Origin of the sequence: Pseudomonas sp. UBA6753, assembly GCF_002453565.1 — a bacterium.
Classification (GTDB): Bacteria; Pseudomonadota; Gammaproteobacteria; order Pseudomonadales; family Pseudomonadaceae; genus Aquipseudomonas; species Aquipseudomonas putida_Z.
Genome location: NZ_DKHD01000052.1, coordinates 1 through 47,569 on the forward strand (window position 1 = coordinate 1; position 47,569 = coordinate 47,569).

The following is a 47,569-nucleotide window of genomic DNA, read 5'->3' on the forward strand; positions in this document are numbered from 1 at the left end:
CCGAAGGCCTGCTGCCGCTGCTCGAGCACTGCATCAAGACCCCGGGCGTGCACGTAATCGACTGCCCGGTCGATTACAGCGAGAACGACCGCATCCTCAACAGCGAGCTGCGTGAGCGCGCGCTGGCGGTGTAAGGCGTAACGGCTTTATTGACATCAACCCGGCCACCACAGATATCTCACGATCCTGTGGTGGCCGGTTGGTGCTAATTAACAACCTACTCACGCATCTCTTGATTGATCATTCTCATGTTCCCAACTCATTGAGAACACGAGACCATGACCATCGGCTCAACACACAACCATCCTGCTGATCTGGCTATCGAGCCATCCCTGTCCGTAAAGCCGTGGGCTGCGCGTTACCCTAACCCTCCTGATCTTTGCTTTGATTATCGCCGTCTACTCGAACAAGAGGGCGGAGTTGCATACGCCACTCAGCCGGATCACCGGATCTGTATTGTCGGTGCTGGTGTTTAGGAAATCACAAGCAGCCTGTAACCCCTTTTGAAATGGGGGCCATGCGCATGCCGTTCTTCAACAGGACTGGTGAGCCCCCAAAAGATGGGCGTTCGCTTATGGCCTATTACGCCAAGCTGTTCGAGATACGAATTTCCGATTTTCCAAATCCCGGGACACCTTGGGTGAATACCACTGGAATATATCTTCGTGACGGGCAATTAGCGGGTGACAGAGACCCTGCGCTGTTGATCTGGCGCAATCCCGAAGGAAAGACACCACCACCCACTGCGATGCTTCAGCAGGTCTATGATAAATGGCGCCATTTTGCGGAGCAGTTCGCCAAGCGTATTGCATGAAGAACTGGGCGACAAGTGCGTGAAGGAACTCGATCGGATCCTCCTTCGCTGCAGCAACGTGGCTGAACCCATATCGCCTTTTATCGATACCCGAAACATTCGCATACAGCGTTGGATGACTGATCGAAACGCGCTTGGCTGCGCAAAGTTGTATCGGGCTGGGACCTATTACGATGCAGTGAGCCTGATGAAGTACAACCGTGATCTGAGTGCCAGTTCAGGGTTGTATCTGGCTGGAGAGTCCTTCTCTGTTGACGCCGGCTGGACCGAGCCGTGTTTACGCACGGCGCTCGATGTGGTCATCAACCTGTGCAACAGAACATCGGCATCGTTCAATGGTGGCTTTACCCTGAACCACTACCCACATTATCAAGCTGGGAAATAGCTGCATCCGGGAGTTTTTGTGGGGAATTTCCTACTGGAACACTTCTCTTGTCCTTCGATCCCATAGGAACTCCCCGACTGTCACTCCCTTGCCCAACCCCGCTTTACTGGCGCCCTTCCAAAACAACCATAAAAGGAAGCCGTCATGTCTGAACACTGCACGCCCGTCAGCCCCGTACGTATCGCTGTCATCCAGTACGACCCTCAGGTCGGGCTGGAGCATTGCGATGGCAACCTGAGCAAGGGCCTGGCATTGGCCCGGTGCGCGGCGCGTGAAGGCGCCAACCTGATCGTGCTACCCGAGCTGGCCAACACCGGCTACACCTTCCACACCCGTGCAGAGGCCTATGCCCACGCCGAAACGCTGGAGGAGGGGCGCAGCCTGAAAGCCTGGGCGGATTTCGCCAAGGAGTACCAGGTATATCTGGCTGCGGGTTTTGCCGAACGCGAGGGACTGAAACTTTTCGACAGTGCCGTTCTGTTCGGTCCGCAGGGCTTGCTCGGGCATTACCGCAAGGCCCATCTGTGGAACCAGGAAAAGCTCTGGTTCACCCCTGGCGACCTGGGCTTCCCTGTGTTCGAGACACCGATCGGCCGTATCGGCCTGATGATCTGCTGGGATATCTGGTTCCCGGAAGTGCCGCGGCTGATGGCTGCGCAAGGCGCCGACATCATCTGCAGCCTGAACAACTGGGTATGGACGCCACCACCACTGTTCGATGAATCAGGGCGCTGCATGGCGTCCTACCTGACCATGACGGCGGCACACGCCAACAACGTTTACATCGCTGCCGCCAATCGCATAGGTAGCGAGCGGGGCGGTCGCTTCCTGGGCTGTTCACTGATTGCCGGTACCAATGGCTGGCCCATTGGCGAGGTGGCCAGTGCAGAGGAGGAGGGCATTCTCTACGCCGATGTCGACCTCAGCAGCGCCCGCTCGGCACCGATCTGGAACAGCCTCAACGACTTGCCGCGAGACAGGCGCACCGACCTTTACGATGCGACGCTTGGCTATCGCCTTCATGCACCTATGCCCCGCTGAGGAGTTGCACATGAAAACGCTACTCTTCCCCAACCGGCAGCGTTTGTCGGTGTTGATCCTTGCCTGCCTGCTGGTGCTGCTGGCAGCCAGCCTCGTACAGGGCCAATGGCCGGACTACACGCAACTGGCCGCGACGCTCGATCAGCCGTTAAGCCGCCTGCGCTGGATAGTTGGTGATATCAGCGAAGTGGCCTTCTACAAGCATGAGTTGCCCGCCCTGGGCTTGCTATTGGGAGCTTGCCTGGCGCACTGGGCCCATGTGCATGGGTATCGCTGGCACGGCTTTGCCATCTGCTACGGCAGCGGATTATGGCCGTGGGTATTAACCAGTTCGCTGCTGGGCTTGTTGCTCAGTCACGCGTTGTGGGGATGGACCTTGGCCAGTGGCACCTGGCAACCAACCTTCGTTGCTTTCGTATCGTTGCCAGCAGCCATGGTGCTGTTGTTTGGTGCGGGTTGGCAGGTGACCATCAGCGGCGCACTGCTGGGAGCGCTGTTGGTAACGCCAGCCAGCCTGTTCATGGTCAATTACCTGTGCTACCCCCTGCAGTTGCCGGTGGTAGTCGGCAACGTAAGCGGCATGGCGCTGGCAAGCGTGGTGGCGTTCATGCTGTGCTGGCGCTTTCCATCATGGGTACGGCCCAGCCAACCGCCCGCCGCACCTGAGCCCGTTGCGGCCCAACCCGATTACGGTGTGGCCTGGACCTTGCGGCGTGTACTGGCCGATTTCAGCGAAGCGCCATTCTTTGGCAATGAACTGGCCAGCCTCGGGCTGCTGTTGGGGGTGTTCCTGGCATACATGCTGGCCCCCGCTGCGCCAGTCTACGGCTCGCTGCTGCTGATACCGCTGGTTACCGGGCAGGCGCTGGCATCACTGGTGGGAGTCGTGCTCTGGCGTCGCCAATGGCAGGCGCGAGGCTGGTACCCCACTTACATTCCCATCGTCTCTATCGTACCTGCCGCTGTGCTCACCCACGGTGGAGGCTGGCAAGTGGTCGTAGCCAGTTCAGTGCTGGGCGCGCTGGTAGCGCCACCGTTGGCGGTGGCCATCAGTCAGCGCTTGCCGGCCTGCATGCATGGTTACATCGGCAATGTAGTGTCGATGGCCATCAGCACACTGGCGATCGTTCCACTGGTCGGGCTGCTTGCTGGAGGTGGCGTATGAAAGCGCATGCAAACCTGCCCAGGTTGTCGATCGCCAGCCTGGGAGGGACGGTGAGCATGCGGGCAAGTGCAAGCGAATGCGGGGTGATGCCCAAGCTTGACTGCGCTGAGCAACTGGCCGAGTTGCCACAACTGCGTGAGATGGCCCAGCTTGAAGCTGCCACTCTGGGTCTGCTCCCCAGTGCCTCGCTGGGTTTTGCGGCGATGCTCGAGGTGCTGGCCTGGGCCCGGGGCGAGGTGGCTCGCGGAGCACACGCGGTGATACTGACCCAAGGTACCGACAGCCTCGAGGAAACGGCGTATTTCCTCGATCTGCTCTGGCCGTTCGATGCGCCATTGGTAATGACCGGTGCCATGCGCGCGGCCAGCCAGCCGGGCAACGACGGCCCGGCCAACCTGCTGGCTGCGGCGCAGGTTGCACTGGCGCCGGGCAGCCGTGGGCGCGGCGTTTTGGTGCTGATGAATGATCAGGTTCACTGTGCTGCAAGGGTTCGCAAGACGGCAAGCCTTGCAATGGCTGCATTTGAATCACCCGGGTACGGAGCGCTGGGTGATGTTGTGGAAGGTACCGTGGTGTATCGTCAGCCGCCTGGCCCACGGGAGGTGCTGCCGTTACCGCATCGCACCGAGCATCGGGTTGCAATGCTGGAAGCGTGCCTGGACGCAGATACGGCGTTGTTGAAGGCTACAGCGACACTGGGCTACGAGGGGCTGGTCATCGCCGGTTTTGGTGCAGGCCACGTTTCCGGTAGCTGGTCCGAAGTGCTTGGTCATCTCACGCCCACATTGCCGGTGATTGTTGCTACCCGCACAGGCAGTGGCCCAACAGCCACGGCCTCTTACGGATTTGCCGGTGCCGAGATCGATCTGCAGAGCAAGGGGGTACACATGGCGGGGCAGTTGTGTCCGCGCAAGTGTCGCATTCTGTTATGGCTGTTGATCGGTATCGGCAGGCAGAAGCAGCTGCATGGCTGGTTGCAACGTTAAGCAATCTGCCCGCAAAGCTGTAAGCGCGGGCAGCCCTTCGGGCGTTGCTGTGCTAGGGTGCACACACTTTTGCTTCCCAGGATGTTCACCCATGCTCCCCGCACTCAGCGAAAAAGAACTCGACCGCCTCGAAGACCTGCTGATCACCTACGGCAATGACTACTCGGTACTCAACCTGGCCGAGCTCAATGGCTTTTTCACTGCACTGGCCAGCTCACCGACCACTGTCACCCCGGAACAGTGGCTGCCCGCGGTGGCTGGTGGCAAGGTGCCGAAATTCAAGAAGCCGGCACATGAAGAGGCGTATACGGCATTGATGCTGCGCTATGCCAGCCAGGTGGCGGAGGAGTTGGGCGACGATGTCGACCACTTTGAGCCGCTGTTCGAAGAAAGCGAAGGCGAAGAGGGCAGTGTGATCATCATGGAGGAGTGGTGCTTTGGCTACATGCGCGGCACTCAGGTCGCTGGCTGGGCCGAGCTGCCGCCAGAGCAGGACCAACTGCTCAAGGCCATTTCGCTGCATGGGCTGGAGGACAACTTCGAGCTGCTGGACCAGATGAGCGAAGCGGACATCCAGGCTTGTGTGCCACAGGTGATCGAGGCTGCGCGTGGGTTGTTCCGGTATTTCAACAAGCTGCACTGATCTTGTACCTGCCTTTGTAGGAGCGGCCTTGTGTCGCGATAGGGCCGCTCCTACACAGGGGATACGCGGATCTGGATATCTCCATTGTTTCGCCCCGCGAAATTATGGTTTCCCCGCCACACGGATTCTGCTGCCAGCCGAACCGGTGCAGCATGTGCTCCACCAGCCCACCCCGGTGCTGACCAGGAGCCAAGCCCATGTCGAACCCGATCAAGCTTTACAACTTCCCCAAGTCCGGCCACGCCCATCGCATCGAGCTGATGCTTTCGCTGCTGAACCTGCCCACCGAGCTGGTGTTCGTCGACCTGGCCAAAGGCGCGCACAAGCAGCCGGACTTTCTGGCCCTCAACCCGTTTGGCCAGGTCCCGGTCATCGACGACAACGGCACGGTGGTCGCCGACTCCAACGCCATTCTGGTGTACCTGGCCAAGAAGTACGACAACGGCACCTGGCTCCCCGAGGAACCCGCTGCCGCCGCCCGCGTCCAGCGCTGGCTGTCGGTCGCTGCCGGCCCGTTGGCCTTCGGCCCTGCTGCCGCGCGTCTGGTCACGGTGTTCGGTGCCTCGTTCAACACCGACGAAGTGATTACCCGCGCCCATACCCTGCTCAAGGTGATCGACGCCGAGCTGGCCAACACGCCCTTCCTGGCCGGTAGCACACCCACCATCGCCGATATCGCCAACTACTCCTACATCGCCCACGCACCGGAGGGCAATGTGTCGCTGGAGCCCTATGCCAACGTGCGCAGCTGGCTGGCGCGGATCGAGGCGCTGCCGGGCTTCGTGCCCATGCCACGCACCGTGATCGGCCTGCAGACCAGCGCCTGACATCCCGCCACTGCGAGGAACGCCGCCATGCAACAGAACCCGGACCACCACTCCTCGCCCTGGCATGCGGGGGAGAAGACCCTGCAGGAAAAAGCCGGTGTCGCGGAGCGCATGGAGGCGTTCGGGCAGAAGGTCATTCGTGACTACATGCCCGACCAGCATCGTGTTTTCTATCACCAGTTGCCGTTCATGGTCGCCGCCAGCGTGGACGCACTGGGGCGGCCCTGGGCAACGCTGTTGGAAGGGCCGGAAGGTTTCGTCAGCTCGCTGGACCCGCGCCAGCTGACGATCGACACTCAACTGCCAGCAGACGATCCCGCCACCCCGGGGCTGGCTGCCGGGCAGGCGGTCGGCCTGCTGGGTATCGAACTGCACACCCGCCGGCGCAACCGCCTCAACGGCCAGATCCACCAGGCCGGCGACGGGCAACTGCAGGTGACTGTGGAGCAGTCGTTCGGCAACTGCCCGCAGTACATCCAGCTGCGTGACTACACCCGTGTCGCGGAACCCGCCCAAGGGCGTGTCGATGCGACGACACTCGATGCCTCGGCTGTCAGCATGATCCAGGCAGCCGACACCTTCTTTGTCGCCAGCTATGTCGAGCATGGCGACGGCCAGCGCTCGGTGGATGTCTCCCACCGTGGCGGGCGGCCCGGGTTCGTCAAGGTCGAAGGCAACCGCCTGACCATTCCCGACTACGCTGGCAACCTGCACTTCAACACCCTGGGCAACCTGCTGGTGAACCCGCAAGCAGGGTTGCTGTTCATCGATTTCAGCAACGGCAACGTGTTGCAGCTATACGGGCATGCCGAGTTGCTGCTGGACAGCCCCGCCATCCAGGCGTTCGAAGGTGCCGAGCGCTTGTGGACGCTGGAGGTCGAGCAGGTGGTGTGGCGCCCGGCTGCCGTTTCCCTGCGTTGGGCTTTCAAGGAGTACGCGCCGACCAGCCTGATGACCGGCACCTGGGCCGAGGCCGACATACGCCTGCAGCAACGCCAGCGGCAGCGCCAATGGCAGGCCTGGCGTGTGCTGCGGGTGGAGCAGGAAAGCCGTGATATCCGCTCGTTCTACCTTGAGCCTCCTGCTGGCAGTGCGATGGCCTTTGCGCCGGGGCAGCATGTTCCGGTGCAAGTCCAGCTCGACGGTGAGGTGGCGCTGATCCGCACCTACAGCCTGTCCAGCGCGCCTTCCGACGGTTACCTGCGCATCAGCGTCAAAGCCCAGGGCCCGGCCTCGCGGCACCTGCATGAGCGCGTCGTGGCAGGCGATATGCTGAACGTGCGCCCGCCAATGGGCAGCTTCACGCTGGACCAGCAGAGCACACGGCCGCTGGTGCTGATTGGCGCGGGTGTGGGTATCACGCCGTTACTGGCCATGCTGCGCGAGCAGCTGAGCAAGGGGCAGGCACGGCGCATTCATCTGTTCCATGGGGCGCGCAGCCTGGCCGATCTGCCGTTCCGTGAGGAGCTGGCAAGCTTGCGGCAACAGGCCGGCGGCCTGCTGCACGTGCACCGCGCCCTGAGCCAGCCGGAAGCGCATGCGCTGGCGGGGCGTGATTACGAGTTTGCCGGTCGGCTGGGTATCGAGCAGGTCAAGGCCACGCTGGCGCTGGACGACTACGATTTCTATCTGTGCGGCCCGGGCAGTTTTACCCAGGACCTGTATGAAGGGCTGCGCGGGGTGCATGTGCCGGATGCGCGGATCCATGCCGAAGCCTTTGGCCCGTCGACGCTCCGGCGGCACACCGACGATGACCAGCCCACCCTGCAACAGCCACCCGCTGCCAGCGAGCCGGTGCCGGTGTACTTTGCGGCTTCAGCCAAGGAGGCGCGCTGGGCGCCGGGTGGCGGGACGCTGCTGGAGCTGGCCGAGGCTCGCGGATTGTCGCCGGAGTTCAGTTGCCGAGGTGGGTCGTGTGGTACCTGCAAGACCCGCTTGGTCAGTGGTCAGGTACATTACCCGAATCCGCCGGCCGAGCTGCCGGAGGCGGGGTCGGTGCTGATCTGTTGTGCCGTGCCGGCCCGGCCGGAGGAGGGCGCGCAGGCGTTGGTGCTGGATCTGTAAGGTAGCTTGTCCCGGACCTTTCGCGGGCTCGCCCGCTCCCACAGGTACTTCACTTCCCTCAGGGATGGTGAATAACCTGTGGGAGCGGGCAAGCCCGCGAAAAGGCCGGCACAGGCAACACAAAACGCTCGGATGAAAGATAATCCCCGCACCTCATGGACCCCAGGAGCCCGCATGGACCAGATCCACCTGATGAAGGTGTTCGTCGCCGTAGGCGAGCTGGAAAGCTTCGCCGCTGCTGCCCGCCGCCTGGACATCTCTCCAGCCGCGGTCACCCGTGCCGTCAGCGCCCTGGAGGATCAGCTGGGGGTCAAGCTGCTGCTGCGCACCACCCGTAGCGTACGCCTGACCGAAGCCGGGGGCCGCTACCTGGAAGACACCCGGCATATCCTCGCCAGCATCCACGAGGCCAACGAAGCCGCCGCCGGCATCAACGCCACACCCAAGGGTGACCTGGCCGTCACTGCACCCATCCTGTTCGGCAAGAAGTTCGTCATGCCGTGCATCGTCCACTACCTGCAGCAGTACCCCGAGGTTGACGTTTCTGCCTACTTCCTTGACCGCATCGTCAACATGGTCGAGGAGGGCATGGACGTGGCCGTTCGTATCGGCCCATTGCCCGACTCCGGGCTCAAAGCACTGCGGGTGGGCAGGGTCCGGCGCATGCTGTGCGCCTCTCCCGAGTACCTGGCGCGCCACGGCGTGCCGAAGCACCCGTCCGACCTGGCGGAGCATGCGGTGATCGGCACCACCAACCTGTCGCCGCGAGCCGGCTGGCGTTTCGGAGTAACCGATGAGCCGACGCTGGTGCGCATGAAGCCTCGCTTGACGGTGACCAGCAATGACGGCGCCATCGCTGCGGCCAGCGGCGGGTTGGGCATTGCCCGCCTGCTGTCGTATCAAGTTGCGGATGAATTGGCCAGTGGGCAGCTGCAGGTGATCCTTGCCGATTATGAAGAGGCGCCTTGGCCAATCCATATACTGCACCGGGAGAGCAAGTACGGTTCGGCCAAGGTCCGCGCCTTCATTGACATGCTGGCACAGGAACTGAGGGCTCGGCAGCTGGACTGATTCAACCGAGCAGGGTGAATGTAAAGCAACCTGGGCACTGCTGTTCCAGCCACTCCTTGGCCCGTTCGCTCAGGAAGTACCCACGATAGACATCCCCTTTGAAGAAATCGGCTTGCTCGTCGGCCTTGAGCACCTTGAGATACTGGCCGAGGTCGGCAGGGTCATGCTGCGGGTCCTTGAGCAGGTTGAGCTTGCCCACCACGAATGCCTGCCAGTACTCCGGCATACGCGCGGCAAGCTCAGGGTCATGCGGCAGGGAGTCGATGATCGAGCTCGGCCCGCCTTCTAGATCGAGGTAATCGGTAATGGGCTTGCTGGTGTCCCAGTGCAGCCAGTCGATGCGCACGATATGCGTCTTTTCCAGGTGCTCGTAACGCCCGATCCCCTTCAGGCCGCTTTTTTCCAGGGCTTCCTTGACCGGTTGGGTGAGCACCAGCGAACCCGAACGTATGTAGGCGGCCGGGGTGTACGGGCCGGCCCGCTCGATGCTGTCTACATCGGTATCTTCGTCCCAGGCGATCATGCCCTGGACCATTGTTGCGCCCCAGTCTCCCCAAGGCGTTGGCAGGTTGTCGAAATGGTAAATGTTCACATCAGGACCTGATCTTGATCGGCCATTCAGGTGTACTGAACGAAAAAGAACCCGGCTTCGTCGCCTTCCTTGCCACGGCGTGCCTGCATGTCCACGAACAGGTAGCCGTTACCTTCGCCGAACAGCCCTGCATGCTGCGGGCTGGCTTCGGCCACGTCGGCGTCCACCAGCTGCATCATGAACATGTAGCGCGGTGGTTCATAGATCGGGTCTTGCAGCCAGCAGGGCCGGCCGCTGGGTTTGCTCAGGCCGATCCCGCTGTCCTGGTCCTCATGCTCCTCGTCATGCTCCTCGTCGGTCATTTCTTCGAAATCGATGAACGCTCGCTCCAGCAGCAAGGGCGGGTTGCTGGACTCCAGTGGCTGGCTGGCGAGCTCATGCAGGATGACCCGGGCAAAGCCACTGCTGATGACGTTCTGCAGCTCCGACTGCTGATTGACCGTATAGCGGCGCTGGAGCGGGCGGCTGAAGCCACCGTCTCGCTGTTGCTCGACGGCAAGGAAAACCGTGATAGCCATGCCTGGCGGGACGAACCGGGCTGGTTGGAACTGTTCGGTCAGGGTCAGGATGGGCGTCAGCAGCCCACCGGTTTGCGGGTTGGCTGGCCACAAGGAGAGGTCCTTGAGCAAAGGCGCACCGCCGATCTGGCCGAAGCCGCGATCTTGTTGGGACAACACGATTTTCTTCATGGCTAGTAACACCCTTTGCTTTTTGCGAACGACTTGGCGTAACGCCGGGCCGTTCTGAGTTGTTGGATTGTGACATCTCCCTGGCTGACCAGCGATTGGTAGATAGCCTTGGACATCAAACGGATCTCAAGCTTACCGCTCTTGAGCATCTGGTTAGGCTTGAGGCCCATTGCCTTGCGCAACCGGTTCTCTGCGGCATGCACTTGGTCATGGTGCTTAGGCGTCAGGGCAATCGAAGGGTTGCCACGCATCCTGCGGTTTTTCGGTGCAATACCGGTGTCCTGCAAGAACTTGTTACGCAGAATCTCATGAGCTTCAAGGCCATCGCCCCGGTGCGCCTTGGCACCATAGCCCGCGGTCTCGCCTTCCTTCAACAGACCCCATGGGTCGATCCAGGTAAACGGGTTGGGCGCATACTCGTAGAGGTTCAAACCACCGGCCAAACCGATCGGGTCTGGCTGGGTAAAACGGCCTATATCCGGGTCGTAGAAGCGGAACAGGTTGTAGTGCAGGCCGATTTCGCGGTCCAGATACTGGCCCTGAAAGCGCAGGTTCTGTTCTTCCGGCAGGCGGGGGGCGCGCTGTTCATCCCAACTTGCGCCCCAGGTCAGGTAGCGCGCCGACCACACGACCTCGCCGGTGTCATCGGTCAACTGCTCCGGCAGGCCGTTGATGTCATTGTGGTAATGCAGCACTTGCTGGTGAGCGCCCAGGCCATCCACCCGGGCCAGCGGTTCGTGGCCATCGTCTTCATACAGGTACAACGCCTGCCGGCCATTGTGCTGCTCACCTAGCAGGCGCAGGCCACTCCAGTTGAAGCGGGTGCGGCCGACCACCTGGCCGTCGAGCGTCGATTCGATCTTCTCCGTGCGCCGGCCCATCGGGTCGTAGCGCATGTCGATGATGCGCTCCCGCCCGGCTTGCAGGTTGCGTACCTGGACCAGCCGGTGCTCGGCGTCATAGCGAAAAAGCTGCGTGCCGCGTCGGCGGCTGCGCTTTTCCACCAGGCGACCGAAGCCATCGTAGCGATAGCGCTTGTCCTCGAAGGTGAGCACACGGTTGTGCCGGACCAGCCCGGCACTGGCCGCCACCGGGTCGAGCAGGTTGCCAGCCGGGTCGTAGCGGAACGCTTCGCGCTGGCCGGTCGGGCTGTCCTGACGGCCCAGGACATAGCCGCAGCCATCGTGCTGAAAAGCCTGTAAATACCCGTTGCCCGGGTGTTGCACCTCGCGTACGGCCAGTTGGTCGGCTGCGTCGAACTGATAACGCTGCTGGTCTGGCGCCGGCAGCCGGCTGGGTTGTGCTGTCGGGCGGCGGAGCAAGGTGCGCAGGCGCCCGCCACGGTCGTATTGGCGTTGGATCGCCAGGTTGCCCTGCAGTCGCAGTGTTTCCCGGTGAACACGGTCACGCTCGAAATCGCACACCACCTTGCCATCGAGGTTGACCTGGTGCAGGTGCCCGCTGCCGTAGTACAGGCGGTTGATCCAGCGGCCGTCGGGCACCCGCGTGCGGGTGACATTGCCGAGCGGGTCGTACTGGTACTGCACGCTGCCCTGCGCGCTGTGTTCTTCGAGCAACTGGCCCAGTGCATCGAAAGCGAAGCCCAGTTCCTCGACCTGGCCATCCACAGTGGTACGACGTATCGCAACCACGTTGTCCAGTGGGTCGTTGCAGTAGTCGGTGCGTCCCTCATCGGTATGACGGGTCAGCAGGCGACGGCCTGCGTCATACGCCATGCGGTGAATGATGGGCGCCTCCTCGCTGCCTGGCGCAGGTAGGAAGGTGACCTGTACAAGGTTGTCCAGCGGGTCGTACTGGTAGCGCCTCAGGCCACCGTCCAGATCGCGCTCGGCAATCAGCCGGTCGCCTGCATCCCATTCGAAACCGTAGGCCTCGCCATTTTCGTTGTACAGCGCGAGCAGGCGCCCATAGTCGTCATGGTGGTAGCGTACCTGCCGGCCGAGCGCATCAATGCGCAGCTCCAGCTGGCCACGGCGGTTACGCCGGTATTGGGTAACGTGACCTGCCGTGTCGATGTGCTGGGCCAACAGGCCGCTGGCATCGAGGGCAAACGCTTCGCTGCGGCCATCGGGCAAGGTCACGCTGCGCAAGCGACCTTTGTCGTCATGCTGGTAGTCGGTGCGCTCGCCCTGGGCGTCGGTAATCGATTGCAGGTGGCCCAAGGGGTCGTAGGCGAGGCGGGTCAGGTAGCCGGAGCAGTCCCGCTGTTCGACCACCAGGCCCCGTTCGTTCCAGCGCAGGTGACGGCTGGAACCGTTGGCATCGACGATTTCGACTGGGTTGCCCTGGCTGTCATGGCGATAGCGGGTGTGCTGGCCCAACGGGTCGGTCTGGCGCGTGCAATTGCCGCGTTGGTCATAGGTGAAGGTCCAACGCTGCCCTGCCGAGTCTGTCTGGCAGCGAGGCAGCGACCAATGCTCAAGCCACTCGGTCGACTCGCTACGCCCCAGCGGGTCGACGGTCTCGGCAAGGTTGCCCGACTCATCGTAGAAGAACTGCCAGCGTCCATCCATGGGGTCGCTGGCCGCAAGCAACTGGCGCTCGTCATTCCATTCGAAGCGCCAGGTCCGCTCAAGGGCATCGGTATAGGTGGTGATCTGGTACTGCTGGTTCCAGTGGCGCACGGCAATGCGCCCCAGACTGTCGGTCACCCGGGTGATGCCTGCGGTCACGTCGTATTCGAAGGCGTAGGTGTCGCCACCGTTGGTCCAATGCCGCACCACCCGCCAACCGTCCTCGTGCTGCGCCCATTCGTAGAAACAGCACAGGCCGCCGCCGGTACGGTGTTCGATCATGCGTCGGGCGGCGTCATAGGCGAAACTGCGCAACGGCTGGCCTGTGCCATCCAACACCTGCGCGAGGTCGCCATTGGCGTCATGGCCATAGCTGGCCAGGCGTTGCGATTCGCCGCTCGCCGCGTGGAAGTCGATGTGGCTCACCCGTTGCGGCCATTGTTCGCTGTAGCCCAGGCTGACACGCACCTGGTCGAAGGTGTCGCGCAACTGGCAAAGGCGGCCCTGGTTGTCGTAGTCCAGATAGATCCGGTTGTCGTTGCGATCACCGATCTGGCTCAGGCGCAGTCGATCGGGGCGCCCCGGGGTCGGCTGGAACAGCCGATACTCGCCTTCGCGGCTTTCGGTCAGCAGTTCGCCGTTGTGCGCCCGGCGTACGCTCAGCCCTTCACCGACGCTGAACACCGCATCACCCAAGGTAATGATGCCCATGTCCACCCGGCGTGCCTGCTCGTCGATCAGCACCAGGTGATCGTCTGCACCAACCTGTACCGAAACTTCGTAGGGCACGCTCCAGCCCGCGCCGAACAGGCCGTCGACCCGCTCGTCATGGCTGTTGTAGAAGCGTTGCCAGGCGATTGGCAGGGTTGCCTGCACGGTGAAGTCGAGGTCTTCATCGCCACACAGGACCTTGCCGCCGGTAGCCGCATGTACCGGGTTGGGCGAACCGGCCATGGCCTGGGTCAGGGCGCCGGTCACCTGGCCGGTAACGACGCTGCTCACGCCGCCCACCAACATGCAGCCGAACTTGCTGTAGAACTTGCCGCCACGCCCGCGCAGCAGCATCAATGCGGTCACTGCCAGGCCGATGCCCGGCGTCTTGCCGCTGCGAATCTCGCGCACCACGATCGGCTCGCCGCCGATGCGCACGTTGTTCGACACCAGGCCGCCATCGACGATCACCGCTTCGCAGGTGCTGCGGTCACCGCTGCGGCAGGCCGGGTGGCCATTGATCAGCACCTTGCTGGACCCCTCGGCCAGGTACTGCGGTGGCATCGGCGGGTGCTTGCTGCAAAGTACCTTGTCGTCCGGTGCCGGCAAGGTATTGGCGGCGGGCGTGGCCACGGTCGGCCGCCACATTTGCGAGAAAAAGCCCTTGGCCATGTCGAGGAAGGTTTCTTCCTTCGCCTCGCCAGCCTCGGCCCCGGCCTGCGCCAACGGTGCCGGCGGGCCGGTGACGACGCCGGCAGCACGTGCCGCGCGCTTGCCGTTGGTGCGAGTGTTCGACGAGCCACTGATGATGTTGGCCTGCACCGACGGCGGGAACAGGAAATTGCCGATGCCCTCGCATAATCGGCTAAGGCCTGTATCGGCGCCGGTCTTGGCCATGACCACACCGACCACCAGGCCGACCACCGCGCCCAGCACGAAGCAGCCCAGGCCGCCGGTGGCCACGGTCAGGCCGAATGCCGCCGCCACTGCGGCAGTGGCCAGGGCGCCGATGGCCACCGTGGCGGCGATTTCCAGCACACCCCCGACGATGTCGGCCAGCATCGAGGTGTGCATCAGCGCGTCGCCTTCGCGGGCGGCCCACAGTGCGTCGGACATGGTGCGCGATCAGCCCAGGCTGTCGAAGTCGAGCGACTGCTTGATGCTTGCCCAGTGCGCCGCTTCGGCCGCGCCCAGCGGGCTGGCCTTGACGTAGCTCAGGGCAAACATCTTGCGCGTGCCAGGCAGCACCAGGGCCAGCTGGTACTGATAGACCTTCTCCTGGCCCTTGCTGAACTGGCTGGTCAGCTCGATGGCGGCGATCGCCTGCCCGGCGCCTACCTGCACCGCCTGGGCGGGCTGCATGCGCAGGTCCTTGACCTGCTGCTGCAGGCGCTGCAACTGGCCATCGAAATTGCTCTGCAAGGTCTCGCCTTCGGCCAGCAGGCTGCGGCTGATGATCAGCGAGGTGGCCAGTGCCTCGAAACGCAGGATGTTGATACTGCTGTCCTGCACGGCGGCATCGGGCAGGGCCAGGCGGAATTCGTTGACGCGATAACTCATGACAGGTCTCGTTACTGGTCGGAGCCGGAGAAGATCGCCTTCACCGAGTCGTCGATGGTCTTTTTCACACCCTGGTTGTCGGGCGCGGTCTGCGCACCACTGCCGACGTTCAAGTCGAGGGTGCCGTCGGTATTGATCTCGCCGTTCTGCCTGGCATGGAAGCTGAACTGCTCGCAGCTGATATTGATCTGGCCGCTGGCGTTGAGCTCGATCACGCTCTTGCCGCACACCAGGCGCAGGTTTTCTCCCACTTCGATCAGGTAGCTGGTGCTGACGCTATCGGTCTTGCTGGCGCCGACCAGCAACATGTCGTCACGGCGCACGGCGCGGATGCGGTCCTGGCCGATGGTGATGGTTTCCAGCATGCCCACCGTCTGGGTACGGTTGATGCCGACCGCCAGCGTCTCGCTCTGCTCGACCACGGTGTCCATGTTGCGCTCGGCATGCACGTAGATCTGCTCGGCGCCCTTTTTGTCTTCCATGCGGATTTCATTGAAATTGGCCGGGCTGCCGCCTTTGCTCGAGCGGCTCTTCATGCCGCTTTGCGTAGCATTGGCGGGCAAGTCGTAGGGCACGCTCTGTTCGGCGTTGTAGACGCGGCCAGTGATGATGGGCCGGTCGGGGTCGCCTTCGAGGAAGCTGACGATCACCTCCTGGCCGATGCGCGGGATCTGCATCGAGCCCCAGTTCTTGCCGGCCCAGGCCTGCGATACGCGGATCCAGCAGGAGCTGTTCTCGTTGGACTGGTCGTGGCGGTCCCAGTGGAAGTGCACCTTCACCCGGCCATATTGGTCGGTCCAGATTTCCTCGCCAGCGGGCCCGACCACCACGGCGGTTTGCGGGCCCTTGACGATCGGCCGCACGGTGCTGCCCTGCGGGCGGAAGCTCTGCTGTGCGTCGATGCAGCTGAGGTTGCTTTCGAATTGCGCTGCGCTGCTGCCGGTGCCGCTTTCCAGGCGCTCCTGATGCACGTAGTAGCGTGCGCCGACGATCAGGTACTCGCGGTTCTGGTCCTGGCGGGTGAACCCGCTGAGGCTGAACAGGTGGCCACTGCCCAGGCCGCGGGCGTTGCCGCGCAGCTCGACCCGCTCGTGCAGGCTCTGCAGCGACTCCAGGCGAGTACGCGCGTAGTGTTCGCCATCCTGGCTCTGCTGGTAGGCGCCGGGGTAGTCGTACAGTGGGTAGTCACCGGCCTGGTGCGGGCGTGGCATGGCCGAGCGCACGTCGATGCGCGCGCTGGGGCGCTGGAAGTCGTAGTCGTTGAGCTCCAGGGAACCGGGCTGGACTTCCTGTGCCAGGTGCCAGTCGTTGATGTGGTCACGCTCGCGGTGCTGCCCGTCCGGCGGGTAGAAGGGCACGCTTTCGTAGCCAGGCACCTGCGGGTGCGCGCCATAGGCGTCGGCCAGCACCAGCACGTGGCGCTGCGCTTCGTGGCGGAAGAAGTAGTAGATGCCTTCCTCTTCCATCAACCGGCTGACGAAGTCGAAGCTGGTCTCGCGGTACTGCACGCAGTATTCGCGTTCGCGGTAGCTGCGGCTCAGGGCATCCTCGAAGTCGGAAAAGCCCAGGTCGCGAAACACCTGCTTGATGATCTGTGGCGCGCTCAGGTGCTGGAAGATACGGCAGTCGCTGGTGCGGGTCAGCAGCCACAGCCACGGGCGCAGGGTGACCCGGTAGCTGGCGAACTGGCCCTGGTCCACCGACTGGCTGCAGCGGGCGACGATGCCATGGAAGTAACGTGACGTGCCGAGGCCCTGCTGCACGCTCAGGCTCATCGGCTTGCCCAGCAGGGCATTGAGGTCGATGGCCGGGTCGTCGCTGGTCAGCTGCAGCTCATAGTCGAACAGGCGGCCGAGCTCGTCGCTGCCACCCATTTCGGCCAGGATCAGCTTGTCCGGCCCCAACGGGCTGTTGATCTGCGCCAGGCGCGTGAACTGCGTGAACAGCATGGTCCGTCCTGTCAGTCGGCTGCGCCGAAGTCATAGTGCAAGTCGTTGTCGCGGCGGCTGATGCGTACGCTCGCCAGCGGCTTGCCTTCGAGCATGCGGGTGAGGAACTCGCGGCTCATGTCCGGCAGCAGGCCGTTGGTGAGGATGGCGTCGATCATGCGGCCACCGCTTTCGGTTTCGGTACAGCGCGAGACGATCAGCTCCACCACCCCTTCGTCGTAGGCGAAGCCGACCTTGTGCGTGCCTTCCACGCGCTTGCGGATGCGCTCCAGTTGCAGGCGGGTGATGGCCTTGAGCATGGCGTCGCTGAGCGGGTAGTAGGGGATGGTCACCAGGCGGCCGAGCAGCGCCGGCGGGAAGATTTCCAGCAGCGGCTTGCGCAGCTGGCTGGCCACCGCGTCCGGGTCGGGCAGGGCCTGTGGGTCGCTGCAAGTGCGTGCAATGAGCTCGGTACCGGCGTTGGTGGTGAGCAGAATCAGCGTGTTGCGGAAATCGATCTGGCGGCCTTCGCCGTCCTCCATCACGCCCTTGTCGAACACCTGGAAGAAGATCTCGTGCACGTCCGGGTGGGCCTTTTCCACCTCGTCCAACAGCACCACGCTGTACGGCCGGCGGCGCACGGCCTCGGTCAGCACGCCGCCTTCGCCGTAGCCGACGTAGCCAGGTGGGGCGCCCTTGAGGGTCGAGACGGTATGGGCCTCCTGGAACTCGCTCATGTTGATGGTGATCAGGTTCTGTTCACCGCCGTACAGCGCCTCGGCCAGGGCCAGTGCGGTCTCGGTCTTGCCCACGCCTGAGGTGCCGGCGAGCATGAACACGCCAATCGGCTTGTTCGGGTTGTCGAGGCCGGCGCGTGAGGTCTGGATGCGCTTGGCGATCATTTCAAGCGCGTGGTCCTGGCCAATGATGCGCCTGGCCAGCAGGCTGTCGAGGTTGAGCACGGTCTCGATCTCGTTGCGCGCCATGCGTCCCACCGGAATCCCGGTCCAGTCGGCCACCACCGAGGCGACTGCCTGGTAATCCACGGTCGGCAGGATCAACGGGCTCTCGCCTTGCAGGGCGCTCAGGCGCCGTTGCAGGTCGGCCAGCGTTTCGCGCAGTTCAGGGTTGCCTGGCACCTGCGCGTCCTGGTCGACCACCCCGGCCTGGTCGCGCAGCTGGGCGCGGGTGGCCAGCAACTGGTCGACCAAAGCTTTCTCTTCGGCCCAGCGGCTTTCCAGCGTGGCCAGGCGTTGGCGTTCTTCGGCCAGCAGGGTGTCGGCCTGGGCCTGGCGCTGCCCGGTAGGCACACCGATGGCGGCTTCACGGGCGATGATCGCCTGCTCGACCTCCAGCGCCTCGATACGCCGGCGGCTGTCGTCGACCTCGGCCGGCACCGCGTGCAGGCTGATGGCCACGCGCGCGCAGGCGGTATCGAGCAGGCTCACCGATTTGTCCGGCAGCTGGCGCGCCGGGATGTAGCGGTGCGACAGCTTGACTGCGGCTTCGAGTGCTTCGTCGAGGATCTGCACCTGGTGGTGGTGCTCCATGGTCGATGCCACCCCACGCATCATCAGCAGCGCCTTGGCTTCGCTCGGCTCGTCCACCTGCACCACCTGGAAGCGCCGGGTCAGGGCCGGGTCCTTCTCGATGTGCTTCTTGTACTCGGCCCAGGTGGTAGCCGCCACCGTGCGCAGGCTGCCACGGGCCAGTGCCGGCTTGAGCAGGTTGGCGGCATCGCCGGTGCCGGCGGCGCCACCGGCACCGACCAGGGTATGGGCTTCATCGATGAACAGGATGATCGGTTTGGGCGAGGCCTGTACATCCTCGATCACCTGGCGCAGACGCTGTTCGAACTCGCCTTTCATGCTGGCGCCGGCCTGCAGCAGGCCGACGTCCAGGCTGCGCAGCTCGACGTCCTTGAGCGCCGGCGGCACGTCGCCAGCGACGATGCGCAAGGCGAACCCTTCGACCACGGCGGTCTTGCCGACACCCGCTTCACCGGTAAGGATCGGGTTGTTTTGCCGGCGTCGCATGAGGATATCGACCAGCTGGCGGATCTCTTCGTCACGGCCGACGATAGGGTCGAGCTTGCCGCTTCGGGCCTGTTCGGTAAGGTCGACGGTAAAGCGCTTGAGTGCTTCCTGCTTGCCCATCGCCGCAGGCGCCACGGCGCCGCTGGCCTCGCCAGGCTGCGCAGCGCTGAAGCCGTCGGTGGCGGCCAGGTGGTTTTCCGGTGAGTCTCCCACGTACTCGTCGAAGCGTTCGCTCAATGCCTCGATCTTCAGCTTGGCGAACTCGTTCGACAGCCCCAGCAGGGCATGGCGCAGGCCAGGTGTCTTGAGGATGCCGACCAGCAGGTAGCCGCTGCGCACCTGGCTCTCGCCGAACATCAGGCTGCCGTATACCCAGCCGCGCTCGACGGCTTCTTCCACCTGCGAGGAAAGGTCGGTGATCGAGGTCGAACCGCGTGGCAGCCGGTCCAGTGCATCGGTCAGGTCGCGGGCCAGGCGCGCCGGCTCGATATCGAACTGGCGCACGATACGGTGCAGGTCGCTGTCCTGCAGTTGCAGCAACTGGTGCAGCCAGTGCACCAGTTCGACATAGGGGTTGCCCCGCAGCTTGCAGAACACCGTTGCGGCCTCAATGGCCTTGTAGGCGACGCTGTTGAGTTTGCCGAACAGCGCGGCGCGGCTGATTTCACCCATGGTCCTGGTTCCTTGTATGGTGGGCGGCGGCCGGCTGGTCGGCGTAGTACCGGGCCAGCTTCAGGTCGCGTGCATCGTGCGGAGGGCGGCCGAGCCAGGTATCGAAGCCCAGGCGTTGGCCGGCATTGAGTTGCAGCGCAGGCACCTGGTCCTGCGCGAGGATCAGGTTGAGGTCCCAGTCCAGTTCCTGGCCCAGGTATTCGGCGACCCATGCCGCCAGTTCGACGAAGGCCTGTCCGCCAGGCAGCAGGGCGTGGTACTGGTCGAGGCTGAGCGGGCCGAGGCACAGCCGGAACTTGTGCTGGCGGTCCCAGGCGTAGCGGCCCAGGCACAGGTCCACGCCCAGGCGGTTGGCGCGCACGCCGAGCTGGCTGCGTTCGGGCAGCTCAAGCCACTGGCCGACGTACTCTTCCAGTGTCACAGGCACGCCGAAATACCCGCTGAGGATGCTGCACAGGCCGTCCGGGTAGCGCGTTTGCGCGCTCAGGTGGCCGGACCAGTGCAGTTTGGCGGTGTCGGCCAGCGCGCCCTGGCCTTGCAGTTCGGGTTGGCCACGGCCACTGAGCGCCGCCAGGCGCGCGGCCCAGTAGTCATCACCCGGGCGATCGTGGCTGACGGTCGGTCGGGCTTCGGCCCAGGCACGGTAGAACAGGCTCAGCAGGCGGTGATGGAAGACGTCGAGGAACGCCTTGCTGGTCGAATCGGCATGGTTGCGCTGGCGCTCGCGCATGTATTCGGTCAGGTGCAGTGGCAGCGGCCCGTTGGGGCCTCCGAGGCCGAAGAAAAACTGCTCCAGGCGCGCCGGCTGGTTGCCGTCGGCGCTGACCGATGCCAGGGTCGACGGTGCGAACCCGCAGTCCAGGCGCTGGCCCAGGCGCACAGGCTCGTCGGCCAGGCGCTGGGAATGACCGAAGCGTGGCAGCTCGGGGTATTGCGCTTCGAGGCGGCGCAGCGCCTGGAAGAAGTCGTACGCCCAAGGCTCGTCCTGCATGGCCTGCAAGGTGTTCATAAGGTTGGCCTGCGCCCCGGTTTGGCCGACCAGCGCATGATCTCGCCGCGTTCGCTGGTGCGCAGTACCGTTTCGGTGAAGCTGTTGATCGACACATAGCGGGTCAGGAAACGCTCGAACACCGCGCCGAGCAGGAACACGCCGGTCCCGCGGAAGGCGTTTTCGTCGAAGGTCAGGGTGATCTCCAGGCCACGCCCGAAAACGATCGGCCCGGGCATCGGCAGGCGTCGGGTGCAGGGCTTGCTGCTGACGTCGCGCAGGCCGTCGATCTGCAGGTTCAGGGCGCTGTCCTGCGGGTCGCCATACAGGCGCAACAATTCGCGCAGGGCGGCGGCGCCCTGGCCGTGCTCGGCCAGCGACAGGTAGTTCAGCGACAGCTGGCTGATCAGGCGCCAGGCGCGGTTGTCATGGGCATGGCTGGCCTTGGGCCGGCTCGGGCCGGCCAGGCAACGCACGCCGGCAACCGGTGCGCTGTCGGCCAGGCTGAAGTCGCTGCGCCCGTCGCCAACACTCATGAACAGTGGCAGGTCGCGGTTGCTGCACAGGGCGCTGATACCCAGCTGGCGCAGGTCGTGACGGTAGGGTGCCTGCTGGCCGTCGACCAGGCTGATGAACGTTTCGCTGCCCATGTAGCTGGAGCGGGTGCCATTGCGTCGCTGGTCGCTGGACAGCACCCGCGGCTCCCGGCGCACGATGTAGTAGGCCTGGTCGCGGCCGTAGCGCGACGGGTCGCGCACCGCGTAGAACGGCAGGAATTCCTGATCCGGCCCGGTGCCGTGGCCGGTGACCCGCTGCAGGGAATGGATCTCGAAATCGGTGGGCCTGGTGCGGTCGGCGATCACGTGGTGCTCATGCACCCGATCGGAAAGGTGCAGGCGGTCGACCCGGCGCGGGAACAGGTTGATCGCCGGGGTGCAGAACGGCACGAACTGGCTCGCGCCGACGCTGCTCTCCAGGCTCTGGTCGAAGCGTTCGAACAATACCAGCACTTCCAGCGTCTGGCCGGTGCAGCGCTGTACGGCCTGCTCCAGCCCGGCAAAATCGACGAACAGGAAGCGCTGCGGCAGGGCGAAGTACTCCTGCAACAGGCGGTAGCCCTGGAAGGCCTGGGGCACCACCGGCAACGCCGCTTCACGGTCATCGAAGCCACACGGGCGCAGGGCCTGTTCGACCGGAATACGTTCCACCCAATCAGCGCCGGGTTGGCGCACGAACACCGCACAGGCGCTGCCCAGCAGTTGCTCGTAGAGGCGGAACGGGGTTTCGTCGGCACCGTTGAGGTACAGCGGCAGATGGCTGAGCGGCAAGCTGGCGAACGGCACCTCGGCGCCACTGCGCAGGGTCAGGCGCAGGCCGGCGCGGGCCTGCGGCACGCTGCTGGCCAGGCGCCCGAGCACCGCGCCGGGGTTGCCGAAGTACTCGGCGCGGGCTACCTGCAAGGGCCAGAGGGTGACGTCCTGGGTGCTGCGGAACTCGCACGGGGTTTGCGAGTTGCGCCCCAGGTTGGCGCGCAGCACGCTGTCACGCGGCAGGCGGAACCCGGCGGCCAGTGAACCCTCGTCGGGGTCGGTCTGCAGTTGCACCACGGTCATCGACGGGGTCGGCGCCAGGTAGTGCGGGTAGGCGATCTCCAGCAGGTTGTGGGTGAAGGTCGGGTACTCGGCATCCAGCTTCAGTTGCACCCGCGCGGTGAGGTAGGCGAAGCCTTCGAGCAGGCGCTCGACATAGGGGTCGGCACACTCGATCCCGGACAGCGTCAGGCGCCCGGCGATCTTCGGGTATTCCCGGGCGAACTCCGCCGCACTTTCGCGGATGTGCTGCAGCTCCTGGTTGTACAGCTCGAGCAGGCGCGGGTTCATGCACGCCTCCGGCGTTCGGCAGGGGCCACGCGCACATGGCCGGACTCAAGGTCCACCTCGGTCTGCAGCAGCAACGGCAAGGCCGCCGGCTGGGCCCACAGGTCACCTTCGATTTCGAAACTCAGGGCGTTGGCATTCATCTCGCCGGGTGCGGCCTGGGCACGCACCTTCAGGGTATGGGCGAGGATGCGTGGCTCGTAGGTAGCGATGGCCTGGTGGATGATGCGCTCCAGGGCGGCCAGGTCGATGTTCGAGGCGCTGTTGCCGGCCAGGGCCGGCAGGCCGTAGTTGATCACCGAAGCCCCGGCCGGGGTGCCCAGGGTCGCGGCGCTGTCGAGCAGCGAAGTGGTGTTGAGCAACCAGGCGAGGTCGCGCAGTACCGAGGCCTTGAGCTGGTGCAGACTGAGCACGCGCTTGTCCGGCGCTTCCTGCGGGTTGCCCGGGTCGTCGTCGGTCAGGCGGTCCAGCAGCGAGGGCTGCAGACGGTCGCGGGCGGCGATTTCGGCTACCACTCGAACAGCCCCACGAAGTTCTTCTGGTCTACAGGGCCGTTCGAGCAGCTGGCGCCACGTGCCAGGATGGAAGGCTCCAGTCGCTCGCCCAGCTGGCGAACAGCCTGGTACTGGCTTTCGCAACGGCCGGGTTGTGACGGGTCTGGCTGCACATGGCTGACAATGATGATCTGCGCGTCATTGAACTGCTCCACGCGAGGCTTGCCGCCATCTCGCTCCGGGCTGAGCTGGCAGGGCCAGGGCATCTCCAACTGCAACAGCGAGGCATCGGCCTTGCGCAGCGCGCAGCGGCCTTCGTGGTTCACCAGCACGAGTTTTTTCCCGGCAAGGCTGACCTCAGGCGCCGCGTTCGACGACGGAGCGGGGGGCTGTGCACAGGCATTCAGAGCGAACGCGACCAGCAGGGCCGGCATGGCTTTGGGTGCACGTTTCATTTCAGCTCCCAGAACCAGACGGCCTTGGAACGATGGGCCTGGTCGGCGAAATAGCCCGTGACCCGGCCTCTGTCCCACAAATCGATGTGATCGCCGGTACGGTTTTCGAATGCCTGCCCGGCACGGGCGAAGCAGTCCTTGAAGAAGATGATGCCGCGCTTTTCGCCGAGCTTGAGGCGGTCGCTTGCGCTGCCGCTCAGTTGCAGCGGGGCGCCAAGATGGTGCTTCCACAGCCAGTTGGCCAGCGATTCGGCACCCCGGGCATGGCCATGGGCACAACGTGGTTCGCTGTAGGTACCGGCGTTTACCTTGATGGTGTGCTCGCCGTTGAGCGCGATACTCATGCGGATGGCGCACTGGTTGTCCCAGCCGCCGTCGCAAGGCGAGGAGTCGGTCGGGTAGGCATTCCAGAGGTTGATGAAAGAAGGCTTGGCCATGGGGTTCACCGTGAGCGGGTGAGGTGGGGGAAGGCGCCCGCGCCAGCCAAGGCGGCGCGGGCGCGGTCGGTCAGATCTTGACGTTGGAACGGATGTTCCAGCCGTACTTGATCGGGCCGCCTTCCTTGGTGCCGTCGGCTTTCTGCGGCTGATAGTCGACGGTGACCTTGGCGAAGTTCAGGGTCACGTGCTCCGTCAGGCGGTCGTCGCTGCCCGAGCCACCAGTGCTCAGCGAGCTGATGATGACTTCTTCAAGGTTGATGATCAGGTACTCGACCTGGCTCTCGCCCCCGGCCTTGCGCACGGTCAGCTTGACCTTGTCGATGTGCTTGCCGCTGGAGCAGTGGGCCATCAGGTTGGGGCTGGCCTTGTCGATATACTTGGTGATCGACAGGTCCTGGATGTTGACCTTGCCCGAGCCGCCGCCGCTGCCCATGTGCATGTTGCCGGACTGGGACATGCCCCAGCTCCAGTTGAGCACGTCGATTTCGTCCTTGTGGGCCTTGTCGTGGGACTCGCCCTTGATGTCGCCGATCTTGATGAAAATGTCTACAGCCATGGTGTCCTCGGTATTACGCGTCAGGTTGGCGGTTTGGTGCAGTTGGGGCTGTCAGGCAGCCCCCGGGGCTGTCAGGCCCCTTTGGCCGAAGGCAGCTTCGATACCAGGCGCAGCGACACGGTCAGCCCTTCTAGCTGGTAGTGCGGGCGCAGGTAGAAGCGCGAGTTGTAGTAACCCGGGTTGCCTTCGACGTCCTCGACCACAACCTCGGCGGCTGCCAGCGGGTGCTGGGCCTTGGTGGTCTCGGTGGAGTGCGCCGGGTCGCCGTCGACGTAGTTGAGGATCCAGTCCTGCAGCCAGCGCTGCATCTCGTCCTTCTCCTTGAACGAGCCGATCTTGTCGCGAACGATGCACTTGAGGTAGTGAGCGAAGCGGCAGGTGGCGAACAGGTACGGCAGGCGCGCGGCCAGGTTGGCGTTGGCGGTGGCGTCCGGGTCGTCATACTCGGCCGGCTTCTGCAGCGACTGGGCACCAATGAAGGCAGCGAAGTCGGTGTTCTTCTTGTGCAACAGCGGCATGAACCCGTTCTTGGCCAGCTCCGCTTCGCGGCGGTCGGAAATGGCGATTTCGGTCGGGCACTTCATGTCCACGCCACCGTCGTCGGTGGGGAAGGTGTGCGCCGGCAGGCCCTGCACTTCGCCACCCGACTCCACGCCACGAATGCGCGAGCACCAGCCGTAGTACTTGAACGAGCGGTTGATGTTCACGGCCATGGCATAGGCGGCGTTGGCCCAGGTGTACTTGCTGCTGTCGGCGCCGTCGGTGTCTTCTTCGAAGGCAAATGCCTCGACCGGGTCGGTTTTGGCGCCATAAGGCAGACGCGCCAGGAAGCGCGGCATGGTCAGGCCGATGTAGCGGGAGTCTTCGGACTCACGCAGCGAGCGCCAGCTGGCGTATTCCGGGGTGGTGAAGATCTTGGTCAGGTCGCGCGGGTTGCTCAGCTCCTGCCAGGAGCCCATGCCCATCACGGTCGGCGATGCGGCGGCAATGAACGGCGCGTGCATCGAGGCGCAGACCTTCGACATTTCGCCCAGCAGCTCGACGTCGGGTGGCGACTGGTCGAAGTAGTAGTCGCCGACCAGGCAGCCATAAGGTTCGCCGCCGAACTGGCCGTACTCTTCCTCGTACAGCTTCTTGAACACCGGGCTCTGGTCCCAGGCAGTGCCCTTGAATTTCTTCAAGGTCTTGTGCAGCTCGGTCTTCGAGACGTTGAGCACGCGGATCTTCAGCTGCTCGTCGCTCTCGGTGTTGTTGACCAGGTAGTGCAGGCCACGCCAGGCGCTTTCCAGCTGCTGGAAGTCGTTGTGATGGATGATCTGGTTGACCTGTGCTGTCAGCTTGGCGTCGATGGCGGCAATGATCTGCTCGATCGAGCCAATGGCATCGTTGGACACCAGGCTGGTCTGCGCCAGGGCCTGCTCGGCCAAGGTACGCACGGCGCTTTCGACCGCTTCCTTGGCACGTTCGGTCTTGGGCTTGAATTCCTGCAGCAGCAGGGCGGCGAACTCGCTCGGGTCCTGGGTGGCAGCTCCCGGCTGGGCCTGGGCGTCGCGCAATGGATCGTTCATGGGCTGTCTCCTCAGGCCTTGGGCTCGTTGTCGACGGGTTTCGGTGCGCTGGCCAGGGCTTGCAGCAGGGCCGGGTCCTTGATGGCCTTGAGGATGATGTCCTCGGCACCGGTCTTGCCGTCCATGTAGGTCAGCAGGTTGGCCAATTGGGTGCGGGCCTCGAGCAGCTGGTTGAGGGCGTCGACCTTGCGCGCCACGGCGGCCGGGCTGAAGTCGTCCATGCTCTCGAAGGTGATGTCCAGGCTCAGGTTGCCTTCGCCGGTCAGTTCGTTGGGCACGTTGAAGGCCACGCGTGGCTTCATCGCCTTCAGGCGCGAGTCGAAGTTGTCTACGTCGATTTCCAGGAACTTGCGCTCGGCCACCGCTGGCAGCGGCTCGGCCGGCTTGCCGGCAAGGTCCGACAGCACGCCCATGACGAACGGCAATTGGACTTTCTTTTCGGCGCCGTAGAGCTCGACGTCATATTCGATCTGCACCCGCGGCGCACGGTTGCGCGCGATGAATTTCTGGGAGCTGTCTTTCGCCACGTTGTTCCTCCTGGTCGCCGGTACGGCGGCGCTGTTCGTTGCGGGCGTCGGTGTTGATGCGGGCCGAGGACGTCAGTTGTCCTCGGGGCCGCGCAGGTTCTCGAATTGCGACCAGCCATCGGGGATCAGGTCGCGCACAATGGTTGCGAAATCGGCATGGACCAGCTTCTTCGCCCGGTGCAGCAGTACCGGCAACGGGCTTGATGGTTCGTGGCGGGCGTAGTACTGCAGCAGGCGGTCAAGGCTCTGCTGCACGTCTTCGCGGCTGTTGACTTCACCAGGGCGGGCAGCCGGCCGTGTGCCCGGGGCGGCACTGGCGATCGCCTGCTGCTCGTCATCGCGCTCGGCAGCCGGCGTGTCACCGGCTTGCGGGGCTGGGCCCGCCCCGTCGGGGCAGTAGTCAGCCAGTACCTGCTGCACCTGGCGCAGCGGCTGGCGCAAGGCTGACAAATCGATACCGCTGGCCGACCCGACCTGGTCGTTGACCCGGCTCTCGATGGCGTCCACCGCCTCGCGGGCCAGCCGCAGCGCCTCTTGGCATTGCTGCAGCTGGTCGGCGTCGGCGTCACGCAGGGCGGCGGCCAGTTCCTCGGCGCTGAGCTGTTCGCTGGCGAAATGCTGCACGCCTGCGGCGTGCAGTGCCGCGCGCAGGGTGACCGGGCCAAAGGCACGGGAGCGCACCAGCACGGCGTCACGCAGCAGCGCGATGTTGGTGTCGCAGGCCAGGCCGGCCAGGGCGTTGACCCGTACCGTAGGGTCGTTGTCGTCGGCGGCGTCCAGTTGTGGGTGCAGGTGCAGCCAGTACTCGCCGAGCAGATCGCGGATCAGTTCCAGGCTGGCGGCAAGCCCTGGGAGGCCGTGCAGGGCCAGGTTGGCCTGAAGCAGGAAATGGGTGATGCGCAGGTCCTTGCTGCGTTGCAGCAGGTTCGTGCTTGCCTGCTCGATATCGCGCCACTGTGGTGGCTCGGCAGGCTGGACGGCGTCGCCCATGACGCGCTCGGGGCGGCCCTGGGCGTCACGCTCCAGTTGCAGAAACTCGGCGTCATATTCGAGGTCATCGCCGCAGGGAAAGTCAGCGGAAACAGCGGCGAGCAGCGGCGATGCGTTCACCAGAATTCGATCTCCATATCGGCCCTTGGTGAGGGCGTGTTGTTGTGCGAAGTTGCAAGTGTGAACTGGCGCACAAACTTTCCAAAGAGTGCCGGGGTGATATCATGGTGATATTATTTTGGCACTTCGAAGTTGCGCATTTATGGTTTATTTATTCGCGAGTGTCAAGGTAAGCTACGCGCCCCCGGGTGCCAGCTGTGAATTTGTTGGCAGTTACCGAGCACCACTCGTCCGATTCCATTCGGTTAGCCTCGGCATTAGCGTTGAATAGCCGTCGTACGTTCGGTTGTGTGCACGAAGCCCCCGTAAATCAAGGGGTTCAGCTGTATTTGAGTGGCTGTGGAAAAACAACTCAAATGGATGGGTCGATGTTTTAAATGGATGCATGGAGGCGTGATGGCACTTTGCCTAACTATCACTAGTTACCACAAGATTACTCCCGGGCAATGCCCGGAGATGCGGCTGGAAACCGGTGCCATCACGCTTGGCCGTGCGGCGGACAATGACTGGGTACTTCCTGACCCCGAGCGGTTGGTATCGGCCCGGCATTGTGTGATCCAGTTCAAGGAAGGGCGATATTTTTTGACCGATGACAGTACGAACGGTGTGGAATTAGTTCGTGCCGGTATTCGCTTGCGTCGCGGTAACAGTGAGCAGTTGCTGGATGGCGAAGTTATCCGTATTGGGGAATACGAGATACAGGCGCGCATCGAGGCGAACCTGCCTGGCGCCCTGGAGGGCGAACCCCAGGTACACAGTTTCGAGGCGCTGATGGCCAACCAGGTGGCGGCCCCGGCCGTTCCCGCCCCGCCGATTTCCGGTGCGCCGGCTGCGTTCCTGCAAGGTGCGTCGAACCACGACACGCTGCCTGACCTGTTCGACTTCCTCGGCCCCTCGAGCGTGCCGCCGGTCAGCCAGCCCGACCATGTGCCGGCTCAGCAGCACGACTTCCGCCCGCCAACCCCGGTGGTGGCGCCTGCCCCGGCCGCCGAACCGGCTGCGCCGGGGATGATCCCGGAAGACTGGAACCTGTTCGGCTCGGCACCGGCACCGGCACAGACCCCGGCCCCGACTGCGCCGCCTGCGCCAGCCGTTCCGGCAGCGCCTGTACAGCCTGCTGCAGGCGCACCAGTCGCCGCACCTGCGCCAGCCGCAAGCAGCGATGCGTTGCTGCAGGCGTTCCTGCGCGGCGCCGGTATCGAGCACCTGCGCATCGACGCTGCCGACGCCGCCGCGCAAATGGAGGCCATCGGCCAGAGCTACCGCTTGATGGTGGAGGGCCTGATCGACGTGTTGCGTGCACGCAGCAGCCTGAAGGGCGAGTTCCGCATGCAGCAGACCACCATCGCCCCGGTGCAGAACAACCCGCTGAAGTTCGCCCCCAATGCTGACGAGGCGTTGCTGCTGTTGCTGCGTCACGGTAACCAGGCGTTCATGGCGCCGGACCAGGCCGTGCGCGAAAGCTTCGATGATGTGCGCGCCCACCAGCTGGCGGTGATGGCGGGCGTGCAGGCCGCAATCAAGCACCTGCTCGCGTGTTTCCAGCCGGCGCGCCTGGAGCAGCGCCTGGCACCTGCGGCGGGGCTGGCCAAGTTGTTCGGTGGCTCGCGCCAGGCCCACTGCTGGCAGCAGTTCACCGAGCTTTACGGGCAAATCTCCCGTGAAGCCGAAGACGATTTCCAGGAACTGTTCGGCCGCGAATTCAGCCGCGCCTACGAAGCCCATAGCAGCCGTTTGCAACGTAGTTGAGCGCACCCAGGAAGACCACGGTACGTCAAGAGGACAAGGATGAAAGCAATACGACTGGTCGCAGCCCTGAGCCTGGTGCTGCTGGCTGCCTGCAGCAAGGACACGCCGGTTGCCCCCGCTGCCGACAGTGCACCGGACAGCGCAGCCGTGACCCTGTATTTCAGTGCCGCCGAGGGGCTGAACCCGGGCCCTGGCGGCACGCCTGCGCCGGTACGGGTGCGCCTGTACGAGCTGAAGAACAGCGCCGCATTTGCCCGCGCCGACTACTTCGCCCTGGCCGAACGCGCCCAGGCCACCCTCGGCGCCGACCTGATCGACCAGGACGAAGTGCTGTTGCAGCCCGGCGGGCAGTTGCGCCTGGAACGTCCGCTCGACCCTGCCACTCGCCACATCGGCCTGGTGGTCGGTTACCGCGAGATCGACCAGGCCCAGTGGCGCAGCGTGCTGCCGGTGCCGCCGCGGGACTATCAGATCAGCCTCGATGTGCGTGCCGTACGCAGCGCCTTGGCCACCCCCCAACCTGAACCTGCCCGCTAGGCAATCGGAGTCCCCATGTCCTGGAACAATCGCGTGGTGTGGTCGGAAGGCATGTTCATCACGACCCAGCATTTCCAACAGCATGATCGCTACCTCGAACACCTGGTCGACGCCCGCAACCGGCCGCTGAGCGTGGCCGCCTGGGGTTTCTCCGAGCTGCTGCTCGACCAGGGCCTGCTTGCCCAGGGCAAGGTGGCGATTCTCAGCGCCCGCGGCTTGCTGCCCGACGGCACGCCGTTCGACATCCCCCGCGACGACCTGCCACCTGCGCCGCTGGAAGTGCCCGACGATCTGCGCGATGGCGTTGTCCACCTGGGGCTGCCACTGAAGCGGGCGGGGGCCCGCGACACCGTCGACGAGGGCGAAGCCGTCGCTGGCGCCCGCTATGTCAGCCGTGTCAGCGAGGTGCGCGACGACAACGCGCCGTTCGAAAACCGTGCCCCGCTGGCCCTCGGCAGCCGCGCCCTGCGCCTGCTGCGCAGCGAGGACGGCCTGAGCGACTACGCCGTCCTCGGCATGCTGCGCATCCGCGAAAAGCGCGCCGACCGCGCGCTGGTGGTGGATGACAGCTACATCCCGCCTGTACTCGATGTGGCGGCCAGCCAGCAACTGTCCGGCTTTTGCGGCGAGCTGCTGGGCCTGCTGCACCAACGTGGCGAAGCGCTGGCGGGCAGGGTGGTCGCCTCGGCCAATGGCGGGGCGTCGGAGATTGCCGACTTCATGCTGCTGCAACTGGTCAACCGCGCCCAGCCGCTGGTCGAACACCTCAACCAGCTGAGCCCGCTGCACCCCGAGCGGCTGTACAGCGAGCTGGTGGCCCTGGCTGGCGAGTTCGCCACCTTCACCCGCGATGGCCGTCGCCCGCACAGCTTCCCGGTGTATCAGCACGACGACCTGGCAGCGACCTTCGCGCCAGTGATGGCCGCCTTGCGCGAGGCCTTGTCGACGCTGATCGACAGCAAGGCGGTGGCCATTCCCATCGTCGAGAAGGCCTACGGCATCCACGTTGGCATGCTTGCCGACCGCAGCCTGCTCGACAGCGCCAGTTTCGTCCTGGTGGTGCGTGCCGATGTGCCCAGCGAGACGCTGCGTAGCCGCTTTGGCCAACAGAGCAAGATCGGCTCGGTGGAGCACATCCGCGACCTGGTCAACCTGCAACTGCCGGGCATCGGCCTGCTGCCGTTGCCGGTGGCGCCCCGGCAGATCCCGTTCCATGCCGGCTCCACCTACTTCGAGCTCGACCGGGGCAGCGAGCACTGGAAGCAGTTGCAACACTCCGGTGGCTTTGCCTTCTACGTTGCCGGCGAGTTCCCCGGCCTGAGCCTGGCCTTCTGGGCCATTCGAGGATAACCCGCGATGCACCCGGAAGATCCGCAGGCCAACGACCGTACCCAGTTCATGCCGCGCCCCGGTGGCCGTGCTGTCCCGCAACCCGCCGCGCCAGCGCCGCAGCCGCCGCCGTTGCAGGTACCGGCCGAGCCCCTGGCGCCTGGCCAGGGCGTGGGTGTCAACCCGCTCGAGCAGGCGGCCGGGCCGTTGCTGGCCTTGCTTACCCGCCTGCGCAACACCATCGCTCATTCGGCGCCGGCCAGCCTGCGGGCGCAGTTGCTGGCCTATCTGCGCCAGTTCGAGACCCGTGCTGAAGCCGCCGGTGTGGTGCGCAACGAGGTGCTGCTGGCGCGCTATGCGCTGTGCACCGCGCTGGACGAGGCGGTGCTCAGCACGCCGTGGGGCAGTGCCAGCGACTGGAGCCGCCAGAGCTTGCTGATCACGGTGCACAACGAGGCCTGGGGCGGTGAGAAGGTGTTCCAGCTGATGGAGCATTGCCTGCAGAGCCCGCGCGAACGCCTCAACCTGCTGGAGCTGTTGTACCTGTGCACCAGCCTCGGCTTCGAGGGCCGCTACCGGGTCATGAACGATGGCCGCGCCCAGCTCGAAGCGCTGCGCGAGCGTACCGCTGCGGCAATTCGCAGTGCCCGTGGCGAGCGTGAGCGCGAACTCTCGCCACACTGGCGTGGGGTGGCTGTCAGCCGTGACCGCCTGGCCCAGTTCGTGCCGCCATGGGTGGGCCTGGCGGTGGCAGCGGCATTGCTGTTGCTGCTGTTGTTCGGCCTGCGCCTGAAGCTGGCCGCCGATGCCGAGCCGGTGTTCCGGGGTATCCACGCGCTGGGCGAAATCCCGGTACAAGCCATGGACCGCCCGGTGCTGCAGCCCAAGCCCGTGGAGCGCCCGCGCCTGGCCGGGTTCCTCGCCGATGACATCAAGGCCGGCCGGGTTTCCGTCGAAGACGCGGTCGACCGCTCGGTGGTGACCATTCGCGGTGACGAGCTGTTCGCCAGCGCCAGCGCCAGCATCAAGGGCGATTTCCAGCCGCTGATGCTGCGCATCGCCGAGGCTGTGGCCAAGGTCAAGGGCAATGTCCGGGTCACCGGGCACAGCGACAACCAGCGCATCGCGACGTTGCGCTTCCCGTCCAACTGGGCGTTGTCGCAGGCGCGCGCCGAAGAGGTCAAGGGCATCCTCGCCGCGCGCACCGGGCAACCCGAGCGCTTCAGCGCCCAAGGGCTGAGCGACACCGAACCACTGGCGTCGAACGACACCGCGCAGGGCCGGGCGAAGAATCGCCGGGTTGAAATCACCGTTCTGGCGGAGGGCGTCGAGTGAAGGCGTTTTTCAGTTTTGTCATTCGCTGGGTGATCCCGCTGCTGGGCCTGATCGCCCTGAGCCTGATCATCTGGTTCGTCGGGCCGTTGCTGGAAATGCTGGCGTCGCCCACGCCACGCTGGCTGCTGATCGTCCTGCTGTTCGCCCTGTGGGGCGGCTACCGCGCCTGGCGCATCGTGCAGGCGCGCCGGCAGGCGGCCAAGGTCATGCAGAGCCTGGCCGCAGAAACCGCCCCGGACCCTGCCAGCGTGGCCACCACCGAAGAGCTGGCGGCGCTGCGCCAGCGCATGGACGAGGCCCTGGCCCTGTTGAAGAAGGCCCGCCTGGGCGGTGACGAGCGTCGCAATCTTTACGAGCTGCCGTGGTACGTGATCATCGGCCCGCCCGGCTCTGGCAAGACCACCGCGCTGGTCAACTCCGGCCTGCACTTCCCGCTGGCCGCGCAACTGGGCGAGGGCGCCATCCGCGGTGTGGGCGGCACGCGCAACTGCGACTGGTGGTTCACCGACCAGGCGGTGCTGCTCGACACTGCCGGCCGCTACACCACCCAGGACAGCCACGCCCAGGTCGACAAGGCGGCCTGGCTGGGCTTTCTCGACCTGCTCAAGACCCAGCGCTCGCGCCGCCCCATCGACGGTGCATTCATCGCCATCAGCCTGTCCGACCTGCTGCTGGGCAGCGACGCCGAGCGCGCCGCCCACGCCGCGGCGATCCGCGCGCGTATCCAGGAGCTGTACAGCCAGCTGGGCGTGCGCTTCCCGGTTTACCTGATGCTGACCAAGCTCGACCTGGTGCCGGGCTTCATGGAGTTCTTCGACAACCTGGGCAAGGACGAGCGCGCCCAGGTGTGGGGCATGACCTTCCCGCTGGATACCCTGGAGCAGGGCGCTGACGGCCCGTTGGCGCAGTTCGACAACGAGTTCGCATTGCTCGAGCGGCGGCTCGGTGAGCGCCTGGTCGAGCGCCTGCAACAGGAACGCGACCCGGCCCGGCGCGACCTTGTCTACGGCTTCGTGCAACAGTTCGCCGCCCTGCGTGGCAACCTCAAGGCCTTCCTCGACGGCATCTTCAAGCCCAATGCCTTCGAGGCACGGGCGTTGCTGCGCGGTGTGTACTTCACCAGCGGCACCCAGGAAGGCAGCCCCATCGACCGGCTGATCGGCAGCATGGCCCAGAGCATGGGCCTGGACCGTGCGCACCTGGCACGCCAGAGCGGTAGCGGGCGCAGCTATTTCATCGAGCGGTTGTTCACTGCCGTGGCCTTCGCCGAGCGTGGCCTGGTCGGCAGCAACCCCAAGGTGGAGCGGCGGCGCCGGTGGATCGCCCGTGGTGCGCTGGCCGTGAGCGTGGCGCTGGTGCTGTTGGTCGGGACCTTGTGGGCCCTCAGTTATCGGGCCAACCAGCAATACATCGCCGAAGTCGACAGCCGCCTTCAGCCACTGGGCAAAAGCGTGCAAGGCCTGAGCCCTGCGCAGCGCAACGTGGTCGACGTGCTGCCGCTGCTCAACGCCGTCCGCCACCTGGCCGACGACCCTCCCAACTGGGCCGAGGGCCTGGGCCTGTACCAGGGCGACATGCTCGAAAGCGAATCGCAGAGCCTGTACCGCAAGCTGCTGATCGCCATTTTCGCCCCGCGCCTGGTCACCCGCATCGAGGAACAGCTGTATGCCGGGGGGCCATCCGATTACCTCTACGAAGGGCTCAAGGCCTACCTGATGCTGGCTGATGCCGAGCATTACGACCCAGACTTCATCAAGGCCTGGATCACCCTCGACTGGGAGCGCCAGTTACCCCGCGACCTTGCGCCCGACCTGCGTCAAGCCCTGGGGCAGCACCTGGCGGCGCTGTTCGAGAAACGTCCGCCGAACGCACGCCTGGACCAGCGCCTGATCGACGACACCCGTCGCCAGCTGCAGCAGTTGCCGGTGGCCCAGCGTGTTTACGACCGCGTCAAGCGCCAGAAGCTGCCAGGCGGGGTCGAAGACTTCCGCGTCAGCGACGCTGCCGGGCGTGATGCCGCCCTGGTGTTTCGCTTCAAGAGCGGCAAGCCGTTGAGCGAGCCGCTGCCGGGGCTGTTCACCGTGCAGGGCTACCGCCAGGCATTTCTCGCCGCCAGCCTGGCGCAGAGCACCACGCTGGCCGAGGAACGCTGGGTACTGGGCCGCGCGCCGGGCGAAGCGGGCGATGCCAAACGCCTGGCCGACGATGTGCAGCAACTCTACTACCAGGATTACATCCGCCACTGGGATGCCCTGCTCGACGACCTGGACGTCGTGCCTGTCACCAGCGTTGGCCAAGCCGCCGATGTTCTGCGGGTGCTGTCCGGGCCGACCTCGCCGATGAAGCAGCTGTTGCAGGCGGTGGCCCGTGAAACCAACCTGGCGCAGCCGACCACGCTCGACAAGGTCCAGGACAAGGCCGAGCAGGCCGGTGTCGACCAGCTGCGCCAGCGCCTTGGCGGGCTGCTCGGCGACGCGCCGCTGCCCGTCGACAGCCCCGCGGCCCGCACGCAGGACCCGGTGACCGCGCATTTCTCCGAGCTGGCCACGCTGGTCGGTAGCGGTGAAGGCCAGCCCGCCGCCATCGACGGCTTGCTCACCGACCTCAATGCGCTCTACGTGCAGGTCAGCGCCATGGTCGGTGCCAGCGGCGACGCCTTGCTCGGCGAGGCCAAGAACCAGGCCCAGGCTGCGGCGCAACGGGTAGCCCTCGGCGCGGCGCGCCAGCCCAGGGTGGTGCAGAACCTGGTCAGTTCGGTACTCGGCTCGACCCATGGCATCGTCATGGGCGGGGTGCGCAACCAGCTCAATGCCGCCTGGGCCAGCGAAGTGCTGAATGTCTACCGCCAGTCGCTCAGCGGCCGCTACCCGCTGGTGGCCGGCAGTTCGCGCGACGCCACCCTGGAAGACTTCGGCCAGTTCTTCGGGGTCGGCGGGGTGATGGACAACTACTTCCGCAAGTACCTGCAGCCCTACGTCAATACTTCCAGCACGCCCTGGAGCTGGCAGCCGGGCGCTGCGCAGAAGCTCGGGATCAGCGGCAATGTGCTGTACACCTTCCAGCGCGCGGCGACCATCCGCGACGCGTTCTTCCGCAGCGGTAACGGCCTGCAGCCAAGCGTGCGTTTCGAGCTCAAGCCGGTGGCGATGGACGCGAGCATCACCCAGTTCCTGCTCGATCTCGACGGCCAGCAAGTCAGCTACGACCACGGCCCGAGCCGCCCGGTGGCGTTGCAGTGGCCCAACCCGAACAGCATCGGCGTGGTTCGCCTGTCGATCGCGCCGCCATCGGCCAGCGGCCGTTCGGGGCTGACCGTGGAGGGCCCATGGGCGTGGTTCCGCCTGCTCGACCAGGCCGACCTGGTGGCTGGCAGCTCGCCGGAGCGTTTCAACCTGCGTTTGCGCGTGGATGGCGCCAGCGTGTCGTACGAGCTGCGTGCCAGCAGCGCCTTCAACCCGTTCCGCAGCCGAGTGGTCAGCGGTTTCAGCCTGCCGGAGCATCTGTGAGCGACGTGGGTTTCTACGGAAAACTGGCCTGCCGCGGCGACTTCGTCAGCCGTGGCTTGCCACAGACCTTCATCCAGCCCTGGGACCAGTGGCTGGCCGCCGGTATCCAGGCCAGCCAGCAGGCGCTTGGCGAGGCCTGGCTGCAGGCCTACCTGGTCAGCCCGTTGTGGCGCTTTGCCCTGGCGCCTGGGGTGTGTGGCCCGGACGCGGTGGTCGGCGTGCTGATGCCGAGCATCGACCGGGTGGGGCGGTATTTTCCGCTGAGCGTGGCGCAGGTGCTGGAGCCCGGGGTGGCGATCGCAGGCATCGTTGGTGGGGCCGATGAGTGGTTCGAAGGTGTCGAGGCGGCGTTGCTGGGCACGCTTGAAGCGGATGCGGCTTTCGAGCATTTCGAGGCAGCCTTGCAGCCTTTCGACCAACCCCGGCCGCTGCTGCAGGGGCCACGAGTGGCCATGGGCGGGTTGCAGCGGCTGGACGGCAGCACGCCGCAGGGCAGGGCGTTGGCCCTGGCCGAATGTGCCTGCGAAGGCATGAGCCTGTGGTGGGGCCTGGGCAGCGAGCGGATCGCACCTGGCCTGCTGCGTAGCCAGGGCCTGCCGCGCAGCGAGCAGTTCGCCGCGTTCCTGCTGGGCAGCGAGGCGAGACCAGCATGAGCCGCGTGCACTACAGCGCGGCCAGCTACAGCCATGTAGGCATGGTCCGCAAGATCAACGAAGACGCCTGCCTGGAGCTGACCTGGGATGGCCTGTGGGCCGTTGCCGACGGCATGGGTGGGCATGCCGCCGGCGACTATGTGAGCAGCCTGGCCGTGGACAGCCTGCGCCAGTTGCCGCTCATCGATGGGTTGGAGGATTTCACCCAGGCCCTGCGCGACACCTTGGCCCGGGTCAACCGCGCGGTACGCGAGGAGACCTTGCGCCGGGGCGTGGCGATGATGGGCAGCACGGTGGTGGTCCTGGCCGCCCGCGGCGACCGGGCGGTAGGCCTGTGGGCCGGTGACAGCCGCCTGTATCGGCTGCGCGATGGCCGCATCGAGCGCCTGTCGCATGACCACAGCTATGTCCAGGAACTGCAGGACAGCGGCCTGCTCAACGAGGCCGAAGCCCGCGTGCACCCGCGCGGCAACATCGTCACCCGCGCCATCGGCGTCGAGGACCAGCTCGAACTCCAGGCGGTGGATGTGCAGGTACAGCCGGGCGATACCTACCTGTTGTGCAGCGACGGCTTGAACAAGACCGCCGAAGACCACGAGATCGCCGACGTGCTCGGCCACGCCGACCCCTATCAGGTGGTCCGCAGCCTGGTGCACCTGGGGCTGACCCGTGGCGCCCCTGACAACATCACCGCCGTGGTGGTGAAGGCGAAATGAAGAGCACCCCGAACATGCAGATTCCCGGATTCGACATCGACAGCGAGATTGGCCAGGGCGCCATGGCCAGCGTCTACCTGGCCACCCAGCGCTCGCTGCAGCGCAAGGTGGCGCTGAAGGTGATGGCCGCGAGCCTTGCCGCCGACCCTACCTTCTGCGAGCGCTTCCTGCGCGAAGGGCGCACCCTGGCGCGGCTGGCGCACCCGCACATCGCCACCATCCATGACATCGGCAACGTCGGCGAGCTGTACTACATGGCCATGGAGTACCTGCCCAGCGGCACCCTCAAGGAGCGCATCGCCGCCGGGCTTGCACCCGAGCAGGGCTTGCTGTACGTGCGGCAGATCGCCCAGGCGCTGGGTTATGCCCACGGCCAGGGGTTGGTGCACCGCGACGTGAAACCGGCCAACATCCTGTTCCGCGCCGACGGCACGGCGGTGCTCTCGGACTTTGGCATCGCCAAGTCGCTGGATGACCGCACCCAGTTCACCCAGGCTGGCTTCGCCGTCGGCACCCCGAGCTACATGAGCCCGGAGCAGGCGCGGGGCATGGACATCGACGGCCGCGCCGACCTGTATGCGCTTGGGGTGGTGCTGTACGAGATCCTTGTCGGCGAGCTGCCCTACCGTGGCACCGATGCGTTGTCGACCGCACTGGCCCACCTGACCGAGCCACTACCGGAGCTGCCCATCGAGCACGGGCGCTACCAGGACATCCTGCGCGGGCTGCTGGCCAAGGACCCTGATCAACGCTTCGCCGATGCCGACGCGTTGCTGGCCGCACTCGACCGCTTGCCTGCCGATGACCAGGACAGCACAGTGATCCGGCCGTTGCCGGTCGCGATGCCGGGCAAGGCAGACCTTGGCGGCCTGACGCCGGTGTCCATCGATATTCCGCAGGCCACGGCCGAGCCGGTGGCCTCAACCGCGCCTGCAAAGGAGCCGTCCCGGCCCAGGCCCGCTGCGCCGCCGAAACCAGCCTCGGGCATGCCGGCCAAGGCCATGCTGGCCGTGGCCATAGCCGCGGCACTGGGCCTGGGCGCGACCTTGTTCTGGTTGCGCAGTGGCAGCGACCAACCGGATGTGCAGCCACCCGTGGCGCAAACCGCGAGCGAACCGCTGACGCCAACCGCTCCACCGCCAGCGGCCAGCGAAGACGGCCGGCCTTTGTTGATGCCGGGCAAGAAAACCCTGTTCCAACGCGTGCTGAGCAAGCCCGAAGCGCAACTGCGCGCACGGCCCGGTGACAGCGCGGGTGAACCGCTGCCGGCGTTCTCGGTGCTGTACGTGTACCAGCGCAAGGACATCGACGGCCAGCCCTGGCTGGAAGTTGGCGCCTCCAGCAGCGGCCAGCGCGACGGCTGGTTGCCTGCGGCACAAACCAGCGACTGGAAGCAAAGCCTGGTGCTGAAGTTTACCGAGCGTTCCGGCCGTTCACCGGTGATGTTCATGCGCCAGGCCGATGACCTGCAGCAACTGCTCGACGACACCGGCAAGGCCCGCGCCGACCTGCTCAAGGCGCAGAACGAGCCCGACCAGGTGCCCCAGGTGCTGGCCCTGGAGCCCGCCGCCAGCGCGGTGCCGCAGAACCAGTTCTACCTGATGCCGATCTTCGACTACCGCGAAAGCTTCGGCGCCGATGGCCAGCCGGTGCAGTTGCTCAACGTCGCCTCCATCGACCCCGGCAGCAGCGTTCGCAGCCAGGCGGCCACGGCTGCCGGTGCGGCCGTGGCAACGGACAACCGCTTCCGTACCGGCATCGTCCTGGTGGTCGACACGTCGGTGTCGATGCAACCCTACATCGACCGCGTGCGCCAGGTGGTCAGCGAACTGCAGGCGCAACTGGCTGCACGGGGCGAGCTGGGCAATGTCAGCTTCGGCCTGGTGGGCTTTCGCAACAGCGTCAAGCGCACCCCGGGCCTGGACTACCTGAGCAAGACCCTGGTCAGCCTGGAGGAGGGCCGCGACCCGGCGCGCTTCCTCAAGGCTGCCGCGCAGGTCAAGGCCACCAGCGTCTCCAGCCATTCGTTCAACGAAGATGCCTTTGCCGGCGTGATGCAGGCCGTGGAGGGCATGGACTGGTCGGGCTATGGCGGGCGCATCGTCCTGCTGGTCAGCGATGCCGGTGCCCTGCGCAAGAACGACCCTTACAGCAGCACACAGATGAACGAGGCCGAGGTTCGCCAGGCTGCGTTGAGCAAGCAGATCAGGATCTACGCCCTGCACCTGCGCACCCCGGCCGGTGTAAAAAACCATGGCGCTGCCGAAAGCCAGTACCGCGTGCTTACCGCCGACAGCAACCCGCAGATCGGTGACCTGTACGTGGCTGTGCCGGGCGGCGATGTGGGCGCCTTTGGCGAGCGCGTGCGCGAGATCGGCTCGACGTTCGCCGAACTGGTGCACCAGGTGCGTGAACAGCAGCCACAGCCGTTGCCCCAGTTGGGCTCGGGCGCGAGCCTGGCGGCGAAGTCCCAGGCGATCGGTTATGCCATGCACATGGACTTCCTCGGCCGTAACGGCGCCAGCCAGGCGCCGCAACTGGTCAGCGCCTGGGCCGCCGACCATGACCTGGCCAACCCGGCGTTGCCGAGCCTGCAGGTGTGCGTGATGCTGACCAAGCTGCAGCTCAATGACCTGCAGCAGTCGCTGAAGCTGATCGTCGATGCCGCGCGCAAGACCCGCAGTTCGCCGGGTGATTTCTTCAACGAGATCGCCAGCGCGAGCGCCTACATGAGCCGCGATCCGGGTGCCCTGCGCAAGGGCGCAAACCTGGCCCAGGGCGGGGTACTGGGCGAATACCTCGAAGGCCTGCCGTACCGCAGCAAGTCCCTGAGCATGACCGAGGACCTGTGGCTGTCGCTGTCGGTGGCCGAACAGGAGGATTTCATCGACGAGCTGGACTCGAAGATCCGCCTGTACGAAACCTTCCACAACGACATGGCCAACTGGGTGCGCTTCGGCAAGGCCGAGCCGGGCGATGCCCTGTACCGTGTACCGCTGTCGACGCTGCCGTGATGATCAGCCTGCACGCGGTGCACAAGACGCGCGGCCAGGGGGCCCAGCGCTACAGCCTGCAGATCGACCGGCTGCAGCTGGCGGCAGGGGCACGGGTGGCCCTGGTCGGCCCCAGCGGCTGCGGCAAGAGTACCTTGCTCGACCTGCTGGCGCTGGTGCTGGCGCCGGATGCCGCCGAGGGCTTCGTCTTCGCCGGCACCGATGTGGCTGGCCTGTGGCGCCAGCGCCGCCTCGACCAGTTGGCGGCACTGCGCAGCCGCCAGCTGGGCTATGTGCTGCAGGCCGGCGGATTGCTCGGTTTCCTCGATGTGCGTGGCAATATCCGCCTGCCACGGCAGCTGTTGGGGCTGGGCGAGGACGGCAGCGTCGAACGCCTGGCCGAGGCGCTGGACGTGCATGACCAGCTGGCCAAGAAACCTGCCGCGTTGTCGCTGGGGCAACGTCAGCGGGTCAGCTGCGCCCGGGCCCTGGCGCATGCCCCGGCATTGTTGCTGGCCGACGAGCCTACCGCGGCGCTGGACCCGGTGAACGCCGAGCGGGTCATGCAGTTGCTGCTGCGCGAGGCACAGGCGCGCCGGGTGACCTGCGTGCTCGCCACCCATGACGAAGCGCTGGCGCGCCGGGCCGGGTTGAGCGTGCTGCGCATGGCCTGCCGGCGCGATGCCGACGGCGGCGTCACCGCCACCTTGGCGCAGGCCGTCTGATGCGCCCGTGGCTGATCGCCGGCCTGGCCTGGCAGGACTACCGCAACGATGCGCGGCTGTCGGCGTGCAGCGTGTTGGCGCTGGTCGCGGTGATCGCGCCCTTGCTGGTGCTGTTCGGTCTCAAGTTCGGCCTGGTCGGCAGCCTGACCGAGCGGCTGCAACGCGACCCGAGCGTACGCGAGATCATTCCCTTGGGCGGTGGCCGTTTCCGCGCCGATTTCATCGAAGCCCTGGGGCAGCGACCGGACGTCGCCTTCGCCATCGCGCGGACCCGGCAGATCGCCGCCACTGCGGAGCTGCTGCTGCCTGCCAAGAGGCGTGCGGTAACCGTCGAGATGCTGCCGACCGCTGCCGGTGACCCCTTGTTGCAACAGGTGCCGCCGCCGCAGGGCCTGCAGCAGGTGGTACTGAGCTTTACCGCTGCCGAGAAGCTCGGGGCCGCTGCCGGTGATGAGCTGCAGGCCAGCTTCAGCCGGCAGCAGGCCGGCCAGGTGCAATGGCGCCAGACGCGCCTGCAGGTAGCTGCCGTGCTGCCGTTGGCGGCGTTCGAGCGCGATGGCCTGTTTGCTTCCCTGGCCCTGCTCGAAGCGGTCGAGGACTACCGCGACGGCCGCGGCGTGCCGGCGCTGGGCTGGCCGGGCGAGGCCGCAGGCAATGATGCGCGGCGGATATACCCGGCGTTTCGCCTGTATGCCCGTGGGCTGGCTGATGTCGAGACGCTGCGCGCCTACTTTGCCGAACGCAAGTGGCTGGTATCGACCCAGGCAGCGCAGATCGCCCAGGTGCAGGCCCTGAGCCGCAACCTTGACCTGGTGTTCTGGATCATCACCAGCCTGGCCGTGGCCGGTGCCGTGGCAGCCATCGCCGCTGGCGCGGTGGCGGCGGTACAGCGCAAGCAGCGTGAGCTGGCGGTGCTGCGCCTGCTGGGGTTCGGCACGGCCGCGCTGCTGCTGTTCGTGGTGCTGCAGGCGCTGTACAGCGGCGTGCTGGCGGCCGCAGTTGCCGGCGCCCTGTATTTGCTGGCCGAGCAGGGCCTCAACCGGATCTTCACGCAGGTGCCAGGCGAATACGCCAGCCATCTGTTGCCCATGCATTACTTCGTTGCGTTGTCTGCGGTGCTGCTGGCCAGCACAGCCGCTGCTGCCCTGGGTGGCTGGCGGGTGACGCGCATCGATGCCAGTCAAGGAATCCGTGATGTCTGAACTTCGTCTCGGGGCTACGGCCCTGCTTCTGACCACGCTGGGCCTGGCGGCCTGTTCGCCGGGTACCGACGAGCCGCCTGCCAAGCCGGCCAACGCCGCTGCCGCCAGCGCCCCGGCGCAGCCGGTCGACACCAGCAAGCTGGACAACCCCAAGCCCTTGCCGGGCGACGTCAGCCTGCCGCTGCCATGCGGCGGCGAACTGGTACTGCGCAGCGTCTACGTGCTGGCCCAGGGCAGCCTGGACGACCGCGAGGTCAACCTCGGCTACCCGTTCAGCGAGGGCGAGGCCGGCTACCAGCAGTCGTTCATTTCCGGTTATCGGCGTGACTTCATCAATGGCCAGTTCAGCCTCCAGGACCTTTCGCCCGCCTGGCAGAAGGCTGTCGCCCCCAACCTGCCCGAACTCGACCAGGCTGGCCCGCTCAAGCCGATGATGTATTTCATTGGCAAGTACGAGGTCAGCGCCCGGCAGTATGCCCAGGTGATGGCTCAGGCCCAGTCGCTGGCCAGCGGCGAGGCGGCGCCGGCCTGTCAGCCCGATACCACGGCGGCGGGGCGCCTGCCCAAGGTCAAGCTGTCGCGCTTCGAGGCCGAGCGCTTTGCCGCGGTCTACAGTGCCTGGCTGCTCAAGCATCACCGTGACCTGCTGCCGGTCAGTGGCCGGGGCAGCAAGGCCGAGGACGGCGGGGTCGGTTTTGTGCGCCTGCCCACCGAAGTGGAGTGGGAGTTCGCTGCCCGTGGCGGCTCTGCGGTAAGCCGCCAGGAACTGGAAGGGCGGCTGTTCCCGCGCAAGGTCCAGGGCAGTGACAGCGACGGGCCGCTTGGCGACTGGGCAGTGTTCAACCAGGTGGCTGGCGGCACCGGGCAGGCCGCACGCCTGATGCCGATCGGTACCCGGCTGCCGAACCCGCTGGGGCTGTTCGATGTGATCGGCAATGCCGCCGAAATGGTTCAGGAGTCGTTCCAGCTGGTGCATGCCGGCCGCTTGCAAGGCGCCTATGGTGGCTTCGTGGTCAAGGGCGGCAACTACCTGGAAGGCGAGGGCACGCTGTTTACCGGCATGCGCCGCGAGTACCCGCTGTTCGGCGCTGACGGTACCGAGCAGCGCAACGAGACCACGGGCTTCCGGGTGGCCATCGGCGCCCTGTCGGCGCCCCGTTCGCGTTACCAGGAACTGTTCGAGCAGTGGCAAAAGGAAGGGCGCCTGGCCAGCCTGACCGACGATATTGATGCCGTGCAGGACCCGACCAAGCGCCTGGACAGCATCATCGCCGCCACCCCCGACCCGCGCCAGCAGGCCGAGCTGGGGCTGGTCAACGAAGAACTCAAGCGCAGCGTTTCGCTGATCGGTCGCCAGCGCGAAGAGGCTGCCGGCAACCTGATCCAGTCTGCCGCGCTGGTGGCCGAGACCATCAACAACTACAACATTCGCCTGACCAACCTGCGCAACACCCAGGCCGAGGCCAAGGCGCGTGGCGACCAGACCACCGTGAGCATGTACGCCGCAGCCATCGCCAACGGCCGCGCCGCCCTCGATGGCGCCGTGGCGATCTACATCGACAACCTGGCCAGTGGTACGCGCTACACCGATGCGGTGATCCAGGCGCAGTTCCAGCGGGTCAAGGAAGAACTCAATCGCAAACCGGTCCTGGGCAAGAGCCTGGTGAGCCGCGCGACCCTGTTCGTTCGCCATGTTGGGGAGTACCGCCAGAACCGGCGGGCCGACCCGGCAACGATCCTCAAGGAGCTCCTGGCATCGGCCGCCGCGCGGCCTTCGTAGTGGCTTCTGCCTGACGCAACCGCGGGGTGGCATGAAGCCCCCCGTTTTAACCACCCACGTGAGAAAGTGACATGTTCAAGACCATCTTCACGGCTACCCATGCCCGTTCCGCCCTGCTGCTCGCCGCCGGTTTCAGCACTGTCCTGCTGGCGGGCTGCTCCAGCTCTCCGGTGTCCAAGGTTGGTGCCACGACCAAGGTCGAGTACTACCCGAGCTGCTACGAGCCCGTGCAGCACCTGCGCTCCACCGACGGTGACATGACCCGCTCGGTTGCCACAGGCGCCGTCATCGGGGCCCTCGGCGGTGCCTTGACCGGCGCCCTGGTCGACGGCGACAACCGCGGCCGCAACGCAGCCATCGGTGCGGCGGGTGGTGCCCTGGTGGGCGGTGCGGCCGGTTACTACACCGAGCGCCAGAAGCAGATCAGTGACGACAAGCAGCGTATTGCCTCGTACGCCACCGACATCGACAAGAGCGCTGCCGACCTGGACCGCACCACGGCCTATGCCAAGGCTTCGCAAAGCTGCTACCAGCGTGAGTTCACCAGCCTGATCGACGGCCGCAAGGCCAACCGCATCAACGACACCGAAGGGCGCAAGCGCCTGGCCGAGATCGTCTCGGGCCTGCAGGAGTCGAACAAGCTGCTGGCCACCGTCAACGGCCGCGTTGCGGAAAACCTCGACAACTACACCCAGGCCTACGAGCAGGACCTCAAGCAGGTTGGTGTGGCTCGTACTGATGTGGCAACCGTGGCTGAGCCGCCCAAGACCACCACTGGCAAGAAGAAGACCCAGGCCGTCAAGGTGAACACGAAGGTGCCGCAAGAGGCGGTCGCCACCGAGAAGACCCTGCAGAAGGCCACTACCAAGAAAGCCGAAGCCCAGCAGGTGGCCAATGCCGGCGTCGACCAGGTCAACAAGATGTGCCGCAGCCCCGACATGGGTGACTGGGCGCCGGTGCCTTGCCCGAACGTGTAACCCACGCTCCGTTGCGCTCGCGCTGGTGCACGTGCAGCCCCTGGCAGGTCGCCTGACCTGCATGGGGCGTGCGTGGGCCGGCGCAGCGGCTTTTCGAATCAAGGAGAGTTGTCGTGACTGATCTTATGTCCGGCGCCCTGGGCGGCTACCGGCAGCAAATGGCGCGTCAGCGGCTGCTGCTGACCGTCGACCAGCAGAAGCTGTTCAGGGCCATCGATGCCGACCCGGGTATCGTGGGTGCTGGTGTTGTCTATATCGATGCCGAGTACAACGTGATCGTCCTGCGCGAATTCAAGCCTATCTGCAGCATTGCGCCCAAGCGTGTGATTCTGCAGGAGGCAGCACCTTACAAGTCACCTGAACAGTTCATGACCCAGCTGCAAACCGGCGCGCGTGAGCGCAAGGTGATGGCAGAGGCCGTGAACGCCAGTCTGGGTTGCCTCTCGGCTTATCTTGGTTGGGTCGTCATGTTCAGTGGCACCATTGCCGTACCGTTCACTGGCGGCGCCAGCATGGTGTTGACGGCGGTCGGTTATGCCGCCGCGGCTGCGGGTACCGGGCAGTGCATGATGGGCGGGTACCGAGTGTTCAACGAAGTGTTCGACCCAGGGCAGAACGACTGGCTCGACAGTAACGACACGGTCCAGACCGTGATGAGCATACTGGACGGCGTCGCGCTGGCAGGTGTGGGCGCATCGAGCCTGAACACCGTGCGGTTCCTGCAGGCTCGCAAAGCGGCGACCGGCAAGGGCTGGAGGGAGCTGTTCCATAGCCTTTCCCGGCAGCAACGCAAGGCTTTGGCCGAGGAGCTTCTGCTCATCAAGCATCCGTCGCTCACTGCCAAGCAGCTCAAGCTGAAGCAAGCGGCGGGTACTGCGATCAAACGTTTTACCCCTACCGAAATTCAGCATGCCACGCGTACCTTGATCAAAGACTCGATAGGCGGCTTGTCGGGCTTTGGCAGCAGTAGCTTCGTGCAATCGGTTGCAGTGGGGCTTTACGAGGAGATTACCGAGTGACCCGTGACCAGGAGCTGCAAGCGTTTCTTTCCCGTTATTTCGGCGTGTTCATTGCCGAGTTTTTCTTTTCCTGCATGGCGCTGGGCGGCACCGTCTCGCTGGTGTTCTCCACCTATATGCGCAGCTCAGACCCTGAACTCTCGGTGATGGTGCTGGCGGCAGCCGGTGTAGTGAGCGCCGCCTCGCATATTGCCATGGTGCGTGGCTTTGCCTGGGGCGTGCGCGGTGTGATCGGCATCCTCGTGGTTGCCTTGCTCGCCGCATTGCCCAGCTACGGTTATCGCCCGCACATGGGGGCGTACATTTCCGTCCTGGTGTTCGGTTTGCTGGCTCTGCTGATCATCAACAGCCAGCGTTACCGCCAGATGCGCGTGCGCCTGGTGGAGTATCGGGACATCCGAAAAATCAACCGTCGCGCGGCTAAAACCTCCAAATGACACCTTTCTCTGATGTAACGAGGGGATCGGGATGAATCTGCGCCGAACGCGTACCTGGCTCGGTGGTTTGCTATTGCCCTTGCTCGTTGCTTGCAATGGCCATAAGGTCGAGCGTGTCGTGGTCTATGAGAATAACGTCCATCACTGGCGCATCGAACACGTGGTGGAGCAGAACTGGCCGGTGGGGCCTCGCCAGTATTATCAGGTGTTTCTCAAGGACCGCCTGCTGATCCTGCCTGCCAATGTGTTCAACGACGAGCGCGACATTAGTGAGTTCGTTGCTGCGGGCGGTTTCGACATCAGCAACTGGCGCAACGACACGATCATCGTGGCGTTCGAGAACGTGCAAAAGCGCGAAGGTGGCAACGAGCATTTTGTCCGCTCGCTGATGATCACCCCGGAGTACAAGGAAGGGGAGGTGATACTGAGCGACATGGCGAGCCATATGCAGATCGTGGTGCAGCGGGTGGAGCCGGTTGGGGAGGGGAAGTAGCAGGGCAGTGGTGTTGTAGGCAAGCAAATGAAGCTGTGGATGTCACCGGCATTTGTGGGAGCGGGCAAGCCCGCGAAGCAGGCGACGCGGTGCATGGCACCGGCTGCGTCGGTGTTCGCGGCCACGGCCGCTCCCACAGGTACAGCGTGACCCCGAAGCCAGCGCAGTACCTGTGGGAGCGGGCAAGCCCGCGAAGCAGGCACCTCGGTGTATGGCACCGGCTGCGCCGGTGTTCGCGGCTAAAGCCGCTCCCACAGGTACAGCGTTAACCCGAAGCCAGCGCAGTACCTCTGGAAGCGGGCGACGCGGTGCATGGCACCGGCTGCGCCGGTGTTCGCGGCTAAGGCCGCTCCCACAGGTACAGCGTGATCCCGAAGCCAGCGCA

At 65.2% G+C, this 47,569-nt stretch carries 37 protein-coding genes and 1 pseudogene; 23 read left to right on the plus strand and 15 right to left on the minus strand.

Annotated features, from left to right (window positions below; all coding sequences use genetic code 11):
- The first annotated feature begins 278 nt into the window (after positions 1 to 278).
- The 8 genes and pseudogenes from B2790_RS25080 (at position 279) to B2790_RS19270 (ending at position 8,996) form a co-directional block, all read left to right on the plus strand.
- A pseudogene (locus tag B2790_RS25080) lies at positions 279 to 1,199 on the plus strand (FAD-dependent oxidoreductase).
- Between the two features lie 144 nt (positions 1,200 to 1,343).
- Complete coding sequence (locus B2790_RS19240; RefSeq protein ID WP_286919514.1) at positions 1,344 to 2,240, plus strand: nitrilase family protein; 897 nt, start codon at positions 1,344 to 1,346, stop codon at positions 2,238 to 2,240.
- A gap of 10 nt (positions 2,241 to 2,250) precedes the next feature.
- Positions 2,251 to 3,405 carry a hypothetical protein gene (locus tag B2790_RS19245; RefSeq protein WP_286919515.1) on the plus strand — a complete coding sequence of 385 codons (1,155 nt, stop codon included), beginning with the start codon at positions 2,251 to 2,253 and terminating at the stop codon, positions 3,403 to 3,405.
- Positions 3,402 to 4,391 carry an asparaginase gene (locus B2790_RS19250; RefSeq protein WP_286919516.1) on the plus strand — a complete coding sequence of 330 codons (990 nt, stop codon included), beginning with the start codon at positions 3,402 to 3,404 and terminating at the stop codon, positions 4,389 to 4,391. Before B2790_RS19245 ends, B2790_RS19250 begins: the two co-directional genes overlap by 4 nt.
- A gap of 91 nt (positions 4,392 to 4,482) precedes the next feature.
- Positions 4,483 to 5,034, plus strand: a complete 552-nt coding sequence (locus B2790_RS19255; RefSeq protein ID WP_137164690.1) for a UPF0149 family protein — start codon at positions 4,483 to 4,485, stop codon at positions 5,032 to 5,034.
- A 197-nt stretch (positions 5,035 to 5,231) separates the two neighbouring features.
- Positions 5,232 to 5,861, plus strand: coding sequence for a glutathione S-transferase family protein (locus B2790_RS19260; RefSeq protein WP_075046104.1), 630 nt, complete (start codon positions 5,232 to 5,234; stop codon positions 5,859 to 5,861).
- A gap of 27 nt (positions 5,862 to 5,888) precedes the next feature.
- Positions 5,889 to 7,925: a pyridoxamine 5'-phosphate oxidase family protein gene (locus B2790_RS19265; RefSeq protein ID WP_286919518.1), complete on the plus strand. Its 2,037-nt coding sequence runs from the start codon at positions 5,889 to 5,891 to the stop codon at positions 7,923 to 7,925.
- Positions 7,926 to 8,099: 174 nt separating this feature from the next.
- Positions 8,100 to 8,996: a LysR family transcriptional regulator gene (locus B2790_RS19270; protein ID WP_286100398.1), complete on the plus strand. Its 897-nt coding sequence runs from the start codon at positions 8,100 to 8,102 to the stop codon at positions 8,994 to 8,996.
- 1 nt (position 8,997) lies between these two features.
- On the opposite strand, the gene B2790_RS19275 is transcribed toward B2790_RS19270, so the two are convergent.
- From B2790_RS19275 to tssA, 15 genes are all read right to left on the minus strand, one after another.
- Positions 8,998 to 9,588: a hypothetical protein gene (locus B2790_RS19275; RefSeq protein ID WP_286919519.1), complete on the minus strand. Its 591-nt coding sequence runs from the start codon at positions 9,586 to 9,588 to the stop codon at positions 8,998 to 9,000.
- A gap of 26 nt (positions 9,589 to 9,614) precedes the next feature.
- The gene (locus tag B2790_RS19280; RefSeq protein WP_286919548.1) at positions 9,615 to 10,265 is read right to left on the minus strand and encodes a hypothetical protein; all 651 of its coding nucleotides are present in this window, start codon (positions 10,263 to 10,265) and stop codon (positions 9,615 to 9,617) included.
- 14 nt (positions 10,266 to 10,279) lie between these two features.
- A complete protein-coding gene (locus B2790_RS19285; RefSeq protein WP_286919520.1) occupies positions 10,280 to 14,638 on the minus strand; it encodes an RHS repeat-associated core domain-containing protein in 4,359 nt (1,452 codons plus the stop codon).
- Positions 14,639 to 14,647: 9 nt separating this feature from the next.
- The gene (locus B2790_RS19290; RefSeq protein ID WP_085692535.1) at positions 14,648 to 15,082 is read right to left on the minus strand and encodes a DcrB-related protein; all 435 of its coding nucleotides are present in this window, start codon (positions 15,080 to 15,082) and stop codon (positions 14,648 to 14,650) included.
- A gap of 11 nt (positions 15,083 to 15,093) precedes the next feature.
- On the minus strand, positions 15,094 to 17,031 hold the full coding sequence (locus B2790_RS19295) for a type VI secretion system tip protein VgrG (protein WP_085665227.1): 1,938 nt from the start codon (positions 17,029 to 17,031) through the stop codon (positions 15,094 to 15,096).
- An 11-nt stretch (positions 17,032 to 17,042) separates the two neighbouring features.
- Entirely contained in the window at positions 17,043 to 19,718 is a 2,676-nt protein-coding gene (gene tssH / locus B2790_RS19300; protein WP_286919521.1) for a type VI secretion system ATPase TssH, read from the minus strand.
- On the minus strand, positions 19,711 to 20,727 hold the full coding sequence (gene tssG / locus B2790_RS19305; RefSeq protein WP_286919522.1) for a type VI secretion system baseplate subunit TssG: 1,017 nt from the start codon (positions 20,725 to 20,727) through the stop codon (positions 19,711 to 19,713). Before tssG ends, tssH begins: the two co-directional genes overlap by 8 nt.
- Positions 20,724 to 22,586, minus strand: a complete 1,863-nt coding sequence (tssF, locus tag B2790_RS19310; RefSeq protein ID WP_025340320.1) for a type VI secretion system baseplate subunit TssF — start codon at positions 22,584 to 22,586, stop codon at positions 20,724 to 20,726. The genes tssG and tssF overlap by 4 nt, the downstream gene beginning before the upstream one ends.
- A complete protein-coding gene (gene tssE / locus B2790_RS19315) occupies positions 22,583 to 23,098 on the minus strand; it encodes a type VI secretion system baseplate subunit TssE (protein WP_025340319.1) in 516 nt (171 codons plus the stop codon). Before tssE ends, tssF begins: the two co-directional genes overlap by 4 nt.
- Positions 23,092 to 23,532 (minus strand): hypothetical protein, encoded by a 441-nt coding sequence (locus B2790_RS19320; RefSeq protein ID WP_286919523.1) that lies wholly within the window; start codon positions 23,530 to 23,532, stop codon positions 23,092 to 23,094. Before B2790_RS19320 ends, tssE begins: the two co-directional genes overlap by 7 nt.
- A complete protein-coding gene (locus B2790_RS19325) occupies positions 23,529 to 23,969 on the minus strand; it encodes a type VI secretion system amidase effector protein Tae4 (protein WP_025340317.1) in 441 nt (146 codons plus the stop codon). The genes B2790_RS19320 and B2790_RS19325 overlap by 4 nt, the downstream gene beginning before the upstream one ends.
- A 70-nt stretch (positions 23,970 to 24,039) precedes the next feature.
- Positions 24,040 to 24,528, minus strand: a complete 489-nt coding sequence (locus B2790_RS19330; RefSeq protein ID WP_025340316.1) for an Hcp family type VI secretion system effector — start codon at positions 24,526 to 24,528, stop codon at positions 24,040 to 24,042.
- Positions 24,529 to 24,599: 71 nt separating this feature from the next.
- Complete coding sequence (tssC, locus tag B2790_RS19335; protein WP_286919524.1) at positions 24,600 to 26,096, minus strand: type VI secretion system contractile sheath large subunit; 1,497 nt, start codon at positions 26,094 to 26,096, stop codon at positions 24,600 to 24,602.
- Positions 26,097 to 26,107: 11 nt separating this feature from the next.
- Positions 26,108 to 26,623, minus strand: coding sequence for a type VI secretion system contractile sheath small subunit (tssB, locus tag B2790_RS19340; protein WP_025340314.1), 516 nt, complete (start codon positions 26,621 to 26,623; stop codon positions 26,108 to 26,110).
- 72 nt (positions 26,624 to 26,695) lie between these two features.
- Positions 26,696 to 27,733 (minus strand): type VI secretion system protein TssA, encoded by a 1,038-nt coding sequence (gene tssA, locus B2790_RS19345; RefSeq protein ID WP_286919525.1) that lies wholly within the window; start codon positions 27,731 to 27,733, stop codon positions 26,696 to 26,698.
- A 396-nt stretch (positions 27,734 to 28,129) separates the two neighbouring features.
- Between tssA and tagH the strand changes: the two genes are divergently transcribed.
- The 15 genes from tagH (at position 28,130) to B2790_RS19420 (ending at position 47,184) form a co-directional block, all read left to right on the plus strand.
- On the plus strand, positions 28,130 to 29,482 hold the full coding sequence (gene tagH, locus B2790_RS19350; protein ID WP_286919526.1) for a type VI secretion system-associated FHA domain protein TagH: 1,353 nt from the start codon (positions 28,130 to 28,132) through the stop codon (positions 29,480 to 29,482).
- Positions 29,483 to 29,521: 39 nt separating this feature from the next.
- Positions 29,522 to 30,019, plus strand: coding sequence for a type VI secretion system lipoprotein TssJ (gene tssJ / locus B2790_RS19355; protein ID WP_286919527.1), 498 nt, complete (start codon positions 29,522 to 29,524; stop codon positions 30,017 to 30,019).
- A 15-nt stretch (positions 30,020 to 30,034) separates the two neighbouring features.
- Positions 30,035 to 31,369 carry a type VI secretion system baseplate subunit TssK gene (tssK, locus tag B2790_RS19360; RefSeq protein ID WP_286919528.1) on the plus strand — a complete coding sequence of 445 codons (1,335 nt, stop codon included), beginning with the start codon at positions 30,035 to 30,037 and terminating at the stop codon, positions 31,367 to 31,369.
- A 6-nt stretch (positions 31,370 to 31,375) separates the two neighbouring features.
- Positions 31,376 to 32,683 carry a DotU family type VI secretion system protein gene (locus tag B2790_RS19365; protein WP_274079076.1) on the plus strand — a complete coding sequence of 436 codons (1,308 nt, stop codon included), beginning with the start codon at positions 31,376 to 31,378 and terminating at the stop codon, positions 32,681 to 32,683.
- On the plus strand, positions 32,680 to 36,189 hold the full coding sequence (gene tssM / locus B2790_RS19370; RefSeq protein WP_286919529.1) for a type VI secretion system membrane subunit TssM: 3,510 nt from the start codon (positions 32,680 to 32,682) through the stop codon (positions 36,187 to 36,189). Before B2790_RS19365 ends, tssM begins: the two co-directional genes overlap by 4 nt.
- Entirely contained in the window at positions 36,186 to 36,842 is a 657-nt protein-coding gene (tagF, locus tag B2790_RS19375; RefSeq protein WP_286919530.1) for a type VI secretion system-associated protein TagF, read from the plus strand. Before tssM ends, tagF begins: the two co-directional genes overlap by 4 nt.
- Positions 36,839 to 37,558 (plus strand): PP2C family protein-serine/threonine phosphatase, encoded by a 720-nt coding sequence (locus B2790_RS19380; protein ID WP_075046091.1) that lies wholly within the window; start codon positions 36,839 to 36,841, stop codon positions 37,556 to 37,558. The genes tagF and B2790_RS19380 overlap by 4 nt, the downstream gene beginning before the upstream one ends.
- Positions 37,559 to 37,572: 14 nt before the next feature.
- On the plus strand, positions 37,573 to 40,572 hold the full coding sequence (locus tag B2790_RS19385) for a serine/threonine-protein kinase (protein WP_286919531.1): 3,000 nt from the start codon (positions 37,573 to 37,575) through the stop codon (positions 40,570 to 40,572).
- A complete protein-coding gene (locus B2790_RS19390) occupies positions 40,572 to 41,276 on the plus strand; it encodes an ATP-binding cassette domain-containing protein (RefSeq protein ID WP_286919532.1) in 705 nt (234 codons plus the stop codon). Before B2790_RS19385 ends, B2790_RS19390 begins: the two co-directional genes overlap by 1 nt.
- On the plus strand, positions 41,276 to 42,478 hold the full coding sequence (locus B2790_RS19395; RefSeq protein WP_286919533.1) for an ABC transporter permease: 1,203 nt from the start codon (positions 41,276 to 41,278) through the stop codon (positions 42,476 to 42,478). Before B2790_RS19390 ends, B2790_RS19395 begins: the two co-directional genes overlap by 1 nt.
- Positions 42,471 to 44,258, plus strand: coding sequence for a formylglycine-generating enzyme family protein (locus tag B2790_RS19400; RefSeq protein ID WP_286919534.1), 1,788 nt, complete (start codon positions 42,471 to 42,473; stop codon positions 44,256 to 44,258). Before B2790_RS19395 ends, B2790_RS19400 begins: the two co-directional genes overlap by 8 nt.
- Before the next feature lie 71 nt (positions 44,259 to 44,329).
- A complete protein-coding gene (tagQ, locus tag B2790_RS19405) occupies positions 44,330 to 45,235 on the plus strand; it encodes a type VI secretion system-associated lipoprotein TagQ (protein ID WP_274121040.1) in 906 nt (301 codons plus the stop codon).
- 125 nt (positions 45,236 to 45,360) lie between these two features.
- The gene (locus tag B2790_RS19410; protein ID WP_038408275.1) at positions 45,361 to 46,254 is read left to right on the plus strand and encodes a hypothetical protein; all 894 of its coding nucleotides are present in this window, start codon (positions 45,361 to 45,363) and stop codon (positions 46,252 to 46,254) included.
- A complete protein-coding gene (locus B2790_RS19415) occupies positions 46,251 to 46,691 on the plus strand; it encodes a hypothetical protein (protein ID WP_274121041.1) in 441 nt (146 codons plus the stop codon). Before B2790_RS19410 ends, B2790_RS19415 begins: the two co-directional genes overlap by 4 nt.
- A 31-nt stretch (positions 46,692 to 46,722) precedes the next feature.
- The gene (locus B2790_RS19420) at positions 46,723 to 47,184 is read left to right on the plus strand and encodes a hypothetical protein (RefSeq protein ID WP_075046083.1); all 462 of its coding nucleotides are present in this window, start codon (positions 46,723 to 46,725) and stop codon (positions 47,182 to 47,184) included.
- Positions 47,185 to 47,569: the final 385 nt, after the last annotated feature.

Coding starts and splice junctions, on each gene's coding strand:
- B2790_RS19240 (WP_286919514.1), top strand. CDS start 1,344: ATGTCTGAACACTGCACGCCCGTCAGCCCCGTACGTATCGCTGTCATC.
- B2790_RS19245 (WP_286919515.1), top strand. CDS start 2,251: ATGAAAACGCTACTCTTCCCCAACCGGCAGCGTTTGTCGGTGTTGATC.
- B2790_RS19250 (WP_286919516.1), top strand. CDS start 3,402: ATGAAAGCGCATGCAAACCTGCCCAGGTTGTCGATCGCCAGCCTGGGA.
- B2790_RS19255 (WP_137164690.1), top strand. CDS start 4,483: ATGCTCCCCGCACTCAGCGAAAAAGAACTCGACCGCCTCGAAGACCTG.
- B2790_RS19260 (WP_075046104.1), top strand. CDS start 5,232: ATGTCGAACCCGATCAAGCTTTACAACTTCCCCAAGTCCGGCCACGCC.
- B2790_RS19265 (WP_286919518.1), top strand. CDS start 5,889: ATGCAACAGAACCCGGACCACCACTCCTCGCCCTGGCATGCGGGGGAG.
- B2790_RS19270 (WP_286100398.1), top strand. CDS start 8,100: ATGGACCAGATCCACCTGATGAAGGTGTTCGTCGCCGTAGGCGAGCTG.
- B2790_RS19285 (WP_286919520.1), bottom strand. CDS start 14,638: ATGTCCGACGCACTGTGGGCCGCCCGCGAAGGCGACGCGCTGATGCAC.
- B2790_RS19290 (WP_085692535.1), bottom strand. CDS start 15,082: ATGAGTTATCGCGTCAACGAATTCCGCCTGGCCCTGCCCGATGCCGCC.
- B2790_RS19295 (WP_085665227.1), bottom strand. CDS start 17,031: ATGCTGTTCACGCAGTTCACGCGCCTGGCGCAGATCAACAGCCCGTTG.
- tssH (WP_286919521.1), bottom strand. CDS start 19,718: ATGGGTGAAATCAGCCGCGCCGCGCTGTTCGGCAAACTCAACAGCGTC.
- tssG (WP_286919522.1), bottom strand. CDS start 20,727: ATGAACACCTTGCAGGCCATGCAGGACGAGCCTTGGGCGTACGACTTC.
- tssF (WP_025340320.1), bottom strand. CDS start 22,586: ATGAACCCGCGCCTGCTCGAGCTGTACAACCAGGAGCTGCAGCACATC.
- B2790_RS19320 (WP_286919523.1), bottom strand. CDS start 23,532: ATGAAACGTGCACCCAAAGCCATGCCGGCCCTGCTGGTCGCGTTCGCT.
- B2790_RS19325 (WP_025340317.1), bottom strand. CDS start 23,969: ATGGCCAAGCCTTCTTTCATCAACCTCTGGAATGCCTACCCGACCGAC.
- B2790_RS19330 (WP_025340316.1), bottom strand. CDS start 24,528: ATGGCTGTAGACATTTTCATCAAGATCGGCGACATCAAGGGCGAGTCC.
- tssC (WP_286919524.1), bottom strand. CDS start 26,096: ATGAACGATCCATTGCGCGACGCCCAGGCCCAGCCGGGAGCTGCCACC.
- tagH (WP_286919526.1), top strand. CDS start 28,130: ATGGCACTTTGCCTAACTATCACTAGTTACCACAAGATTACTCCCGGG.
- tssJ (WP_286919527.1), top strand. CDS start 29,522: ATGAAAGCAATACGACTGGTCGCAGCCCTGAGCCTGGTGCTGCTGGCT.
- tssK (WP_286919528.1), top strand. CDS start 30,035: ATGTCCTGGAACAATCGCGTGGTGTGGTCGGAAGGCATGTTCATCACG.
- B2790_RS19365 (WP_274079076.1), top strand. CDS start 31,376: ATGCACCCGGAAGATCCGCAGGCCAACGACCGTACCCAGTTCATGCCG.
- B2790_RS19380 (WP_075046091.1), top strand. CDS start 36,839: ATGAGCCGCGTGCACTACAGCGCGGCCAGCTACAGCCATGTAGGCATG.
- B2790_RS19385 (WP_286919531.1), top strand. CDS start 37,573: ATGCAGATTCCCGGATTCGACATCGACAGCGAGATTGGCCAGGGCGCC.
- B2790_RS19390 (WP_286919532.1), top strand. CDS start 40,572: ATGATCAGCCTGCACGCGGTGCACAAGACGCGCGGCCAGGGGGCCCAG.
- B2790_RS19395 (WP_286919533.1), top strand. CDS start 41,276: ATGCGCCCGTGGCTGATCGCCGGCCTGGCCTGGCAGGACTACCGCAAC.
- B2790_RS19400 (WP_286919534.1), top strand. CDS start 42,471: ATGTCTGAACTTCGTCTCGGGGCTACGGCCCTGCTTCTGACCACGCTG.
- tagQ (WP_274121040.1), top strand. CDS start 44,330: ATGTTCAAGACCATCTTCACGGCTACCCATGCCCGTTCCGCCCTGCTG.
- B2790_RS19410 (WP_038408275.1), top strand. CDS start 45,361: ATGTCCGGCGCCCTGGGCGGCTACCGGCAGCAAATGGCGCGTCAGCGG.
- B2790_RS19420 (WP_075046083.1), top strand. CDS start 46,723: ATGAATCTGCGCCGAACGCGTACCTGGCTCGGTGGTTTGCTATTGCCC.